Here is a 57,671-nt window from a genome sequence, read left to right as displayed (position 1 = left end):
CGGATCAGGTAGGCGAGCGGCCGCGTAAAATTGGTTTCGCGACACCAGGCGTGCTCGAACCGGATTCGCAACTGATGAAAAATTCCAACACGACCTGCCTCAATGGAATGCCGTTGAAGGCCGATCTGGAAAAAATACTGGGCGTACCATGCCAACTTGCTAACGATGCAAACTGTTTTGCCCTGGCAGAAGCATTGATGGGCGCCGGAAAAGATTATCACGGTGCAGAAGTGGTATTTGGGGTGATTATGGGTACCGGAGTAGGCGGCGGATTGGTCGTGAACAACAAGATCATCGGCGGGCATCACGGCATCGGCGGCGAATGGGGGCACAACATTCTCGAAGAAGGCGGCGACCCATGCTACTGCGGCAAAGCAGGCTGCGTGGAGCAGGTGATTGCAGGTCCCGCATTGGAGCGGCACTACGAAAGATTGAGCGGGGAGAAGGTATCTTTGAAAACCGTGCTGGAAAGATACCACACGGGCAACGATGAGCATGCCAAAGCAACGATCGAACGTCTGCTCGAATATTATGGCCGCGCTATTTCGACGCTCATCAACGTGATCGACCCGAACCTGATCGTGATCGGCGGAGGTGTAGGTAATATCGACTTGCTTTACACAGCCGGATTCGAGCGCATCCGCAAGTATATATTCAACAAAGGAATCGTAACGACGCCGATCGTAAAGCCCAAACTGGGCGATAGCGCGGGCGTTTTCGGGGCGGCGTTGCTGTAACGGGAGTCCGATCTTTCAAATCCCGGCATTTTTCAGCATTCGGTTGAAAAATGCCGGGATTTTTGTTGCCTGGTGTTGCAGGTATATAGGCAGTAAATCAGTAATTTATGTGGCTTCTTAGGTCAGTTGTCATCAACTTGCATTAGTCATGTATACCACAGCCACCAGCACCCTCACCAACCGTATCAGGTCGATCGACACCGTCAGAGGCCTGATCATTATCATCATGGCGCTCGACCATGTGCGCGACTTTTTTCATATCGCAGGCGCCACTGGCGACCCTACCGACCTTGCTACCACCACGCCCGCATTGTTTCTTACCCGCTGGATCACGCATTACTGCGCACCTTCGTTCATGATGCTTTCGGGGCTATCGGCCTATTTGTCCGGGCAGAACAAGACGGCCGCGGAAAAGTCGGCCTTCCTGATCAAACGCGGTTTCTGGCTTATTCTAGTGGAAATGGTGTTTATGACGTTCGCATTCACCTTTGATATTTATTACAAAACACTCTTTTTTGCGGTGTTCTGGGCACTCGGCGGGGCCATGATCGTGCTCGGTGTTGCCGTGCGATTTGCTTCGCCCAAAACCGTTCTGATACTCGGACTGGCATTGGTGCTTGGTCACAATCTGCTGGATTATGTGAAGTTGCAGGAAAACTCGACGGCCGACATCCTGCTGCGCATATTCTTTACCGGTAGGGGAACATTCCTGCCCCGTCCCGACGGTGGTGCCATTGTCTTCCTGTACGTGATATTCCCCTGGGCGGGTATTATGATGTCGGGTTACGGACTGGGCATGCTGTATAACCGCAATGCGGATCCCACGCGACGCAAGAAGCTGCTCATCCTGATCGGCTCGGTGCTTACCGTGTTGTTTGTCGTGCTGAGGCTGATCAATGGATATGGTGATCCGGCTCCATGGTCGACGCAGGATACAGGTATCAAAACTTTCATGTCCTTCCTGAATGTGACCAAATATCCGCCTTCGCTGTTCTTTACTTTCATGACGCAGGGGCCGATCCTCATTCTACTTGCCCTTACCGAGCAAACGGATAACGCATTCAGCCGTATTTGTACGGTTTATGGCCGGGTGCCATTCTTTTTCTTCCTGGTGCATTTCTACGTCATTCACATCATGACTATGGTGACTGTGTTTCTGTCGGGCTATACCTGGCAACAGGCCACTGACGACAGCCTGTTCTTCAAGTTCCGGCCCAACGAATTCGGGTATCCGCTTGGGCAAACCTACCTGATCTGGATTTTGATCGTCGTGGCGCTATACTGGCCCTGCAAGTGGTATGGCGAGTACCGGGCACGTAAGCGGACATGGTGGCTGAGCTATTTGTAAATGTTTTTCAATTTAAATACAAACTGCATGAAGCATCTTTTGCTCCTGTTCTGCTTTTTTGCGCCTCTGATCACCAATGCCCAGGCCCCGGAAGAAAATTACCCGGTAGATCCGGCATCGGAAGAGCATCCGGATGTACCAAAGGGGGAGGTCCTGAAATTTGTGTTTGACCAATCCAAGATATTTCCGGGTACGTGGCGTGAGTATTGGGTGTACGTGCCGGCGCAATACTCGCCCGACACGCCCGCGTGTGTGTACGTGAATCAGGACGGTATCCAATGGAAGGCGCCGACGGTGTTCGATAATCTCATTCATCAAAAGGAAATGCCGGTAACGATTGGCGTTTTCGTGATGCACGGGCGTGTGAAAGCCGCAGACCCGGCTGCTGCCAACGACCGCTTCAACCGCAGCTTTGAATATGACGGTCTGGGCGACGCCTATGCACGATTTATTCTGGAAGAAATCCTGCCGGAGGTTGAAAAGAAAAAAACGAGTGACGGCCGGCAGATTCGCCTTTCCAAAAACGGAAACGACCGTGCGATCGGCGGTTCGAGCAGTGGCGCGGTGTGCGCATTTACCGCCGCTTGGGAGCGCCCCGACGCATTTTCCCGCGTGTTCAGCGCGATAGGGACTTATGTGGGCCTGCGAGGTGCAGACCGTTACCCGGCATTGCTCAGAAAGGTCGAGCCGAAGCCTATCCGTATTTACATGCAGGACGGTGCCAACGATCTGAATATCTACGCCGGTGACTGGTGGATGGCGAATCAGACCATGCTTCGTGCGCTGACGTTTGCAGGTTATGAAGTGCGGCATCAATGGGGTGAGGGAGGCCATAATGGTAAGCAAGGAACATCGCTGTTCCCCGAAGCAATGCGCTATTTATGGAAAGGCTGGCCGGAGCAGATCAAAAAAGGACAGTCGCAGAATGCATTTCTATCGGCTTTGTTGATCCCGGGCGAGGATTGGATGGAGGCAGCGGATGCTTTTCCAATAAAGGGGAAACCGACACCTTCCAGCGAGAATTCTTTGAAAACACTGAAGGCCGCCGCCGCAGCCCTTTCTCCCGACCAGACGTTGGTTTACACTGTTGACACCTCCTCGCACTGGGTGTATTCCTATCAGATTCAACCGAACCGAAAACTGGCGTACAGACAGCGCTTTGGATGGCTACACGCGTCCGATGCTGAAAATAAAGCGGGCGCTTCCGGCATTGTTTGTGACCGCGAGGGCCGGATTTATGTTGCTACGAATTCAGGCGTGCAAATCCTCGATCAGACCGGACGCGTGAATGCTATTTTGCCTACACCCAATGGTGCGGCCAGCAAAATAACATTTGGCGGAGACAATTCCGATGTGCTGTACATTAAAATCGATGGCAAAACTTATGGCCGCAAGCTGAAAACCCGCGGCATAAATCCGGGGGAAGCGCCCAATAAACCGGACGCTCCCAAATTGTAGGCAGCTAGCCATTCAGGAAAATAGCGAGGATCACCAATGCGCCGGCGGCGAGGCTTATCGAGCCTGCAAACGGGAAGAAGTACATGAATTCGATAATTCCCATGGTGAGGTAACCGATCCCAATGGGCGTAAGCACTTTGCGGGCAATGTCCTGGTAGCTGTCGGCATACCGCGCGGCCGACAGTATGAGGGCTATCGACATGCCATATACGACGAACAGGATAAGGCCATAACCTTCATAATATTCACCCATACTCCGCATTACGCCCATGAACTCGAATTTCGGTCCGGTCATCTGCCGGATCACCTCCTGTTTGACGGGATCAGGGGTTTCTTTCCAGGAGAAATGGCCGAAAGAATGCCCGATTAAGTGAATGAGGATACACAGCGCAGCGATGCGCAGGACGAGTCTTGGTTTCATGGGGTAGCGTTCGATTTAGTTTATCATTCCATCACGATGCTCTCGAACTCCGCCAGGCGCGGGAGTACGACACTGGCCGTGCCGTCTTTCCAGGTAAAGCTCAAAGGCTTGTGATTCGTCAATGTAAACACTTTTTGCGGTTTTTTCGACAGCCGGATCCTGAATTGCAGATCGTTGACAGGCAAGGGTTGGAAGTAGGTATTTCCACTGAAACCGGTAAGATTGATTAAATGCAGAATATGGCCGTCAGAGGTGTTTTTTGACTGATTTTCGGGGGTGTTTTTGGTAAACTCCTTCAATACCGTTTCGACGCGTGCCGGCGCATTCGTCTCGAAATTCTGTGCGATTTCGGGTAGCATGTGGCGGATCATATCCAGCAAAAGGTTCTTGTGTTCCTGATAGCCATGCATGTAGTAGATCCGACCGAGGTTAATTGGGAAAAGTGCTGCCTTGCTGTTCGGATGGTTTTTAATACCCAATGCATAGTAACCGGTAGGATCGTGACCGCCGATGATTTCCGGAGGGCCTGGGCGGCCTTTTGCTAAAATCGGAAGCAGTTTTAGGTCGGCACCCGACAGATCGTAGAGCCCGAGGTTGAATTTCCAGAAAAGCATGCTTTGTCCCTTGAAGCTCTTGAAAATGCCCCGGTCGTCGGGTACGAGGTAATTTCCCGCGCCGTCGTTATCCTTTTTCTCAATTTTTGCACCGAAAAGCGCCTGTAATGCCTCTGGACTATCAAACAACGTCCGATTGGTGGCGATCAGGTGGGTACCCTGCTGGCTGGCTTCTTTCAGCACGCGGAGCGCTTCGGGTTTCAGGTAGGTGATTTCCGGCAGGATGATCAGCTTATAGCCTTTCACTTTTTGTTCAAGGTTCGCAATCTGGCCGTCTTCCACGATATCAAATGGAATATGTGCTTCGCGGAGCATAAGTTGTATGCCGCGGTATTCCTGCATGGGTTCGCCGTTGGGCCAGGCTCCCGGGGCAACGACTGCTATTTGGGCCACTGATTTGTATTTGCCGAAATAGGCCTCATTCTTTTTATGAAAACCATAGACTTTCCTGAAAACAGGATAGTTGCGCTCGTCTTCATACCCGCGCATATCGCCCATCATGCTCATGTCCAGGCCCGAGCCATTGGCGATATTTTCGTACAGTCGGATCCTCGTCTCTTCCGGCTCCACTGCATTGTAGCGCGACTGGAAAGATATTTGCTGAATGCTCGCATTGCTGATAATGTGATCCGGAAAGGAATTGACCGCATTGCCGACATTGTCGGATGCGGTGTAAGGCCAATAGGGCAGGGTGGTCATGCTTTGCGACTCGTGGCGGATGATGTCTACAAACTTGTCAGAGTAAGTACAGATGGCAATCTGCTCATTTCGGGATTTTACCAGCTTGTGCAGCTTCTCCGACCATTCTTCCACGGTCACTTTTTTGAATTCAAGGTATTGCTGAAAAAGCGGATCTGCTTTGTTTTCCTCAGTAGGCAGCGCCTTGCCACCGCTGAATTCCCCAAAACGCTTTTTATCGTACTCGTTCTGATCGATGCCATGGTATTTACCTTCATACGGGTTATTGACCTGATAACCGGGCATATTCAGGAAAATTCCGTCGATTGGGAAGGTATTGATCACCTCTTCAATGATATTGAAAGCCTTTTCCTGCACATAAGGTGCGTTGATCGATACTACGTACATATCGGTATTGATGATACGCTCACCTTTGGGGGAAATGTAGCACCAGTCGGGATGCGCCTTGAAAATGCTTTCGTGCACGCGGCTGAAATCAAAGCGGACAATAACCTTAATGCCTTTATCGTGGCATTTGCGGACAATATCAGCCAGTACATTGTTGTCTTTCAGGTAGGGATTACGGTAGTGAAAATCCAGCCGGGAAGAGTAGAAAGCCATAATGCCGCCGGCATTGATCAAAAGCGTGTTGGCCGAGCAGCTGACAAGGTCCGTTACAATCGAATCGGCGTTGATCGTCGCTGCCTCATAGGCGGGCAGGTTCATCTGAATAACTCTCAGATTGTTTCTTTTCCACCAGAGATCGGCCTTGTTTTGCGCGAGGAGACAGCCTGTGTTCAGTATAAAGTAAAGGAGTAGAATATGGCTTTTCATACCAAAATGAATGATTTGGTGGAAAAGAGCCGGGCCTTATTGCATCTACTTGATGGAGGTAGATTGATTTTTACGCGAGCACACTATTCCCGGTGCTTATAGCCGAATGCGACGAAAAAGAGTAGCAGACCGACTAATCCAAGTGCCCAGGACAGCGAAGTGATTTCGGCGAGCACGCCAATCAGCGCAGGGCCGGCAAGCTGGCCGGAATAACCCAGAATGGTAACTGCCGACAAGGCAATGGATGGCGGGACATTAGGGATACGCCCGGCGGCGGTGAAGAATATCGGTACCACGTTGGCAGCGCCCAACCCGACCATGACAAACCCGACCAATGCCGCCATGGCGGAAGGGATCGTCACAGCGACAATAAAGCCGGCGCCGGCCAACAACGTGCCGTAAAATACGACTTTTGCAGGCCCCAGCCGATGGATAAGGCCGTCACCTGTGAGGCGCATAATGGCCATGGCCACCGAGAATGCTGCATAACCAAGTCCGGAGAATGAGGGATCGAAACTGCGCGAAAATTGCAGGAAAACAGCACTCCAATCGAGTAGGGACCCCTCGGCAAGGAAAAGGATAAAACACATGATGCCGAGCAGTACAACAGGCCCTTTTGGTAAAACGAAGCTGGTTCCATCCATTTTGGCTTCTTCCGAGTGCGGTAGCAGGTAGCGTGATTGGGTTACTGTAATAAAGACGAGCAAAGCGGAAATCGCAACTGCCGCGTAAGTGGGCGAGAGTCCGGCTTTGATCAAAAAACCAAGTCCTATGGAGCCCATGAGCCCGCCAAGACTGAACATCCCGTGAAAAGAAGACATAATGTGGCTGCCGTGCCGTTCCTGGACCACCACGGCCTGTGCATTCATGGAAACGTCGATAGAGCCTATTCCAGCACCAAACACAAACAATGCAGCTGCAAGTTGGTAGGGAGAACCTGCCAGGAGCAGTAACGGAAGGAGCGAAGCAATTACCAATGCCGAAACGATTGCCACTGCGCGGCTGCCGTATTTATTGATCAGCAAGCCGGTGAGTGGCATCGTCAGGATGGCTCCCGCTCCTAACGCGAGCAGGACCACGCCCAAATCGGCGTCATTCAGGCCTAGTTTGATTTTGGCAAAAGGGACCATCGGCGCCCAGCTGGACAGGCCGATGCCACAAACTAGAAATATCAATAAGGTTGCTCTCCTGGCTGCGCTGATTCTCAGTTTCTCTTCCATTAATGTAAGCGTGGATTTTCTACAAAGAAATATAATTTTGCAGAAAATTGCAAAATATTGCAAAAAATAGCATTCTGTTTTTGCAAGCTGTCAGAGCATCTATGTAAAAAAGAGGCCAGGTTTTGCGACCTGGCCTCCGAACATGCCATCAGATGTTTTTCTTTTTGGATTCTTTCACCGCGAAGTCCACCGCTCGCGCCGTAAGCGCCATATAAGTAAGCGACGGGTTCACGCACGACGCGGAAGTCATGGCGGCACCGTCGGTAACGAATACGTTTTTCACCGAATGGAGCTGGTTGTTACCATTCAAAACCGACGTTTTGGGATCACGTCCCATGCGGGCGGTACCCATTTCGTGGATCGCCATACCCAGGTATGAGCCGTTGTCGTAAGTGCGGACGTTCTTAACACCCGATCTTTCCAGCATTTCGGCTGCGTCGTTCATCATATCCTTGCGCATTTTCTTCTCGTTTTCGCGAAGGTCTGCATCGAAAACAACCGCGGGAATACCGAATTTGTCTTTTTTATCCTTGTTCAGGTACATCCGGTTTTCATGGTAAGGCAATGTTTCGCCGAAACCACCGAAGCCCATTGTCCAGTTGCCCGGCGTGGTGAGTTCCTCCTTGAAATCGGCGCCGAATGCCAGTTCAGCAATGTTGCGTTGCCATCCCTGGCGGCCACCGCCGCCCTGGTAACCGAAGCCGCGGAGATAATCACGTTTGTCGGAGCCGACGTTGCGGTAACGCGGTACATAGATACCGTTCGCCCGGCGGCCGAAGTAATATTTGTCGAGGTCACCTTCCCAGGTGCCACTCGCGCCTGTACGGAAGTGGTGGTCCATCAGGTTATGGCCCAGCTCGCCCGAGTCGTTACCCATTCCATTCGGGAAGCGGTCGGAAGTGGAGTTGAGGAGCAATGCCGTGGACGCCATTGCGCTTGCGCAAACGAAGATGATATTTGCAAAAAACTCGCGCTCCTGCAAGGTAACCGTGTCAACCACGCGTACACCGGTAGCGCGGCCACCTTGTTTTTTACCGTCATATATAATCTCGCGAACCACCGAATCGGGGCGCAGCGTCAGCCGGCCCGTTTTCATAGCCGGCGGCAATGTCGACGACTGGGTGCTGAAATAGGCGCCGTAAGGGCAACCGTAAGAACAGCGGTTACGGTATTGACAAGGGCCGCGACCGCCGTCGAGCTGTATCTTGGTTGGTTGCGAGAGGTTTGCAACACGTCCGATCGTCATAACACGTCCGGGGAATTCCTTTTCAAGACGCTTACGAACTTCCTTTTCGACGTGGTACATTTCCATGGGCGCAATGAAGTCGCTGTCGGGCAACTGCGGCAAGCCGAGTTTCTCTCCCGAAATACCCACGTGCTTTTCGACATAGGAATACCAGGGAGCAATGTCTTTGTAACGGATCGGCCAGTCGACTGCGATACCGTCTTTCAGGTTGGCTTCGAAGTCGAGGTCGCTCAGCCGGTACGACTGCCGTCCCCACATGATCGATTTCCCACCGACGATATTCGGACGGAACCAGTCGAAGCGCTTTTTTTCTTCGTAGGGCTGGTCCATATCGTTCATCCAGTACTTCTCGGTCATTTCGTTGTATGGATAATCGCGCGAGAGGAATGGGTGTGTTTCTTTTTGTTTGACTGTCAGCCGCCCATTGTATTGGGTTTCCCAGGGAGCTTTCAGTGCATTTTCATAGCCCGTTACGTGTTCAAGGTTCTTGCCTTTTTCAAGCATGAGCACTCTCAGGCCTTTTTCGGTCAGTTCTTTCGCCGCCCAGCCGCCGGAAACTCCGGAGCCAATCACGATGGCGTCGTAGGTGATGTCTTTTTTTGCGTCAATATTCAGGTTCGCCATTTTTCTTAGAGAGTTTGGAATGTCAGGTAGTAGTCAGGTCGTCATGCGTTGCCTGCCGCTACTATCCCTTTAAATGTTTCCGGATTAAAGAGCCCAGCTTTTCTGTCCTTTCGGCATGGGCCAGCTGCCTTCAAACCGGCCGGGGATCGGCAGGTAGTCGAGTGCCTTCGTTGCGCCGATTTCAGAAGTGAAGTAGCCCGTAACGGTGAGCCCCTTCATTTGCAGGAAAAAGGGCTTGTCGGAAACAGTAGTCTTTTTGATAATGTCGTTCTTCTGTGCAGCGTCCAGCTCGGCAAAATTCTTGGAGTATGTTTCCTTGGCGAGCGCATCCACTTTGGCAAGACCATCATAGAATTTTTTCTGCTCCTCCATCGGGTAGCAGTCGCGCATGACGCGTACGATGAATTTCTCGGCCCCGGCGGCTTTGGCGCCCGGCGTGCCGGTGGTCGGGATGATCACATCCGCAACTTCCGCAAGCAGGGCTTCCTGCTGATCGGATACTTCGAGGGATGGGCCGAAATTCAGACGTTCGCCTGCGATGCCGGCCATAAGCGGGGCCGAAATAGCGCCGCCAAGCAGGAAGGTTATTCTTTGAACAGCTTCTCTACGGTTCATGGTTAGGTTATTAAGTCAGGAATTCAAATTGCTATAAAAAATATCCTTTAAAGATAATTAAGAAGGGCGTTTTTGGCATCAAAACAGAGCCTTTTTTCCGAATATTCATCCAAAAAGACCATTTGCACATCAAATTTCGTGAGGTCCAGATCCTGTGATGATATTTGAATCATATTATTGGACTAGGGGCTGAGGCAACAGCCAGTCAGAGATCCATCAGAGATCCTGTTGCGCCAGTTAAAGGTTAGGTAATAGAGGAACGTTGAGTAAATAATGTGGATATCTTCCCTGAGTTTCAGGGGAGATATTTTTTTGAGAGGCATCCCAAAAACCTAAGTACAGTTCATAGTGTGTAACCAACCTGACTAAACGAACAGCCGAGATCGTCGCAGTTCCTGGGAGACTGGCGGATTCCTGATTGTACGATTGAGGCCAAAAGGCCGGACCCGTCCGGCCTTTTTTATGCCCTGTTGCGTATAAAAGGGGCTTTTGACTTGCCGTTTGGGGATTTTATCCTTTAATTGGCCGCCGCCGCCGGGGGGCGCGTCACGCAGGCTGCACAAGCCGCGCTTTATTCATTTTAACGTCAACTCAAATGGAATACAGACAACTGGGAGGATCGGGCCTGAAGGTACCGGTACTTAGCTTTGGTACCGGCACTTTTGGAGGTACCGGTGACTTCTTCAAGGCTTGGGGCAATACCCAGGTTGATGAAGCTACGAAGCTGGTGGGGCTGTGTATGGATGCAGGGCTCAATTTCTTCGATACGGCTAATGTCTATTCACAAGGATTGTCCGAGGAAATCCTTGGCAAAGCGATTATCGGGCTGCGTGATAAGATTATTCTTTCCACAAAAGCTACATTCAGAATGGGCGATAAGCCGAACCAGTCGGGTTCCGGGCGTTTTCACCTGATCAAGGCTTGTGAGGACAGTCTGCGCAGGCTTCAAACGGATTACATCGATGTTTACCATATGCACGGCTTCGATGGTACCACCCCGGTTGAAGAAACACTCAGTGCATTGAACGACCTGATCCGTGCGGGGAAAGTCCGCTACATTGCCTGCTCCAATTTTTCGGGCTGGCACCTGATGAAATCACTATCTATTTCGGAACGGTATGGTTGGGCAAAATACATTGCTCATCAGGCGCATTATTCATTGTTGAGCAGGGAGCTGGAGTGGGAACTGATGCCGCTCGCCGTCGATCAGAAAGTAGGAACGATCGTATGGAGCCCGTTGTCGGCAGGACGGCTGGGAGGGAAATACCGCCGGAGCCAGCCTCTTCCGCCGGAAGGGCGTATCGCACAGGGAGGAGGAGAAGGGCCCGCTATACCCGAAGACTTTTTCTTTAACCTCATCGACGTGCTAGACGAAGTAGCGGCCGAAACGGAAAAGACCGTTGCACAAGTGGCGCTGAACTGGCTGTTGCAACGTCCCACTGTCAGTAATATCGTGATCGGAGCGCGCAATGAGGAGCAATTGAAGCAAAACCTAGGTGCTGTGGGCTGGAACCTTACATTAGCACAGGTGAAGCGCCTGGATGAGGCGAGTGAAAAGTCGCCGATCTATCCCTACTGGCATCAGCGGAAAAATACGGCATTAAATCCCCTTCCTGATTTTTACAGCCATCTGATGGCGCGACAATAAAGAGTGCCGGAGGTTGGGTTTGGGCGATTATACGCCTTGCTACCTGGCCTCCGGGATATAAAGCCCGTGCTGCATGGCATACACAATGAGGTCGGTGGTGCGGCGTACTTTCAGTTTATCCATTACGCTACGGTGGTAGTACTGCACGGTGTGGGCGCTTAATTTCAGTTCATAGGCAATTTCCTTAATGGTATGCCCGCCGCAGACCTTTTGAAGTACTTCTTTTTCCCTCGGAGAAAGGTGCATAACCACTTCCTCTTCCGTGAAAACGCTGTTGATCAGGTTATCACGGATGGTTTTGCCGATGTATTGCTTGCCCGACCGCACCTGGAAGATTGATTCCTTAAATTCCTCGAAAAGCATCGATTTTGACAGAAAACTATTCGCCCCACGCCGGATCGTGTGTTTGACGGTTTGCGCATCGGTGACGGTCGACAGGACTATTACTTTCATTTCCCGCGGTAACGTTGATCGGCACACGTCGAGCAGTTCCAGACCATTCTGGCCGTTGAGGGCCAGGTCCATAACCAGGATATCGGGTGGCGAGGTACTTCTTTCTGTCAGGAAATCCTTACCATCCGTGTAGGCTTCTACCGTTTCTACTTCCGGTATCAGCTTCAACAGGTTTTGAAGGGCATTGGCAAGAAGGAGGTGTTCATCTACTAAAACTATATTCATAGAATTACTTTTGAGTATTATACAACCTAATTTGAGGCCCCGATTTTATACAATTCGATCATTTGATATTTATAGCCGGAAAGGGAAAAATCCTAAAACCCTTGTCGCTTTTTGATATAATTAATTCAGCTACACAAAATACTCGAATATAACGCAAATTGGCCACCGATCGGATCGTGTTAGTTATTTGCCGGTAGTAACTTTCGGTGAATAACTAACGATCACGTGGATAAAATTAGTTCGATACCCCCAATTTTTTGGGGGTGCAATCATACTAAAAATATGTGGGTTTATTTTGATCCATTTATAGATACATTTGCAAATAAGTACTATCTAGTTTGAGAATATAGTATAACTACATGGACGTACTTGATTTCACCCATATTCTTTAAATCATCAACGCCTAAACCATTTATACTACGAATACAAAAATTACCTGCTCATCTCTCTTGACCGGCACTCCGGTTATTCGTTAGACGACACCTTCACAAGAAAGACTATCGGGCGCCTGCGCGTATACAATTAGCGTGCGCTTACCGATGGGGCACCACATTGGATCAGACCACGCTACCGGTTTTGCCGGGATTAGGTTTCTTTTATATAACTGCTTGAATTTCTTGTATTTATGTTCCATTTATCACATAACGGTTTATTTCTATTCTAAATTTCTATCATTATGAAAAGTTCTATCGGCCATTTGATTAAAAAGTTGGCGCCATCGCGGTTCCATCGCGCGACGGCGGCGGCCTTGGTTGCTTCGGCGTTTTCATTCAATACCTATGCACAGGAGTACGCGACCAGCCAGACGAATTCCACAACGAAGGGAGTTTTTTTGGTTGTCGAAGCACCCGGTACCATCAGCGGTGCGGCCAATGCGCTCGGGGCACCTGACAACAGTTATGCGACGCTGACTTCGTCTGGTATTGTCGCATCAGGTTTATCGTTGACGGGTAGTGCAACCTTAAATCTGACGATGCCTACCGCGATTCCTGCTGGTAAAAGGGCTTTTGTAAAGATTCAGCCCCCCTCAGTTACCGGATTAACACTGGACCTGGGTAACCTGGTCAATCTTCTGGGCTTGCTTTCGTCCAACGCTATTCAGGTTACGACCAATGCGGGTACTGCCCAAAGTACACTTGTTAAAGATGGAGCGAACAACCTTTACATTGCAGTTACGTCATCTGCTGCGTTTAGTACGATCTCGCTTAAAGCCGACCTGGCCAATTACACAGGTACACTAGGCCTATCACTTGGTTACCTTACCCTGAATGTTGATGGTGTCGTTTCGTATGAAAATGCGTCTATCGGTGCTTGCGACCTGATTTCTTACGGCTTTACCGGAATCGACCCGGAATCGACCGGTGTTCTCGGCGTGACATTGACGCAGTCTTTGCAGAATCCTCAAAATGCGGTTGACGGTATTATCAGCCCGACTAACTTCTCGTTGCTTCAAAACGGTGCAGTGTCTGTTATCACATCCGTTCATGAGACATTCTATCTGGCCAAATCATCAGCGTCGAACAACGAGTTGGTCGCGATTATTTCGAGACCTCCCGCATTGGCCAATTTGGCAGTTCTCGATAATATCTCGTTTCAGGCATACCTGGGCGACACGCCGGTAGGTGCCGCACAACCGATAACGAATTTGTTGTCGCTCGATTTGCTTGGCCTGTTCCAAAACGATGCGCTGACTCCGGTTAAATTTACACCGGGAGGTAGCTTTGACAAGGTGGTGGTTACGTCTACCACGGGTGTGAGCGCGAACTTGTTCACAGGCTTGCGTATACATGAACTGGCTTCGCGCCCGCCGGTATCTTTTACGGGTGGCAAAGTGACGGCGGGCCGTGTGGGCGATGCAATAAATTCCACGCTGTTTACTGCAACAACCGGTGGTTCCGGAAGTTTCAGCATCCAGTGCGGTTTGCCGACAGACTACACTTATGCGTTGTACCAAGTATCCGCACCGAGCGGTCGTACGATGGCAGGAACGCTTCCAAGCACAGTTACCCTCAATCCGGACGGAACTTTCTCGGGTACTCCGACAGCCGGGCAGGACGGTACTTTTACGTTTGATGTGCAAGCCACGAACCAATTTGGTCAGACAGGCGTAACTAGTTTCACTCTGGCGATCGAAAAAGCGCTGCCGGTTACGTTGGTTAGCTTTAAAGCTTTGAGTGAAGGTCAGACAGCTTCATTGTCCTGGGCTACTTCTGAGGAGACCAACAGCGACCGTTTCGATATCGAGCGTAGCCAGAATGGTAAGAACTGGGTGAAAATCGGTTCACTGTCTTCGCACAAGGAAAGCAATGTGAATCAATATTATTCATTCGCAGATGCAGCACCTTTGAGAGGCGATAACTACTACCGTCTGAAAATGGTGGATCGTGACGAGACATTCGCATACAGCAGTATCGAACACCTGAATTTCAATGGCCTTGCACTGGTTTATCCTAACCCTGTAAGCGCTTCGCAAAACCTGACGTTCAATGTGGGAGATTGGAGCAAAGTAAGCCAGGTGAAAGTGGTGAATACTGCTGGAAAGGTAGTTTTCGAAGCTTCCAATGCATTGCTCTCTGGAATTAGTGCACGCAATCTTGCGGCGGGCGCATATGTGGTACAGGTGACTCATGTTGATGGCACTGTAAGCTCACAGAGATTTGTAAGACAGTAAATGTCCTGTCACACACGATACACACAAACCGCTGGCCCCAAGTCAGCGGTTTGTTTTTTTAGCCGTATTCCAAAAAGGGAGCGCAACTACTTTTTTTGAAACGGCAGAGCGGTATATTTGAGCTTTAAAGTATCCCCGATTATCAACGTTAGTTAAATATGCCTAGCAAAAGAGGTAAAAAGAACAAGTTCAAAAAGGTCCTGATTCCAGTATTGAAATGGGCCAGCGCGATTATCCCGGTTTGTGCTTTCATTTACATACTCTACTACTACAAGCAACTCGATTTCCTGAAACCGAAAGAACAGGTGAAAACGGAGACCAGGGTGCTGAGCTCCGGCGATTCGTTGCAGGCTGGCATAGGGCGCTCGGAGGTGCTGGCGGGCCAGATACACGTTACCAACAACGAATGGCATCAGGTAGGCGGGCTGGCCATCCACAATCTGTTGATTGAAAACACATCCGCTTCGCCGGTAAAAAGTGTGGAGGTGGAATTCAAATACCTCAATGACGTGCAGGCCGTGGTAACGTCCAAGGTGATCACGATCAAAACGCCGATTCCGGCAAAGAAATCAGCAAAAGTATCCGGCCTGAGTGTTGGTTATGTCAACAATTCGGTGGTAGGTTGTGATGTAAAAGTGTTGACTGCGAGGTTGTAACCTTTGTGGTGAAAGCTGGTTGGTACGATTATTTACATGTATCCGCTAAACCTGACTAACAGCGGATACCATGGCACAGTTACTTCAAAACCTCTATAACATTGCACCGATCCTGGCGATGATCGCCCTTGCAGGTGCGGCAGCAGGCGGGTTCTGGCTGGTTGTTGAACTAAAAAAGCGAAGCGTCTACACCCATTACTCGCAAAGTGATCGTTTGTTCCTCAAACGCAATGCCAACAGGCTTCGTAAAATGCAGCTACATTAAGGCAGGGGTATAAAAAAACATCCCAATTACAAAGTAACCGGGATGTTTGATTTTACTCAACGTTATTGAAAACCTTTTGACGGGTTTTCGATACAAACTTAATGATTTCTTTATTCAAAACATTGTTTTTTGTTTACGAAATAATATTTTTTGTAGCCGTTGAGTGTCATGTATTTACTATACGGTTAGCGGTTACGTATCATGCCTGAGTATCAGCTACTATCGTTTTGACCTGGTCGATAAACTTTTGTAAGTCCAGTACCGAATAATGCCGTTTTTTCTCATTTTCGTAGTCGAAATACACAGAAAGCATGCGGTTATATTTGATCAGTGAATCGCTTTTATGCGACTTTAATTCGCGCCCTTTGTATTCGCCGTGCTCGTCCATACGGTCGACCAGATAGGACATCATATAATAATGCATGCCGCTGTCCTGGTCGAATCCTTCGAATTCCAGCGACGCCAGATCGAGTAACTCTTTATCGGCCTCGGGCAGTAGACGGATCGAGTCATTGATGCGGCTATACATCTTCATAATGTCGGAAATTTCGTTGTAGACACTCAGCGGCACTTCTTCGTACAAATTGTTGAATACCTTGGGATACAGGCCGGTATAGCCCTTTTCGAGTATTTCAATCCGCTTTTCGTAGAGCTCGCGTTCATTTTCGTTTCCAATGGTGGAGAGAATTCTGCACTGGTTGATCAGTAGTTGTCGTTCAATCAGGGAAATGCTTTCAGGGATCATATAAAGCTGGTTCGACATTTTTGGTAAGTTAATGGTAATAGACACATTTTGTGCCGGCTTTACTTGCAATGTTCCGGAAAGTTTGCTCCTTTACATTTACATTGTTCAACTAATCTGAACATAAGCCGGTCAATATTCATTTCGACTCAACATATGGAACAATCACACCCCGACTCAACTCGCCCGGATGACAACCATGGCGGAAGCGAGGAGCCGCTTTCCGATTACGTGAAGCGTATGGAAACGGGGGAAAATCTGAAAAGACTTGCTGAGAAACTGGGGAACGACTTGAAAAGCACAAGTAAGCCCGATGTACCCACACCGGACCTGTCTTTTGAGAAATTCGAACAGAAACGAAAAGCGCGGGATCGTCAGTAGCCGTACCAATCGCCCCACCAGTGTTGCAACTTCTTTCTGATCTCTTCTTCCCGTGCATTTCTTCCCGGTTCGAAGAATTTGGTCCCCTTTAATTCGTCGGGAAGGAAATCCTGCTTCGCGAAGTTTCCTTCAAAATCGTGCGAATATTTGTAATCCTTTCCGTAACCGATCTGTTTCATCAGCTTCGTAGGCGCATTACGCAGGTGCAGGGGCACAGGCAGGTGCGCGGTACGCGTGGCCGCTTCGATGGCTTCTCCGATCGCCATGTAGCTCGCATTGCTTTTGGGGGAGGTGGCCAGGTAAACCGCCGTTTGGGAAAGTATAATGCGGCATTCGGGATAGCCGATCACATTCACAGCCTGCATGCACGCATTGGCCATGATCATCGCCGTCGGGTTGGCATTGCCTATGTCCTCAGAAGCCATAATGAGCATTCTGCGGGCAATGAACGACGGATCTTCGCCAGCTACGATCATCCGCGCCATCCAGTATACCGCCCCATTGGGGTCGCTGCCACGGAGCGATTTGATAAACGCCGAAATAATATCGTAATGCTGTTCGCCTGATTTGTCGTAGCGTGCAATGTTCTGCTGGGCTACCTCGGTGACCCATTCGTCGGTGATTTCAATCTTTTTGGCATCGCCTTTGCCTAATACCACCAATTCCAGCAGATTCAGCAATTTGCGGCCATCACCGCCGGAAAGGCGCATTAATGCATCATATGACTTGAATTTGATACTCTTCTCTTTCAGCCAAGGGTCCTTTTCGAGCGCACGGGCAATGAGGTCTTTTAATTCTTTTTCACCGAATGCTTCAAGAATGTACACTTGGCAGCGCGATAGCAACGCCGAGTTGATTTCAAATGACGGATTTTCGGTTGTGGCGCCAATCAGCGTAACCTGGCCTCTCTCCACCGCACCCAGCAATGCGTCCTGCTGGCTCTTGTTGTAACGGTGGATCTCGTCGATGAAAAGGATCGCGGGGAACAAACCGGAAGGTCGTGCAAGTACTTCGCGCAAGTCCTTCACACCGGAGCTAATCGCGCTGAGGTTGTAAAACTGCCGTTTGGTGGTATCGGCAATGAGCAATGCGAGGGTAGTCTTGCCCACACCGGGTGGGCCCCAGAAAATCATGGAGGGAATGGCATTCTGTAAAATGGCCCGTCGTAGTGGTCCTTTTGGGCCGAGCAGCTTTTCCTGCCCTACAAAATCGTCGAGCGTCCGCGGGCGGAGGCGTTCGGCGAGGGGCGTGGTGATGATGTTCATGGGTGAAGTGTCGGAATGTAGCTTGTCAATGTAAAGCAAATTTAACACAAAAAAAGCGCGGCATAGTTCGCCACGCTTTCTGTCAATGTATTTAAACGTTTAAACAGGCTGCTATCAAAAAGTCAGTCTGTCGAGTGTCATCTGCTTTTTCAGGTTACCCAAAGCACCAAAAACCAGGTTATAAACCGACTGTATATTTATTTTCATCAAATCTGCGATCTCGTGATTGTTCAGGTTCATGTAGAATTTGAGGAAGATAGCCTCACGCTGGCGGCGTGGCAGGCCGTTGATGGCCACATTCAGGTGCTGGTTGGTCGATTCGAATTCTTCTTCCGAAATCAGGTGGTTCTCGTGGGAGGGGGTGTTGATATGCCAGTATTCAACCGGGATATCTTCGTTGCTGGTATGCTTTTGCTGTGCATTCAAATGGCGGACCAATTTGCGTTTGATGGAGGCCATCAGGTAAAAGCGGACCGAAGTGGTGTCACCGAGCGTCATGCGGTTTCTCCATAATTCTACAAACAAATCGTGGATACAATCCTTGATAAGAGGCTTGTCGATCGTGAATTGCGAACAGTACTGGTAAAGAATGTGAACGTAAGAGCGGTAGAGGCATGCGTAGGCATTTTCATCGCCTTTTCTGAACTGATCCCAAAAGCATAGTTCTTCTTCTTGCTTGTAGCGTAGGTGAGCCATTGTTTGGAAAGGATTTGGAATTGGGGTTAGGAATGATTGTGAATAATGTCATTATTACACTTGTAAATATATTTATAAAAAAACATATTTTAAAAATATTTTCATCATAAAATTATATTTCAAAGGTTAATGATACTATTTCCCGAAAATCGCTGCTTTTTACACACTTAGCGCGGTAAACTTGAAGTTTTCTCCGTCAAAAAGGCCTTTATCGCTCAGTTTCAGGGATGGTATCACCAGTAACGCCATGAATGACAGCGACATAAACGGCGATTTCAGTGTGGATCCGAGCGTTTCCTTTACAAAACGGTCGATGGTTGTGTAACTTTCGGCTACTTCATACCCGTCCTGATCGGTCATTAATCCGGCGATCGGGAGTTTCAGCAAATACTCTTCACCAGCACCCACGGCCGATACGCCGCCCTTCGCCCCGATGATCAGGTTCACCGCCTGCGCGATGCTTTCATCGTCACATCCTATGCTTATTATATTGTGCGAATCATGTGCGACCGATGATGCTAATGCCCCTTGCTTCAAACCAAAATTGCGGATGAACGCAATGGCCGGCGGACCCGGCGAATAGCGGTTCACGACGACTACCTTCAATACGTCTTTTTCAAGATCGGGGACTATTGCGCCGCCGACAATTTTTGCTTGCGTTATCCACTCATTTGTAACCAATTGACCGTCCAAAGCCTCGATCACCCTGATTCGTGTTTCGGAATTATTTGCAGGGTATCTGAATTCCGCAGGAGTCTTCGGTTTACATTCAAAATGGTTGGGATGTTCGCTGCGCAGATCGGGTATAAGTGAGAAGCCATTCTGTGCCACAAGCTCGCCATCGATCCATGTTTCGAGGATATTAAATGCTTCGGGATTGTCGATTACAATAAAATCGGCGGGGTCGCCTTCGCGGAGCAAGCCGGCATTCAAACTGTAATGCGTCACCGGGTTAATACAAGCCGCTTGCAATACATTCCAGAGGTCGTACCCGAGCGCGAGGGCCCGTTTGACGAGTACATTAATATGCCCTTCAACGAGATTATCGGGATGCTTGTCATCGGAACAGAACATAATGCGGTCGGGAAACTCGGCGATAAGGGGGATCAGTGCGTCGAAATTCCTTGCGGCACTTCCTTCACGGATCAGGATATTGACCCCATAATCAATCTTCTCGCGCGCCTCCGCGTAGGTGAAACATTCATGATCGGTACTGATGCCGTAACTCGCGTATCGCTTCGCCGCCTCGCCGCGCAGACCGGGTGCGTGGCCATCTATTACCTTATTATAATGTTTCGCCCAGTTGATTTTCGCCATCATGTCCGGGTCCTCAGTTAATACTCCCGGAAAATTCATCACTTCCGCCAGGTAACCAATATCGCCGTTCGCCAGCAACGCACCGACCTGTTCCGCGTCTACGATTGCTCCGGCGGTCTCAAAAACCGTAGCAGGGACACATGACGGCGCTCCGAAACAGAACTTAAAGGGTACGCGCTTACCGTCTTCAATCATGAATTGTACGCCGTCCACGCCCAATACGTTCGCGATTTCGTGAGGGTCGGACACGGTCGCGATCGTCCCGTGTACCACAGCCAGCCTTGCAAATTGTGCGGGTGTAAGCATGGAGCTCTCTACATGTACGTGCGCGTCGGTGAAGCCGGGCAATGCATAAGATAGGGTCCTGTTCTCCGGACCGGTGAAGTCAATTTTGGAAATATGCTTGTCGGAAATGTGGATCTCGGCTTCCCGGATGGTTTTTTCGAAGATATTGATCAGGTTGACTTTCATAAGGTTGTGTTAAATGCTGGCAAATGGCCTGAAATGGGAATCTTGCGGAATTCCTTCTGGTATTGCATCGGGCTCTTGCCGGTATGGAGTTTGAAATATTTGTTGAAGTTGGCAAAGTTGTTGAAACCGCTTTCGAAGCAAACCTGCGCTACGGGAATCCGGCTTTCGGAAAGCAACTTGCACGCATGGCCGATGCGGAGTTCGAGCAGAAACTGCGAATAGGTTTTGCGGCTGCGGCTTTTGAAATACCGGCAAAACGAATGTGGACTGATGTTGGCCACCTCGGCGATTTCCTCAATCGAGATCTTTTTCTGGAAGTTCGAGATTGAATACTGATAAATATGGTTGATCCGGTCGGTATCGTATTGGTCGTACTCGTTTTGGTACTGTGTGTTCGAAAGCACGTTGATCTCCTCGCAATGGGCCAGGGTTTCGAGGATTTGCATCAATGAGATGATCGGGTTGCCGTTGGTTTGGTTAAGAAGCTCGTGTAAAAGCGTTTTCACTTTATCGGTGCCTTCGCCGAGTATCTTGATCCCGAGCCTGGCTTTCACGAGCAAATCGTGGATCGATTTGTTTTCGGGTAGTGCGAGGAAGTTTTTGCCAAAAATCTCTTCCGAAAAATGGACGACAGTGGCCTGTGCATAAAGCTGGCTGCCGCGCTGGAAGTACTTTTCGTCGCATCGCCAGTAATGTGGTAGATTGGGGCCGATCAGCAGCAGGTCGCCGCTCTGGAAACTGCGGATATTGTCGCCTACAAACTGTGTACCTGAGCCCTGTTCGATGTGAATGAGCTCTAATTCAGGGTGGTAGTGCCAGCGGTTGTAGAAATACAGTACCACGTCGCGCCGGATGCTGAACGATTTCTGTAAGCCCTTTGGAACTTTAAGTAGCTGCGGTTTCACAAATAATTACACGATTAAAACCGTAAAAGAGAAATATATGCCAATATAGTTGAAAAATTTGCTAATGTCTGAGTTCATTGTATTCAAATAATTCTGTTGTTTTGCTGATATATTCTATTTGGCATCATTGAAAACCAGAGGAATATACCAGATTACCATTCACCTGAACATTAATATGGCGTCCCAATTCCTGAAAGTTCACCCTTCCGACAATGTTATTGTGGCATTGCGCGACCAGCCTGCCGGCGCGGACGTGACGTACGAAGGGAGTCTCTACCATCTCCAATACGGCGTTTCGGCCAAGCACAAGTTTGTTACTGAGGATATCGAAACCGGCGGCGCCATCATTATGTATGGCGTGCTCGTAGGGCGTGCCACGCAGCCTATTAAAAAAGGAGAGCCGATCACGACATTCAACCTGAAACACGACGCGCACGATTACAGCACCGCGAATCGTAAACCGTATTCATACACCCAGCCGGACGTGAGCCATTGGCAAAGCCGGACTTTCAAAGGTTATCACCGGGAAGACGGCCGTGTAGGAACTTACAATTACTGGCTCGTAGTGCCATTGGTATTCTGCGAAAACCGTAATGTGCTGATCATGAAGGACGCGTTCGAGCGCGAACTCGGATACGCACAAACAGATATGTACCGTGACCAGGTGCGCGAGTTCCTGCATTTGTACCAGCAGGGCGATATGCGTACCATCAAAAACCTGGAAACTTTTGTAGATGCGCCTGTTGCCAAAAGGAAACCGGAACGACCGTTCAAAAATGTGGATGGCGTTAAGTTCCTCACGCATGAAGGCGGATGCGGTGGTACGCGTCTGGATGCAAATACGTTGTGTTCGCTGTTCGCTGCTTACGCCGTGCACCCCAATGTGGCGGGTATAACAGTACTTAGCCTGGGTTGCCAGAATTCGGAGCTGAAAACACTGGAAGACGAAATCCGTAAACGCGATCCGCATTTCAACAAGCCATTCTTTGCATTTGAGCACCAGAAGGGCACTGAGTACTCGCTTATGTCCGGTGCTATCAAGGAGACTTTCATGGGTTTAACCAAAATCAATGAATTCGAACGCTCGGACGCGCCACTTTCCAAACTTTCGGTAGGTCTGAAATGCGGTGGTTCGGATGGCTTCTCTGGCATTTCGGCCAACCCGGTACTGGGACACTTGTCTGACCTTGTTGTGGGATTGGGTGGCCAGACGCTTCTTGCAGAATTTCCTGAACTGAATGGGGTAGAGCAGGAGCTCCTTAACCGTTGTGTAACCGAAGAAAAAGCGGCCAAATTTGAAAAACTCATGCGCGACTACGCAGGCAAAGCCGAAGCCGTAGGTTCCGCGTTCGCATTCAACCCGTCGCCGGGTAATATCAAGGACGGTCTCATTACAGACGCTATCAAGTCTGCGGGAGCGGCTAAGAAAGGCGGTAATGCCTATGTTTCCGATGTTTTGAATTACACCGAAAGAGCGACGGAATCGGGCTTGCACCTCGTATGCACGCCGGGTAATGATGTGGAGGCAACCACGGGCCAAACCGCGGCAGGCGCCAACATTATCCTTTTCACCACCGGCCTCGGTACACCGACAGGGAACCCGATTTGCCCGGTTGCGAAAGTAGCGACCAATTCGGCCCTCGCCCAGCGCATGCCAGACGTGATCGACTTCGATTGCGGCCCGGTTGTAGACGGTACCCAGTCTATCGAGCAGAATGCAGAAGCATTGCTGGAATATGTGATCAAAGTAGCCAGCGGCGAGCTGACCAAGGCGCAACAATTGGGTCAGGATGATTTTATTCCGTGGAAAAGGGGCGTTTCGCTATAAAATCGCCCGTTCCAACTCCGCCGCCTTACTCCCTTCCGTCAGTTAAAACTGACGGTATTAGATAAAAAATTGGCTGGCGGGATCACTGAAATTGCAAAGCGAAATCTGTTGCCCGGGAATAAACCCGAATCCAGTTAAAACTGACGGTATTAGATAAAAAATTGGCTGGTGGGATCACTGAAATTGCAAAGCAAAATCTGTTGCCCAGGGATAAACCCGAATCCAGTTAAAACTGACGGTATTAGATAAAAAATTGGCTGGTGGGATCACTGAAATCGCAAAGCGAAATCTGTTGCCGGCGATAAACCCGAATCCAGTTAAAACTGACAGCATTGGATAGAAATTAACTGGCAGGGAATGACTAAACTCGCAAAGCGAAGCAAAGCAAAATCCATTGCCGGGGGTTTTAACCCCCGGATACAGATCAAAGGCAAAGCAAAAGAGAAGAAAAAGGAAAGCAAAAAAGCTATTTAAGGCTATTAAAGAAGCACAGTATGTTTAATCTAACAGGAAAAACAGCACTGGTGACCGGTGGGGCGAGCGGGATCGGATTGGCGATCTCCAAAACGTTCGCGAAACAGGGCGCTTATGTGCACATTCTGGAACTCAATATCGATCTGGCCAACCAGGTAGTGAATGAAATCACGGCGGAAGGCGGACAAGCTGAGGCACACGCACTGGACATCTCCAAACAGGCGGACGTCGTGAACACGATCAACGCCATCGCGGCGAAGCAACAAGTTAATATCCTGGTCAACAATGCGGGGATTGCGCATATCGGCAAAGCGGACAACACCGCTGAAATCGATTTTGACAGGGTGATTAATATCAATGTCAAAGGTGTTTACAACTGCCTGATGGCCACCATTCCGCACCTGAAAGCGAATGGCGGAGGGGTGATTTTGAACATGGCCTCCATTGCGGCAACAGTAGGAATACCCGATCGCTTTGCTTATTCTACTGCAAAAGGGGCGGTTTACTCGATGACATTGTCGGTAGCCCGCGATTACCTGGCCGATGGAATCCGTTGCAACAGTATCTCGCCGGCGCGCGTGCATACGCCGTTCGTGGATGGTTTTATTTCCAAAAACTATCCGGGTAAGGAGCAGGAAATGTTTGAAAAACTGTCCAAAACCCAGCCCATCGGCCGTATGGCGAAGCCGGAGGAAATCGGTGCACTGGCACTGTACCTGTGTTCGGATGAGGCAGGTTTCATCACCGGCTGCGACTATCTGATTGATGGTGGGTTTGAGAAATTAAATAATTAGCGGAAGGCTGTAAGCTATAAGTCCAGGCCCAGTTTACATCTTGGTAAAATTTAAAATACATTAACCATTAAGACGGCGGAATTCAATCGCTTAAAGCTTATAGCTTACGGCCTGCTACTTATAGCATTCTTCCGTCACAAATATCCCTTTTCATGAAACTCTTTCGATTTGGTGCATTTGAAAATGAAAAGCCGGGCGTAGAATTGGCCGACGGTACGAAGCTGGATGTTTCGGCATTTGGTGAAGATTATAATGAGAAATTCTTTGCGACCGACGGCATCGCGCGTTTGTCGGCCTGGCTGGAAACCAGTGCGGCCTCCGCGCCCAAAGTGGCGGAAGGGTTCCGTTATGGGTCCTGTGTGGCACGTCCTTCCAAGATCGTCTGCATTGGCATGAACTATGCCAAGCATGCTTACGAATCGGGCGCGACCGAACTGCCGAAAGAGCCGATCATTTTCTTCAAATCAACTACTGCATTATGCGGGCCATTTGATCAGGTGATTATCCCTAGAAATTCGGAGAAAACCGACTGGGAAGTTGAGCTAGCCGTGGTAATCGGTAAAAAAACGAGCTACGTGGACGAGGCGAATGCGCTGGACTACGTTGCAGGTTACGCTGTTCATAACGACTATTCGGAACGGGCGTTCCAAATGGAGCGTGGCGGACAATGGGTGAAGGGAAAAAGCAACGATACTTTCGCGCCGCTGGGCCCATACTTGGTCACTTCCGATGAAGTGGGTAATGCCAACGATCTCGACTTGTGGTTGAGCCTGAATGGTAAGAAGATCCAGGACAGCAACACTTCCGATATGATTTTCCAGATTCCTTTCCTGGTAAGCTACCTGAGCCAGTTCATGACGCTGCTTCCGGGAGATGTGATCACCACCGGAACGCCGGCAGGAGTAGGATTGGGCATGAAGCCGCCGGTTTATCTCAAACCAGGCGACGTGGTAGAATTGGGTATTGAAAAACTGGGCTCACAAAAACAGGAAGCGATTGCCTGGAAAGCGACGGTGTAAGGGATTCTGCGACGTTTGTGGTCATTCATTGTCAGGTGTAGTCAGGTAGTCAGGTATAGTGATTCGCTGTCAGGTGCATTTGATTTTTGATATTAGACAACACTTGACTAAAAATGACTACACTTGACAAAGAATGACCACACATGACAATACAATGACAACACCTGACTGCCAGTGACAACACCTGACCGTAACTGACCAAGTTACCAGCATAGTAAAGAAGTATATGACCATAGACGCGCACCAGCATTTCTGGATATTTGACGAGGATCGTGATTCATGGATCACGCCCGATATGGAGGTAATCCGGCGGAATTTTTTGCCGGAGGATCTGTGGCCGGTCCTGAAAACGAATAAAGTCGACGGTTGCGTGGCCGTGCAGGCTTCACAAACCGATTCGGAGACGGAATTTCTTCTGCATTTGGCCGAGGCCAATGATTTTGTGGCCGGTGTGGTAGGGTGGGTTGACCTTCGGGCGGCGAATTTGTATGATCAACTCGAAAGATACTCCCAGTTTGAAAAGCTGAAAGGTTTCAGGCACGTAGCTCAGGGACAACCCGAAGGTTTTCTGTTGCAACCGGAGTTTGTCAGGGGAGTAGGACAACTGGTCGCATTTGACTTTACCTACGACATCCTCATTTACCAGAATCAGCTGAAAGAAGCGTTCAATTTCGCGGTAAAGTTGCCGAATGTGCATTTTGTGTTGGATCACATTGCGAAGCCGCTTATCAAAGCGCAGGAATTACAGCCGTGGGCGGACGACATTCGCCGGCTTGCCGAACTGCCGAATGTGCATTGCAAGGTTTCCGGCTTGGTGACGGAAGCCAACTGGCAGCATTGGGAGAAAGCCGATTTTCGTCCGTATCTCGACGTGGTTTTCGAAGCGTTTGGAACGGAACGTATCATGTATGGCTCCGATTGGCCCGTATGCCTGGTCGCGGGCGAATACGAAGGCGCGAAAGGCATCTTGACCGATTACCTGAGCATGTTCTCCGATGACGAGGTACGGGATGTAATGGGAAACAACGCGAGAAGATTTTACAATCTCGATATTTAATTACTGATTATGAAAAGATATTGTCTTGCGGTGGATCTGGTGGATGACCCACAAATGATTGCGGAATACGAAGGTTATCATAAAAAGATCCAGCCTGAAATCCACAAGAGTATCACCAGCGCCGGCATTACGGTGATGGATATTTACCGCGTCGGAAACCGGTTGTTTATGATCATGGAAACCGAGGACGATTTTAGTTTTGAAACAAAAGCCCGGATGGATGCCGACAACCCGAAAGTACAGGAATGGGAGCAGCTCATGTGGAAATACCAACAAGCACTGCCCACGGCCAAACCCGGTGAAAAGTGGGTATTAATGGAACAAATATTTGCCCTCTGAGAATAAAGGTCGTAGTATGAACTAGCATTCGAACAGGTTGAGTAGACTATTTTACGCATTATCCATCCTTATTTTATCATTTGCATTGCTTTCGTCGCAGCCACGCCAGGCTGTGGAAGTGAAGTTGATGAGTTTCAACATCCGGCATGGGCTCAATGACCAGGAAGAGTCCAATCTAAGGGATATTTTAAGGATAATTAAAGAGAATGACCCGGATCTTGTGGCATTGCAGGCGGTCGACAGCCTGATGGATAAGGGAAAGGTGCAGTTCCAGCTCAGACAGATTGCCGCGCAGACGGGCATGTACTATGCGTACGCAGTGGCCGATACGAATGAGAATGGAACGCAGGGCGTGGGAATACTTTCCAACTGGCCGTTTGAAAAAACACAGGTGATCAACCTGCCGCGGACAGCGGGTGCCGACCCGAAAGTGCTGCAATGCGGATTGATCCGGCTGTCGAGGTCGGTTACGTTCCGGTTCTGCAACTCCCGGCTTGAGTATGCTTCGGTGATGGATCGTGCATTACAAGCTGCTTATATTAATCAAATGCTTGTCAACAGCGTCCAGCCTGTGCTTTTGGGGATGGACATGGGCGCAAGACCGAATGAACAGCCTTACTTTTCGTTCCGCAGAAACTGGCAGGACGCTGCCCGCGGGTCACAGATGCAGACCTGGAACGAAGGTTTACCGGGCGACCGGCTCGATTATATTTTTGCCTTGCTGAACAACAAGGTCCGTATCAAAAACTACAAGGTGATCCGAAATTATCCGGACGTTTCTGATCACTATCCTATTCAGGCCACCATTGAATTTTGGTAGAAAATGAATTACTCAAATTGGAAGATCGGATTATTTATTCCCTGCTATGTTGATCAGTTTTATCCGCAAGTAGGGATTGCAACGCTCGAATTGCTCGAGAAACTTGGCTGCACAGTTACATTTCCGCTGAATCAGACCTGCTGCGGCCAGCCGATGGCCAACTCCGGATTCGAACACCTCTCGCGCTCGTGTGACAATCTTTTTTATGATATTTTCAAAGATTGCGACTACGTAGTGTCGCCGTCAGGGAGCTGTGTACTGCATATCAAGGACCATTTGAAGGCCGATAACAAGGCCGACGAATCGAAAGTACTCAGAAAGAAAGTGTACGAACTGGTCGAATTTCTGACCGACGTTTTAAAAATAGACACGATTGAAGCGGAATTCCCGCATCGCGTCGGCCTGCACCAGGGTTGTCACGGGCAGCGCGGGTTGCATTTGTCTCAAATGTCGGAGCTGAATGCGGCGCCGTTTTCCAAACCGGTTTCGCTATTAAAACAAGTGAAGGGCATCGAGCTGATCGATCTTGACCGTACGGACGAATGTTGCGGTTTCGGGGGGACTTTCTGCGTGAGCGAAGAAGCGGTATCGGTGAAAATGGGTAAGGACCGCGTGGCCGACCATATCCGCCACAATGCCGAATACATTACCGGCTCGGATATGAGCTGCCTGATGCATTTGGGCGGCATTCTGAAACGCGGCAATTCCAATGTGCAGGTGAAGCACATCGCCGAGATCCTAAACTCGAGGATTAAAAAACCGGAGCCCATACATTGAGCCCCGGTTCATACAAAGTTTATGCGCGTTCCCGCGAGGGATGGAATCTGAGAAGCGCCCCGTTATTAGTTGATTGAAGAAACAACGCGGCTGGTTGTAGTCAAAATATCAAACGATTGTGCAGTCTTCTCTTTACCATCCGTGATTTCGAACGTGTAAGTTCCGTCCATCAAAGTTGATAAATCGAAGTATTTCAGGTAGTTGTTTTCAACTTTGCGGTTTTCTGAGAAAAGCACATTCTTCTCGTTGTCCAGAATACGCACAACTACATTCTTTGAAATTGGATTATTATAAGAAACGCGGAATTGCAATGGTTTAACCTGCAGAACCGTCAGCTTGGTAGAAGCATTTTCAGTTTTGTCTGCGGTAGCGAAGTTGTTCTGGGCATTTGCTGCAAATGCCGATCCTGATAGAAGCAAACCTGTGATGGCTGCAATAATAAGAGTGTTTTTGGTTTTCATAGGAGTTAATATTTAATGTCTAAAAAAAGTTAAACTGAACTTAGTTCAGACTCCGATGCCCCGATCGAAAAACTTTGTTGATTCAAAAGTATAAGATATTGCAATACAAGAAAATAGCATTTTTTCGATTTGTGAAAAGTTGTTTATTAAACAAACTCGAAACTTGAAATAATGCAATGGATGTGAAAACTACAAAGCTTATTCTTCTTTAAATACCATTATCTAATTGTTAAGGCAGCTATGTCCAAAACAGTAATGGAGCACGCGGACGCTTCCGAGGTGTTCAACAGAGACGAACCGTATGTAAACTGGCACGACGAAACCCTGTGGTTCGTCCGCCAGAAGCGCGATAAATCATCCAAACAACTGCCCGAATGGGAGCAGCTTCGCGAAGCCGCGTCGGGTATCAAGCATTACGTGCTTTCGCACCTCGACGAGCTACTGATTTCTTTTGAGCAAAAAGCAAATGAAAACGGTGTGCAGGTGCATTGGGCTGCCAATGCGGCTGAGCATAACGAAATTGTACTCGGCCTCTTGAAAAAACACAAGATCGATAAGATGGTGAAAAGCAAATCGATGCTCACGGAGGAATGTCACATGAACGAATTCCTCCAAAAGAACGGCATCGAAGTGATTGACACCGACCTGGGCGAGCGCATCGTGCAGCTTCGCAACGAGCCGCCAAGCCACATTGTGCTGCCGGCAATCCACTTGAAAAAGAAAGATATCGGCGATCTTTTTCATGAGCACCTGGGCACCGACGCCGGCGCGACCGACCCGCAATACCTCACCGAAGCTGCCCGCCAGCATTTACGGGATAAATTTCTTACACGCAGAGCTGCATTAACAGGCGTGAACTTTGCGGTGGCAGAAACAGGGGGATTTGTGGTCTCGACCAACGAGGGGAATGCGGATATGGGCGCGCATTTGGCCGATATTCACATTGCCTGCATGGGTTTTGAGAAGATTATCCCGAAACAGGAGCATTTGGGCGTATTCCTGCGCCTGCTCGCAAGAAGCGCTACCGGCCAGCCGATAACCACTTACAGCAGCCATTTTAAAAAGCCGCGGGAGGGGCAGGAAATGCATATTGTGATCGTTGATAACGGTCGCAGCACGCAGCTGGGAAGGAAAGATTTCCGGAATTCTCTGAAATGCATACGCTGCGGGGCGTGTATGAATACCTGCCCGGTTTACCGAAGGAGCGGCGGGCATAGCTACCATAATGCAGTGGCTGGGCCGATCGGTTCGATTTTGGCGCCGAATTTGGACATGACCAAGAATGCGGATTTGCCATTTGCGAGTACATTATGTGGCAGCTGCTCCAATGTATGCCCGGTGAAAATTGATATTCATGACCAGCTGTATAAATGGAGGCAGGTACTTGCGAAGGAAGGCCACGTGCATAAGAGCAAGGAAATCGGTATCCGAGCCATGTCGACTGTGCTGGCCGCGCCGCGGTTTTACCAATGGTCGGGCAGGCTGGGACGGACGGTGATGCGGGCGATGCCATTCATGGTCAATAATGCATTGAACCCCTGGTACAAACAACGCGACATGCCCGAACCGCCGAAAGAAAGCTTCCGCGATTGGTATGTTCGTAACAGAAAGAATTGATTATGAGCTCACGAGATAGAATTTTAAGCCAAATCAGGCAGAATAAACCAGAGGAAGTGGCATTACCGGCGATAGCTACTTTTGCCAGTAATTTTGAGAATACCGAAGACAAATTCCGGGAAATGCTCGCGGCGATCTATACCGAGGTGATCGTGGTAAAAAACCCGGAAGAACTCGCGGCGAAAGCAGAAGAGCTCTACACGGGCGTCGTCAACCGTGCTACCACCATTCCCGCATTGAGCGCCTGGGCGGATTTCAGCCTTAACGTTTCCGATCCGCACGAGCTGGAAACGGTGGAAATAGCCATTGTGCAAGCCGAGTTTGGTGTGGCTGAAAATGGGGCGGTCTGGATTTCGGACCAGTATTTGCCGCACCGGGTTTTACCTTTTATTACGCAAAACCTCGCGTTCGTGATCCCGCGCAATGCGCTTGTGGACAATATGCATGAGGCGTACGTGCGCTTGCAGGACACGCTCGGGTGGGGCTGTTTTATTGCAGGTCCGTCAAAAACTGCTGATATTGAGCAATCGCTGGTCATCGGCGCGCACGGAGCGCGCAGCATGGTGATCTTCCTGCTCGAAGGCGAGTAGTTTCGTATGGACCAACAGGTAACAATCAGACCGTTTACCAGAAATATTGCCGAAAGGATGGCGCTTCTGGCCAACAATAAGAACGTGGTAGCACAGGTGAGGGATAATTTCCCTTCACCTTACGCGCTCTCCGACGCTCATTACTGGATCGATTTCTGCAATGGGCGGCATAGCGGCGAGAGCTTTCACCGCGCGATCTATTATAAGGATGAATTTGTAGGAGGAATAGGCGTGGTACGTCAGGAAGACATTCACCGCAACAACGCCGAGATCGGTTACTGGCTCGGTGAACCTTATTGGGGGCTGAATATTATGACCGCCGCCGTTCTGCAAATGACCGACTGGATTTTTGCCAATACCACCGTCACACGGCTCTACGCGGGTGTTTTTGAAACCAATCCGGCATCGATGCGGGTGCTGGAAAAAGCCGGTTACAAATTGGAAGCTGTTCACCGCAAGGCCATTATTAAAAACGACCAGGTCCTGGACGAACATTTGTTTGTGAAGCTAGCCGGGGAATGAGCTTTAAAAATGTATTTTTACGCTCTGTAAAATTACACTTTCCGATATGCCCAAGATTATCGTTGCGATCGACGGTTATTCGAGTTGTGGTAAATCCACGACGGCGAAGCTGGTTGCCAAGCAATTGAATTACCCCTACATCGACACCGGCGCGATGTACAGGGCTGTTACCCTCTATTTTATCCAAAACCATATCAGTCTCACTAATCCGAAGGAAGTAGAAAACGCCCTGTCAAAGGTGCATATTTCGTTCCGCCGGCATCCCGAGCTGGGACGCAACGATACCTATCTGAACGGTCTGAATGTGGAAGATGAGATCCGGAAAATGTACGTTTCCGAAAGGGTGAGCGAAGTGAGCGCGATCGCCGAAGTACGGCACGCACTGGTAGCTCAGCAGCAGCGAATGGGGAAGACCAAGGGCATTGTCATGGACGGCCGGGATATCGGTACTGTGGTATTTCCGCAGGCCGAACTTAAAATTTTCATGACGGCCGATCCGCAGATCCGCGCGCACCGCCGCCAGCTGGAACTGATGGAAAAAGGCGAGATCGTGGATCTGGCGGAAATCCTGGAAAACCTCAAAACGCGCGATTATATTGATACTACACGCACCGAAAGCCCGCTTCGGCAGGCTGAGGACGCCATTTACATTGATAACTCGTTTATGACGCTCGACGAACAGGTGGAAGTGGTAGTGCGCCTCGCCGATGAGCAAATCGGGTTATCACTCAGACGCCGCGCCGCGGATAATGCCTGATATGCCCTCATTCGACTACGATTACCTTATCATAGGCCAGGGGATAGGCGGTACGTCCGTAGCCTGGCATCTGCACGGTCTGGGAAAGAGCTTCCAAATTGTCGGAGACGCTTCAATGCCTTCTTCGTCGCGGGTTGCAGCCGGGATTTTTAACCCGCTAACCGGCAAAAAGCTGGTCAAAACCTGGCTGGCCGATGATCTTTTTCCCTATGCCAGAACTTTTTACGGAGACCTTGAAGAAAAACTGGGCCGTAAGCTTATGCACCTTATCCCGATTTACCGGCCTTTCCGTTCCATCGAGGAGCAAAATACCTACCTCGCACAGACAGCAGACCCCGGTATTAGTCCTTATATAGCCAATACCCCGGATCCCAGAACCGAAATACCCTATGTACATGCGGACTTTGGCGGTTTGGAAGTGGTGCAATCAGGCTGGATTGACCTGCCTGCCTTGCTGGACGCCAGCCGGGCGTACTTTCAGTCGAATGGATTATATGTAGAGGGGGCATTTGACCAGGCTGATCTGGCACGGTCGGAGGAAGGTATTGAATGGAAAGGTAAGCGATTCAAGACCGTCATTTTTTGCCAGGGTTTTTTTGCTTTGGAAAACAGCCTTTTCAACTGGCTGCCGTTCACTCCCGTAAAAGGACAAATGCTGGAAATCGCCACAGACGTTTCGCTGAAACCATACATCATAAACCAGGGGATATTCGCATTGCCGCTCGCGGAAAATAGGATGAAAGTAGGAGCTACCTACTCCTGGAACCCGCTCGACTGGGAGGTCACAGAGGCCGCGACAGAGGAACTGGAAGCCAAATTGCAGGGCCTGCTAAGCACCGGTTACACATTAATCGGCGCTCGGGCAGGTATACGGCCATCCGTGCGTGACCGTCGTCCCCTGATCGGTATTCACCCGGAGTTTTCTAATGTGTCTATTTTCAACGGGTTAGGTACAAAGGGTGTTACACTTGCTCCTTTTCTGGCGAAAGAGTTTTGTAACCACCTGATTTACGGCAAAGAATTGAACCCGCTAGTGAATATAAAAAGGTATTTTTCGTTATATTTCCGTTGAAGACAGCCTAAGCAATATGAGCAGAAGATATATTTACACATTAACCTTTTCGATCGGTCTTTTAGCGGTTTTTGGATTATTTACAGAATCAGTAGCACAGCGCTATCCTTCACAGGAGACTTTTGGAAAGAACCGGGTCCAGTACAAGAAGTTTAACTGGAAGATTTTCCGGACCACCAACTTCGAAATCTATCACTATCAGGGCGGAACTAATCTTGCCAGGCTGACGGCGCAATACGCAGAAAGCGAATTTGACAAAATTACCGATGTTCTCGGCTGGACGCCTTATAACCGCGTAAAAATATTCCTCTACAACTCGCCCGCTGAGCTTGAACAAAGCAACATGGGCCTTTCGGTGTTGGATAACCTTTCGGACCAGAAACTCAATCTCTCGCAATCGCGCGTGGAGGTGGCTTATACGGGCGACCAGATTGGGTTTCGTAAAAAACTCGTGCGGGATATCAGCCTTCTTTTCGTGTATGACATGCTGTATGGCGGTAATATGAAGGAGGCATTGCAAAGCTCGCTGCTGCTCACATTGCCGGAGTGGTTCATGTCCGGAACGGCCGCTTATATTGCCGAAGGCTGGTCGCCGGAGTTGAACGATTACATGCGTGATTTTTTCAAAAACCGTAACATCCGTAAACCCACGCTCATGACGGGCGACGATGCGACGCTGATCGGACATTCGATCTGGAATTACATCGCCGAGCGTTACGGAAAAGATAAGATCTCCGACATTCTGAACCTCACCCGCATTATTCGTACCGAGCAGACCAGTATTACCAGTACGCTGGGCGTGCAGTCCTACAATCGTTTCCTGCGCGACTGGCGGGCTTATTACCTGAACCAGACCAAGAATGCAGAGCAATTCTATTCAGATCCCAAACCGACCTGGAAGTACAAGCTCAACGAGTTCAATGTGACTGATGCCAGCGCGGTGATCAAAGTCTCTCCGGACAAGAAATTCACGGCAGTGAGCGAGATCAAAAACGGACGCTATCGGGTGTATTTGTTTGATAGTGAATCTGGTTCCAAAAAGGTGGTACGCCAGGGTAAACTGGATATCATCGGTGGCCGCATGAAAACACAGCCGCCGCTTTTGGGATGGTCGAGAAACAATGTGCTGACCATTCTTGCGAACGAGAATGACAAGAAGAACCTTTACATGTATGAAAATGTAGGGACCAAGAAGATCAGGATCAAAACAAAAAGGAATATCCGCGGGCTGGATCAGGTCGTGGACATGGATGTGTCGCACGATGGTTCGATGCTCGCCGTGAGCGCGGACAAGGCCGGTCAGAACGACATTTTCCTGATTAGCGTAGCCAGGGCTTCTGCATTGCCGCTTACCAATGATCTGTACGACGACCTTTCACCCCGTTTTATCCAGGGATCTTCGCGTCGCGTTGTTTTCTCTTCCAACAGGCCGGTTGATTCGTTGGGAAGGGGAGATAAAGGAAACTTCAAATCCATTGCGCCTTCTTATACGCTTTTTGAACACGACGGGACCCCACGGTCAGAAAACGTCATTAAGCTGGTGGAATCGGAAGGAAAGGCCAAGATAACGCCGGTTTATGCCGATGAGAACGATGTAGTTTACCTTTCCAATGGAAAAGGTGTCAATAACCTTTTCAAATACAACCGCGCTTCACAAACCAGCTCACAGCTGACCAACTATATTCAGAATATCCGCAATGCCGATGTGAACCTGAAAGCACCGGGCGGAGCGTTGGCTTATACGTATTTGAATGACGGCTACTACACTGCTGCGTTTAAGAACGGATTTGATATCAATGCGACGGTCAATCCGCCGTCGTTGAGCGTGGCCAGCGCCGGAAGTCCGGGCAATGGAGCGGCTAATGCGGTGAAAGCGGATTCTACCGCCAAAGCAGCACAGCTTGACCAGCCTAAAAAGCTGGCTTTGAAAGAAGGTGAGGTGGATACTGACAACTACGAGTTTGATGAAGACGTTCTGAAGGCATTTGAATCGAGAAGAAATCGCGGAAGCTTTCCTACGACACCGGGCGTAGCCTCGCGCACGAAGGCGGTTCGTGAAAATATCGCGATCAAAGGGCCGTACAATTATAAAGGCTTGTTCATCACCAATGACGCAAGTTCCGACTGGCGCATTGATCCTATTCGTGGATTTGGCTATGCGCAATCGATCTCGATGAACGACCTGCTCGAAAACCACGTGATCAAGGCGGGCCTTTTCATTTCGTCCAACTTCCGGAACAGCGATTTGTTTGCCGAGTATAATAACAATACCTACCGCGTCGACTTCGGCTTGCGTGTTGACAGAAAGACATTGTACAACGATTCGGAGGGGCTGATCCAGAAATACCGGTTCAACCAACTGATGTTTACCGCCTCTTATCCTTTCTCGACCACGAGCCGTTTGTCGGTATCGCCGATGTTCACGTCTACGAGAATGATCGACGTGCTGCTGCCTAATCCGGACCTGTCTTCGAATTACGGAGGTGTGCGCAGCGAATTTGTATTCGATAACACGCGCGTAAATGGTATGAATATGATGGAAGGGACGCGTTTCAAGCTCCGTTACGATCTGTATCAAGGGTTGAGCAATGCAAATGAGAGTTTCAATCGCGTAAGCCTGGACTTCCGTCACTACCAGAAAATCCACCGCGACCTGATCCTCGCAGTGCGTGCGGCCGCGAGCCATTCAGGTGGCCGTGCGCCTAAACAGAATATCCTCGGTGGTATGGAAAACTGGCTCGGTAACCGCAAGGAAAATCGTACGGGAGATAACCCGCTGAACTTCCAGCGCGATAACCGCGATATTTTCTTTGCTGATTTTGCAACTAATCTGCGCGGTTTCAAGCTCAACAGGCTGTCGGGTACAAGTTATATGTTGCTTAATGCCGAATTGAGGATCCCATTGGTGAAATACCTCTACCGGGGTGCCATTACGTCGAGCTTCCTGCGTAACTTCCAGATTGTCGGCTTCGGCGATATTGGTACTGCCTGGACCGGCAAGGGGCCTTTCAGCGAGAACAACAGTTTGAATACCCAGATTATCGGGGATGAAAACGAAACATTCCGGGCGACGGTGACCAACTACAAAAACCCTTACCTGATGGGCTACGGCGCCGGTGTGAGGACGACATTGTTCGGATTCTATGCCAAATTTGATTACGCCTGGGGAGTTGACAACGGTTACACCAATAAGCCAATCCCTTACGTAACACTGGGTTACGATTTTTGACCTGATTTAACAGTAAAAAAGTAATATTCAAGAGTTATTAAGATGGCAGGGACTCACTCTCCTGCCATTTTTGTTTAAAATAACCCATTCAGTGCTATGTTTTTGAAGATCACACATCACTATTCGAGAAAGTTTTTTCTTGCTGCAACATTATCTGTGGCAAGTTTTGGATTGGCCACCGCGCAACGGGAGGTGCTTTATGAGCAATATGTACAGAACCCGATGTCGATTAATCCCGGCTTCACGGGTGTGCGCGAAGACTTCAATATGACTGCGATTTTCCGCAGGAAATGGTTCAATATCCCCAATTCTCCTACCAGCCAAACTTTTGCCGCAGACGGTACCATCGCTGACGGTAAGTTCGGGATAGGCTTTCAGGCATTGAACGACCAGACCAGCTATTTCACTACCACCAGCTTTGTGGGCTCATTTGCATTTCATCTAGGCTTGTCGGATACATGGAAGCTGGGACTAGGCGCCCAGGGAGGAATTAATGTGTTGCCCGTTACGAATGGAACTTCCATCGGCAATAACCGCGCGTTGGGTAGTTTCGGGCTTGGTGCCTGGCTCCGTTCGGACAAATTGTATTTCGGCATCTCAAAGCCGGAGGTACTCTCTCAAAAGTTTGGCGACCAGATTGTGGGGACCTTTTACCGCAGACCGCTCTACATTACAGCCGGAGGAAGTCATGATTTGAGCGAGGATGTTATGATGCTGCCTCATGTGTTGGTGATCCAGGAAAAAGATCATAAGCTGAGAGTCGATTTTGGGTCCCGGTTCTGGTTCAGAGAGAAGGTTGGGCTGGGCGCGTCATACCGGATAGGTGGCGGGTACAACTCCTTTTCGGCAAAAGTGGATTATTTACAGTTAACCGCTGAGGTTCAGCTGGGAAGAAATGTGCGGCTGGGGTATTTTTACAGCACGCGGCAGGTGGAGCAGATCTACACTTCCTATTCAGGACCGAAAGGTATCCACGAGCTCATGCTGAAATTTATTCCGAATCCCAAAGGATTTCAGAAATACTAATGTCAGGAACCTTTTCAAATCGTCTTTCGGGTTAAGTTAAAAGGATATTTTTTATTCGTAATCTTTACATAAGTCTCGTACCTTTGTGCCGTAAATGAAATACTCACTTTTGTGATGGATAAATACACTTATATAGCAAATTCCGACGCCGCTTATATTGAAGAATTGTACAATTCTTATAAGCAAGATGCAGCTTCCGTGGACGAAGGCTGGCAAAAGTTTTTTGAAGGTTATGATTTTTATCAAAAATACCCTGTTGGCGGTAACGGACACGCCAATGGTGCTGCCAACGGCAAAGAGGCTGCGGTAGTGGGGAAAACGGATCCTGCACGTATCCGGAAGGAAATGGAAGTGGTGCATTTGATTCGTGGGTACAGGTCGAGGGGACACCTTCTGGCGACTACGAACCCGATCCAGAAAAGGAAAGACCGTCGCCCGCAATTGGACATAGCTGATTTTAATCTGGGACCCGAAGACCTCGATACCGTTTTTGAAGCCGGTATTGAGGTCTTTGATCGTCCGGCCACCTTGCGTGAGATCGTAAACGCATTGCAGACGATCTATGCAAGAAATATCGGTTTCGAATACCTCTACATCCGCGACCGCGAGCAGAAAAGCTGGTTGCGTAAAAAGATCGAGAAGGAAGCGTTGACGATGACTTTCTCGATTGAAGAGAAAAAACACATTCTTTCAAAGCTGAACGAGGCGGTTGTTTTTGAAAACTTCCTGCATACCAAATACCTCGGTCAGAAACGTTTCTCGCTCGAAGGAGGTGAAACGACGATCCCGGCACTCGACGCGATGATCAACAAAGCCGCCGAAATGGGCGTGGTGGAAGTGATGATCGGTATGGCGCACCGCGGTCGTTTGAACGTGCTGGCGAACATCATGCAGAAAACCTACGGACAGATCTTCAACGAATTTGAAGGTAACCTGCCCGACCAGGTTTGGGGTGATGGGGACGTGAAGTACCATATGGGTTTTGCGAGCCAGATTACGACCAAAGACGGCAACAATGTACACCTGAAACTGGCGCCGAACCCGTCCCACCTCGAGGCGGTGAACCCGGTGGTGGAAGGTTACATCCGCGCCCGGGCAGACGGTATGTACGATAGCGACTATGATCGCGTATTGCCGGTATTGATCCACGGTGATGCCGCGGTGGCAGGGCAGGGGATCGTTTACGAGGTAACCCAGATGTCCGCGCTGAATGGCTACTACACCGGTGGTACGATCCATTTTGTGATCAACAACCAGGTTGGTTTCACCACCGACTTCGTTGACGCACGTTCGTCGATCTATTGTACGGACATCGCCAAGATCGTGGATGCACCTGTATTGCACGTAAACGGTGATGATCCTGAGGCAGTGGTCTATTGTATGCGCCTCGCGGTTGAATACCGTCAGAAATTTAATAAGGACATTTTCATTGATATGGTTTGTTACCGTCGTCACGGACACAACGAGGCGGACGAACCGAAGTTTACGCAGCCGGTTCTTTACAAATCCATTGAGAACCACCAGAACCCGCGCGAAATTTACCAGAAAACGCTGGCGGAGCGTGGCGATGTGGATGCACAGCTGGCGGCTAATATGGATAAGGAGTTCAAGCAATTGTTGCAGGAACGCCTTGATATGGTGAAGCAGAAAGCATTGCCATACACCATGCCGAAACTGGAACAGGAATGGCACACCTTGCGTAAATCGAAGCCGGAAGACTTTGAGAAATCGCCGGAAACGGGTGTGGCACTGGACGTGCTTGAAAAAATCGGTAAAGCGCTGATTAGTACTCCTGAAAATTTCAACAGACTGAAACAGATCGACAAGCTGCTCAAAGACCGTGAGCAGATGATCTTCGATAAAAAGGAAGTGAACTGGGCTACTGCCGAGCTGCTTGCGTACGGATCGATTCTTACCGAAGGCAATATCGTTCGCTTGAGTGGCCAGGATGTGCAGCGCGGTACATTCTCGCACCGTCATGCGGTATTGCGTGATGTGGAGACCAATGCGGCCTACAACAGCTTGCAGCACATTCAGGAGGGCCAGGGACAGTTCATGATTTACAACTCGTTGTTGTCAGAATATGGCGTGTTGGGTTTTGAATTCGGCTACTCGATGGCAAATCCGAATGCATTGGTGATCTGGGAAGCACAGTTTGGCGACTTTGCCAACGGTACGCAAGTGATCATCGATCAGTTCGTAACATCCAGCGAAACCAAATGGGACCGCTGGACGGGTTTGGTGATGCTGCTTCCTCACGGCTATGAAGGCCAGGGGCCGGAGCACTCCAATGCACGTCCGGAGCGTTACCTGCAGCTTTCGGCAAATTATAACATCATCGTAGCGAACGTAACAACGCCGGCCAACTTTTTCCACTTGCTACGCAGGCAGTTGAAATTCCCGTTCCGGAAGCCGTTGATCGTGATGTCGCCGAAATCGATGCTACGTCACCCGCTGTGCGTTTCACCGATCGATAGCCTTGTAAGCGGCTCGTTCCAGGAAACGATTGGTGATACTTACGCAGATCCGAAGAAAGTGAAGAAAGTGTTGCTCTGTACCGGTAAGCTGTACTACGAGCTGTATGAAAAGCAGCAAGCCGACAAACGCGACGATGTGGCAATCATTCGTCTGGAACAAATGCATCCGTTCCCGCAAACGCAAATCGACGCGCATTTGGCGCAGTACGAAAACGCAAGTGTTTACTGGGTGCAGGAAGAACCGTTCAATATGGGTGGCTGGACGTTCATGCTGCGCATGTACAAAGGTGTGAAGCCACTGCAGGTAATCGCCCGTGAACCAAGTGCTTCACCTTCGACAGGATTCTCTAAAATTCACACGAAGGAGCAAGCGGAGATCATCAACAGAGCTTTTGAATGATATTCCTATAATTTTTGACTTAATTCGATAACAAGATTGCACATAAAATGGCTGAAATTGAAATAAAAGTACCGCCTGTTGGCGAGTCGATTACTGAGGTTACGATAGGAAACTGGTTCAAAAATGATGGCGATTTTGTGAAGATGGACGAGGTGATCTGCGGACTGGATTCGGACAAAGCGACATTTGAACTCACCGCGGAAGCTGAAGGTATATTGCATATTAAAGCGCAGGAAGGCGATACGCTGAATATCGGCGACCTGATCGCGACAATTGACGCGGCTAACGGCGCTGCGCCGAAAGAAACGGCCCCCAAAGCCGAAGCAGCTGCACCAATAGCTTCTGTTGTGGCCGAACCTGCGAAAACGGAAGCACCTGCTCCGGCAGCTTCACCAGCTGTATCCGCTGCTGCGACCGGCCAGGTTTATGAAATGAAAGTTCCTGCGGTGGGAGAGTCTATCAGCGAGGTAACCATTGCTTCTTGGAGCAAAAAAGATGGTGACTACGTGGCTGTTGACGAAATCCTTTGCGAGCTCGAATCCGACAAAGCCACATTCGAACTTCCTGCCGAAGCTGCGGGTATATTGAAAATTGTAGGAAAAGAAGGCGATACACTGTCGATCGGTGCGGTAATCTGCACGATTGCACAAACTGCGGGCGCTCCTGCGGCTGCACCGGCAGCTCCACAGGCGACCGGCACCCCTGCTGCTGCCGACAAAGCTTACAGCGAAAAACACGCATCGCCTGTTGCGGCTAAAATTCTGGCGGAAAAGGGGATCGATCCGAAAGACGTCAACGGTTCCGGCTCAGGAGGTAAAATCATGAAAGACGATGCATTGAAGGCAGAGAAAGCAGCACCGGCTTCGCCAGCCGCTCCGGCGGCAGCCCCTGCTAAACCTGCTGTTGCAGCACCTGCCGCGGCCCCTGCGGGTGCGCGCGCGTCACGTCGCGAGAAAATGTCCTCACTGCGTAAAACCATCGCACGCCGTTTGGTAGCAGTGAAGAATGAAACGGCCATGCTTACCACCTTCAATGAAGTGGATATGAAGCCGGTGATGGATTTGCGTTCCAAGTTCAAGGATAAATTCAAGGAAAAACACGAAGTGGGCCTCGGCTTTATGTCGTTCTTCGTGAAGGCGGTAACCGTCGCGTTGAAAGATTTCCCGGTTATCAATGCGCAGATCGATGGTGATGAGCTGGTATACAACGATTTCGCTGACATTTCGGTAGCTGTTTCAACACCGCGCGGATTGGTAGTGCCGGTTATCCGCAATGCTGAGACACTTTCGTTCGCAGCGATTGAAAAGGAAATCGTTCGTTTGGCGGTTCGTGCGCGTGACGGTAAGCTGGGGCTTGACGAAATGTCGGGTGGTACATTCACCATCACTAATGGCGGTACATTCGGTTCAATGATGTCGACACCGATTATCAATGCGCCGCAATCGGCTATTCTTGGTATGCACAACATCGTAGAACGCCCGGTAGTTGTAGATGGTCAGATCGTTATTCGTCCGATCATGTATGTGGCGCTCTCGTACGACCACCGTACAATAGACGGTAAGGATTCGGTAAGCTTCCTGGTTCGCGTGAAACAGTTGCTCGAAGATCCGATGCGTCTGTTACTGGATATGTAATATTATCATTTCGGAAAAATAGATAACAGAGCAGGCCCGGGTTTCCGGGCTTGTTCTGTTATAGGCTATTGCAGTTTAGTGTTCTGCTTGTGGCGGTCTTTATCGCGGTCCGTCTTTTTGGCCAGGTTCTTTTCAAATGCCTCGGTAAGATCAATGCCGGTCTGGTTGGCAAGGCAGATGAGCACCCAAAGTACATCGGCCATTTCATCGCCGAGGTCTTTTCCCAAATCCGATTTCTTGAACGACTGGTCGCCGTACGTACGCGCCATAATGCGCGCGAGCTCGCCCACCTCTTCGGTGAGGATTGTCATGTTGGTCAGTTCGGAAAAATACCGTACGCCGTAAGTTTTGATCCATTGATCGACTTGTTCCTGTGCTTGCTGGATGGTCATATTTAGTTTTGAATGAGTGAATGAGTGAATACTGCTGTTCTGAGATCGGTTTCAGATTCTGTTTTTTGAATCAATGACGATTGTTACAGGGCCGTCGTTCAGCAGCGATACCTTCATATCCGCTCCAAATTCGCCTGTTTGAATAGGCTTTCCCAGCTCCTCGCCGAGGAGACTGATCATCTTTTCATAAAGAGGAATAGCGACGTCTGGCTTAGCCGCTTCGATAAACGATGGGCGGTTACCCTTTTTGGTGCTGGCGTGTAAGGTAAACTGGCTGATCAGCAGAATATCTCCATTTACAGTTTTCAAATCCAGGTTCATTTTACCTTCCTCATCATTGAATACCCGCAGTCCGACGATCTTCTTTCCCAACCACTCTATATCTTCCGTCGCGTCGGTGTGCGTAATGCCTAGCAGCACCATAAAGCCCGTTTTGATTTCACCTTTTATTTTTCCTTCAATGGTCACCGAAGCGCTGCTCACGCGCTGGATTACTGCAATCATGTTAATCGTGTCTTGATTTTTGAGTGGGGCAAAAGTACAGGGTAATCTTTAAAAATGAGTTCGAATGCCGAGTAAAAGCCGGTGGTTTAATGAATGTGACCGGTTGCATTTTTAGTTGGGTAAACCTCATTGTTCAGACCTTGAGTAAGTATAGAATTTAGGTCAGGTACATGCCATTATCTCCGATGGATCAACCGCACTATGAGGTTCAACGCTCTCTTCAGAACTACGTTTATTCCTTTGTAAGCGAAGGGAGGAAAGGTAGGGTTAAAAAGAAGGTTCAATTCGATTTAATGCAGGCGGGTATATTCAATCTCGGTTTTGGTGATTGGAAGGATAGTGACTCTGGGTTTGATGACCTCGCAATTACCGATAACGGCGACATGGAAATAGTGCTGTCAACTGTTGTAAGAATAGCGGTAGAATTTCTGTCTGAAAATCCTGGTGTAATCATTCACTTAACCGGCAGCACTCCCGCTCGAACTAGATTGTACCGGATTATTATAAGTAATCGATATGACGCGATAAGAAACGGTTATTCGGTTTGGGGCTATTTGAACGGCGGCTTTCACCCTTTTCAAAAAAATATAAATTATGAAGCATTTCTCATATCTAAATTGTTATAGTTTTATGAAAATCTTAGGCATTATGAAAAGCATACTCACTGAAACAGAGACATCCAACAAGCGATTGGGAAGGTACAACCCAGAACTTGATAAATACGAGGATACGGTGGGGTTTCCTGAAAAAGTAGCTAAGGGAAGAGAAATGCTCGCAAAAGCCGGGCTGCCTCCCGAGCTTCAAAACCGGCAGGTCAAGAAATAGTATCCTTTCGATTATTCCCATTCAATGACATCAGAACGCATTTCCGTTTTTGACATTTTTAAGATAGGCATTGGCCCGTCCAGTTCGCATACCCTTGGTCCATGGCGGGCAGCGCAGCAGTTTCTAAATGTGGTAAAAGAGCGGGGACTGCTGGGGACCGTTGAAAAAGTGACAGTACACCTTTACGGCTCGCTAGCTAAAACAGGCAAGGGGCATGGTACTGATATTGCAGTTATTCTCGGATTGAGTGGTTACGATCCGGTAACGATCGAGACGAGCTCGATCGATCGCATTCTGTCGGATATCGCGGCCAGCGAGTCGATCCGACTGCACGGGGAAATGCAAATTCATTTCAATCCTAAAACGGACGTTGTGTTCCACAAAACGGAGTCGCTGCCGTTCCACCCGAATGGGGTGGCTTTCACGGCTGTTTGCGCAAATGGGCAGATATTTGAAGAAACTTACTATTCGATAGGGGGTGGTTTTGTGATCCAGGAAGGACGGGAGGCCGCTGCGGGCTTGGTTTCGGCAGAGATTCCCTATCCGGTCGATCAGGCTTCCGACTTGTTGGAATGGCACCGTGTGACAGGCAAGACCATATGGGAGCTGGTGCTGGATAATGAGCGTGTGTGGCGGGATGATGCGACAATCCGGAAGGACTTGATGAATATCTGGCGCGTCATGCAGGACAGCATTTTTCTGGGATGCCAGCACAGGGGCGTATTGCCGGGCGGGTTGAATGTACAGCGCAGAGCCGCCGAACTAAATCAGAAATTATTGAAAGGCCATGCTTGTTCGGGCTGTGATGAGTGGATCGAGCTTATCCGTAAGGGCGGCACAGGTTTCAACTACACGCTCGATTGGGTGAGCTGCTTCGCATTGGCGGTGAACGAGCAAAATGCTTCGTATAGTCGTGTGGTTACTGCTCCTACCAATGGTGCAGCGGGAGTGATACCAGCAGTGCTGCAATTCCATGTGACATTTTGCGGCGGCACGAACGAGGATATTTTCAGGTTTCTGCTCACTGCGGGAGAAATCGGCAGTATTTTCAAGAAAGGAGCGACGATTTCGGCGGCGATGGGTGGGTGCCAGGCGGAAATAGGGGTGTCGTCGGCGATGGCGGCGGCCGGACTTGCGCAGGTTTCGGGCGGAACAGTAGAGCAATGCCTGATGGCCGCAGAAATTGCGATGGAACATCACCTCGGGCTCACGTGCGATCCGGTAGCAGGATTAGTGCAAATCCCATGTATCGAACGTAATACAATGGGGGCGATCAAAGCAATTACAGCTTCTCAACTCGCTTTGCAAAGCAACCCGGGGAATGCGAAAGTTTCACTCGACAATGTGGTCAAAACGATGTGGCAAACCGCGTTGGACATGAATAACCGGTACAAGGAAACTTCCGAAGGCGGCCTTGCTGTGAATATCCCGATCAGCCTCAGCGAATGCTAGATTACCCAAGTCATAATTTGAGCAACAAATGCGCAAGACCGAAGTAAACACCGTAGCCGATCAGGTCATTGGCAGTGGTGATGAAGGGGCCGGACGCCACCGCCGGGTTAATACCAATTTTTTCAAGCAGGATCGGCGTTAATGTGCCCATGAAAGAGGCAAGAAACACTACCGACATTAGCGCGATGGACACAACGAGCGCCAGTTGCACGTCATTCCCGATCAGCATATTGAACCCAAATACAATGGCGCTGATGATAATGCCATTAATAAAAGCGACAGCAAACATCCTGATCAAACGCTGACCTAGCGTAGTATCGATACCCGTCTTGTCGGCCAGACCTTGCAGAATTATGGAGGATGTCTGAATTCCGACGTTTCCGCCTGTCGAACCAATAATAGGAATGAATGCGGCCATCGCGGGAATGATTTTGAGATCGCCCTCAAAAAAGCTGATAAACTTCGCGGCCAGGATTCCACCCATCATACCGACGAGCAGCCAGGGCAAACGCGCTTTGGTTTGTTGCCAGATGCTGTCGTCTTCCTCCACATCCCCGGTGATACCCGCCATAGCAAGCGTATCCGAACTGGCCTGGTCGGTAATCACGTCCACGATGTCGTCGATCGTAATGCGGCCCAGGAGCTTCCCTTGCACGTTCACGACAGGCAATGCGTCAAGGTCATAACGCCGCATGAGCTCCGCCACCTCTTCGGCGGGGCGGTAGGTTTCTACAAAGATGACGTCTTTATCGTACAAGCTCTCGATTTTCGTATTCTTATGGGCCAGCACGATCCTTTTCAGAGAGAGAATACCCAGCAATTTGCCAAAATCATCCACCACGTACACGGCGTAGACTTTCTCGACATCCTCAGCCTGCGTACGAAGCTCTTCAATACATTGGTTAACTGTCCAGTTTTCGTTGGCCTTCACAAGCTCTTTCTGCATCAGACCGCCGGCTACGTCTTCATCGTAATGCAGCAAGTCCAGAATGAACCGTGCCTGTTCGCGGTCCTCGAGTAAGGCGATCACTTCTTCGCGCACGCGAATGGGCTGCTCGTTGAGCAAATCCACGGCGTCATCGGAATCGAACAGATTGACGAATTTGGATATTTCCTCCGAGGTGAAGGCTTTCAGAAAGTCCCGGCGCTCACCCCGGTCCATATCGGCGAGGATTGCCGCACCCGTCTCGATATTCAGCTGATTGACCAGGAACTTCGCACTTTCGGTTTCCAGCTCGGATAACAGGCTGGTAATATCCGCAGCAAAAAGATTCTCCATTTCCGACCGGATGGCCGCAGAGTCCTCTTTTTCAATCAGTTCCTGAATGTGGTCTACGTATAGCTGGGTTAATTCGAACGTCATCGTAATGAGCTTTTAGCGATTGGCGAAATGCTTTTAGCTTACTGAATATACTGTCTCAGAGAGGGTTTAGTTCGTTGCCTGCGTATTTTGGGCAAGTAACGTCAACGTAACGAAGTCCTGAACGCTCAATTGTTCGGCCCGCTTGTTGAGTAACGGATGGTCCGGTATTTCGCCTACCGGTTTCAACGCATTACGCAGGGTTTTGCGCCGCTGGTTGAACGCCGTTTTCACTACCCTGAAAAACAGTTTTTCATCACATTCGAGTGCCGTCACCGAATTCCGGCGAAGCCTTATCACTCCGGATTGTACTTTCGGCGGAGGATCGAATGCGCCGGGAGGCACCGATACCAGGTAATCGATATCATAAAATGCCTGCAATAGCACGCTCAGAATGCCGTAGTCCTTGTTTCCGGGAGGTGAGGCAATGCGCTGCGCCACTTCCTTTTGCAGCATACAAACAATCTCAGGAATACGGTCCCGGATTTCGAGCGCCCGGAAGAATATCTGGGAAGAAATGTTGTATGGGAAGTTCCCGATGATCGCGAACTTGCCGGTAAAATAGTCGCCCGGATTGAATTTCAGGAAGTCGCCCGCGATAATGCGCGCGGCCAGATCCGGATAGTGCTTTTCAAGATAGGCCACCGATTCGGTGTCGATCTCGATAACATGGGTCGTAAAGTTGTTTTTGGGTAAAAGAAATTGGGTAAGTACGCCCATACCCGGACCGATTTCGAGGACACGGTCGTAACCACCGTGCCCGGAGAGTCCGTCGACGATGCGTTGGGCAATATTCAAATCTTTCAGAAAGTGCTGGCCCAGATGCTTTTTAGCCCGCACTTTGGAATCATCCGGTTTTTTATAATTCATTTTCACAAGCCAAAATTACGTCTTAATTCGTAGATTTATCGAATAAAGAATTGGAAGGAAACTTAAAAGTGCGATTGTACCGGGACCCATGGAACTGATTTTATCCCAAACCGACTGGCAGACTATTCACCACACACTTCAGCATTTAAACCTGATCGGAATTACCTTTTCGCCTGATTTTACGATTCGTAGCGTAAGCCCGCATGCCCTGATGAAAACCGGCTGGCATGAGTCGGACCTGGTGGGGTTCAGTATATTCGATAAGCTGATACCGAAAGAGGAGGAGCACGAGGTGCGGCAAATGCTCGAAGAGGGTATCCAGGGCAAGCGCAAACTTGAACAGCGGGAGGTGCCATTTCTGGCCCAGAAAGGGACGCTTCGAACCTTTTCGATCAATTCGGTGCTCATGCATCAGGAAAACGAGGAGGTCGAATGCATTACGCTCGTCGGGGATGATATCACCCGTCGCCGGAGAATGGAGTCAGCCATAGCCAAATCCAACTCGCAATTGCAGGACCTGGTCGATAATACCAGCGATCTGATTCAGCTGGTAGCGATCGATGGCAAATTCATATTTGTCAACAAGGCATGGCGCGAAGTGTTGGGCTACGGGCTGGATGAAATTGCATCGATGCGGATGGAGGACATCCTGCATCCGCAGCACAAGGAAGAGGCGCTCGAACAGCTCAAACTGATCGAGCAAGGGATAGCCAACCCGAGCTTTGAGGCGGTTTTTATGAACCGAGAAGGTAAAAAGGTATTTGTAGCAGGTAGTGTGAATTGCCGTTTCGACAATGGCAAACCGACGGCATTCCGCTGCATTTTAAATGATTTTACCGAAAAAATAAGGGCTGAGAAGGCGCAGAACCTTTATTACAGCATTGCCAACTGGACGGTCAACACGCAAAACCTGGAAGAGTTTTACCACGGGATTCATGAGGAGTTGGGCAAGATCATCGACGTCCGTAATTTCTTCATAGCACTGTATGACCCTAGCAAAAGCTACATCTACTTCCCGTATTATGTAGATCAGTATTTCAAAGGCAATGTCCGGTTTACCAAACGGAAGCTGGGCAATGGCCTCACCGAATATGCGATTGCTTCCAACAAGCCGTTGTTCCTTTCCGACCAGGATATTGAGAAGCTGGCTAAAACGAATAGCTTGTATTTATACGGCGTCACGCCCAAGGTACTCCTGTGTGTACCCCTGCGTATAGGCGACCGGGTGACCGGCATTATCGGGGTGAAATCCTATGATGATCCCAATATGTTCGATACCCGCGACCTGGAATTGCTGGAATTCATTTCCGGTCAGGTGGCGATGGCGATCGCGCGCAAACAAAGTGAGGAAGAGCTCAGCAAATACCTGGCGCGACTGAATGCGATCTTCGATAGCAGCTCGCATTTGATCTGGTCGGTGAACAAATCGCTGCAACTCACCTCATTTAACAGAAACTATGCCGATCTGATTCATAACCAGCTTGGTGTGAGGCCTTCACTGCAATCCAGTGCAGAGAAGTTCGGTTGGCGGATGGTCGGCAATAGCAACCGGCGGACGCTGGAGACCAAGTACCGGCAGGCTTTACGCGGGGAGCCGCAGTATTTTGAATTTAAAATCGACCGGAAGGATGCGGGAGAGATGTGGCTGGAATTTTACCTGAACCCGATCCATTATGCCGACGGCGTAATAGAGGAGGTGTCTGGTATCGCCCGCGACATTACGCGACGTAAGGAAGCCGAACTTTCGCTCAGGCACAGCGAGGAGCTTTTCAGGGGTATTTTTGAAAACTTGCAGGATATTTATTGCCGTATCAACCGGCTTGGCGAGATCACGATGATCAGCCAGTCGGTGCTGAAAAGGTTGGGATATTTACCGGAAGAGGTGATCGGGCACAAGGTTACCGAGTTTTTTGCCGACAAAAAGCGCATTCACTCTGCCCTGATCCGGCTTCGGAAGACGAAGAGCCTGCGCAATTTCGAGATTACCATGTACCGCAAAGACGGTACGGAGCGTCAGTTTATGATCAATATGCTGATGTTTACCAACGACAAGGGCAAACCCACCGAAGTAGCGGTGCTGGCGCGCGACATTACGGAGCTGAAACGCAACGAGCTCGAATTGCTGAAAGCCAAGGAGCACGCCGAACGCTCTTTGAAGGTGAAGGAAGGGTTCCTGGCTAACATGAGCCATGAGATCCGAACTCCTATGAACGGGGTGATCGGGATGATTGACCTGCTGGGAGAGACGCCATTGAATACCGAGCAGAAAGACTATGTGCTGACCATCAAGCGATCGTCGGAAACGCTGCTGAATATTCTGAACGATATTCTCGACCTTTCGAAAATCGAGGCCGGCAAGATGGAGCTGCACGAAGCGCCCATTGCGGTGGAAGAACTGCTGCTTAAACTGGTATCGCTTTTCGGGCAGACGGCCAAAAGCAAGGGCAATACGCTCACATATCACATCGGGCCGGGCATTCCGAAATTCATTATCGCCGATCAGACGAGGTTGTTGCAGATTATGTCCAATCTGACATCCAACGCGTTGAAATTCACAGAGAATGGGTCTGTAAAGGTGTTGCTTACCTTAGAGAAAAAAGAAGGTTTATTCCATAAAATCAAGGTAGAAGTGCAGGATTCAGGGATCGGTATCAGTGCTACCGACAAGCAGATCCTGTTTACCTCATTCACCCAGCTTGACAACTCGTCTCGGAAATCGTTTGGCGGAACGGGCCTCGGTCTGGCGATCTCCAAGCAGCTTTGTGCTTTGATGAACGGGGAAATCGGTGTCGAATCGACGCTTGGGGAGGGTAGTACGTTCTGGTTTACTTTTGAAACAAAAGAAACGTCGATCGCGCAGGTAAGTACCATTACCCAGCAGGAAGATACGCCGATCGAAGATGTATTCACCGATTACCATCCGTTGATCCTGCTGGTCGACGACAATGCGGTGAACCGGAAAGTAGCGAACGAAATCCTCAAAAAATCGGGCTGTGAAACCGACCTGGCTGAAAGTGGATTCAAAGCGATCGAAATGGTGGAGAAAAGGTACCATTCCGATGAGAAGGGCTATGATATCATTTTTATGGATATTCAAATGCCGGATATGGACGGGGTGGAAACGACCCAGGAGCTGAAAAAACGCTTCTCAAAAGGCCTGCCGCCGATTGTCGCCATGACGGCCTACTCGATGAAAGAGGACCGCGACCGGTTTATGAGTCAGGGAATGGACGATTACATCGCCAAGCCCATACGCGCGCAGACACTCGTGCAAAAGGTGAAGGAATTGATGGGTAATATCGAAAACCGCAAACTCGAACAAAAGCAGAAGGAAATCGCCCAGGAAGCGATGGTGCCGGTGCTCGACAAGGAAATCATCGATCAGCTGGCCGGCATCGGCGGAGCGGACCTGGTGTGGTCGGTGTTCGAAGATTTTGTGGGCGAATCGGACGAACTGGTAAGCGGCGCGCTGGAGGCTTATAAAAATGGCGATATTAAAACTGTGAAGAGCAATCTGCACACCTTGAAAGGAAGCGGTGGCACGGTGGGCGTGTCGCAGGTGGCCGAAATTGCGCGGGACGCCGAATGGCGGCTCAAATCGGACGATACGAGCACGCTCGCAGAGGCACTTCCCGCATTGGAAAAGGCTTATGAAAGATTCCTGGCGAGTTATAAGGGTCTGTTAGGAGAATGGCTGAAATAATAGACGGCCGACGGCTGACTGCCGATAGCCGTCTGTTTCGTCGGTGAAAATTGGCTGTTAGTCTATTAAAATATCCGATACTGTCGATTGTAAAGGTTTATTGCCGGAACGCATTAAACTTTGGTAACAAAGGGAGCTCTAACCAGCAATAAACCTTTACAAGTCATGAACAGATTTACATTCATCGTCCTCCTGCTCGCCGGTTTCGCCGCCCCGGCCTTCGCACAAAATGCCCAGATTGCCGGCAGCGTTGTCGACAGTGTCAGCCGGGAAGCGGTGGTAGGCGCTTATGTGGCTGTGAGCCGCAACACCCCCGATGCGAAACCGGAATACGTGACGACGGATGTTAACGGTAAATTCACGTTTACAGGCCTTACCAAGCAGGTTTCTTACCTGGTCAAGGTTTCCTATTTGAGCTATAAAGATTTCTCCCGGATCGTTACAGTTACCAAGGACGTCGAAAATCTGGGGACTATCACCCTTACGGAAGCGGTCGCTAACCTGAAAGAGGTGAAAGTCGTAGGGCAGGTGACCGCGATGGAGCAGAAAGGCGATACGACGCAATTCAATGCGGCTGCATTCAAAACGAATCCGGACGCTACTACCGAGGACCTGATCCAGAAAATGCCGGGCATTACCGTCACAAACGGAACGGTAACGGCTCACGGAGAGACGGTCAATAAAGTTTTGGTGGATGGCAAGCCATTCTTCGGCGACGATGCTGCATTAACCCTGAAAAATCTTCCCGCGGAAGTTGTGGACAAAATTGAAGTATTCGATAAGCTGAGCGATCAGGCGCAATTCACAGGTTTTGATGACGGTAATGCACAGAAAACAATCAATATCGTCACCAAGGCCGACAAGCGCATGGGGCAGTTTGGGAAAGTTTTCGCCGGATACGGCCTGGATGATCGTTACCAGGCGGGTGGAAACGTGAGTTTTTTCAAAGGTAATCAGCGTATATCTGTCATCGGTCTGAGCAACAATATCAACAATCAGAACTTTTCGAGCCAGGATTTACTGGGTGTTTCCGGAGGCGGGGGAGGCGGTGGTAACCGTGGAGGTGGCGGTTCTGCCGGCAACTTCCTGGTAGGGAACCAGAGCGGTATCACCGGTACCAATTCATTTGGTTTAAACTATTCCAATAAAATAGGCAAAAGATTCGACGTGAGTGGCAGCTACTTCTTTAACAGAACCAGCAACAGCAATGTGCAGGGACTTTCGCAGGAGTATTTTCTGCAAGGCGCTACGAGCAACCAGTTTTACAAAGAAAACAGCCGGACTAATACAACCAACTCCAACCACAGGCTGAATTTCCGGATTGAATACAATATCGATCCCAAAAACTCACTCATTATCACGCCGCGACTGAGCTTCCAGGATAACCATTCGGGAAGTGTGAAGGCCGGGCTTACCACATTGGCTTCCGACGGCAGCAGTGTCAACAGCTCCGATAACAGCCAGAGCAATGTCAACAAGGGATATAACTTCTCCAACGATATTTTGTTCCGTCATGCATTCGAGAAAAAGGGTCGTACGATTTCATTTAATTTCAATACCCAGGTGAATGACAAGAACGGTCGGCGTGATTTGTATTCCAGAAATACCTATTTCGATAACCTGGCTTTGGGTGACACCGTCATGCGGGGCGATACGATCGATCAGCGGAGTTTTACCCATTCGGATGGCATTACATTGGGTGGAAACCTGGTGTATACCGAGCCGATCAGTACGACCGGCCAGTTACAGTTCAATTATGGGCTAACGATCCAGAACAGTAATTCGAATAAGGATACCTATAATATGAGCTATGACGACGGGACCTATTCAGACCTGGATTCGCTTTTGACCAACAATTTTGATAACCGCTACATTACCAACCGCGCAGGTTTGGGATACCGTTACCGCAAAAACAGCTGGTCGGCCAACGTGGGCCTGGATTTTCAGAATACCGGTCTGTACAGCCAGCAGTTGGCACCGATCAATAACAAGGTTGACCAGTCGTTTACCAACATTCTGCCTAATGCGATGATTAACTACCGGTCTAAAGAAGGTGCACAGTTCCGTGCGTTTTTCCGCAGTTCGACCAACCAGCCATCGATTTCGCAGTTGCAGAATGTAGTCGATAACAGCAACCCGCTGTCGCTCACCGCCGGTAACCCTGATCTGAAACAGGAATACCGCAATATGGTCAACGTTCGCTACTCGCTGGCAGGTGCGAAGAGACCGTACAGTTTGAATGCCATGATTTTCGTGACGCAGACCAACAATGCGATCGTGAATTCGACTTACATTGCACAGAAACCCGAGACATTACCTAACGGATTGTTCCTCGAAAGAGGCGCCAAGTTTACCGCGCCGATCAACGTGGACGGCAGCTGGAATGCACGTTCGTTCTTCGCCTACGGCAAACCGATTGCGCCATTGAAGCTGAATTTGAACGTGACTACCGGATTCAATTATGTGCGCTCGCCGGGTATGATCAACAACGTGCCCAACTATTCGAACACGTATGCGATTTCGCAAGGACTGGTGGTGAGCAGCAATATCAGCGACAAGCTCGATTTTACAGTATCATATTCAGGTAACTACAACGTGGTGCGCAACAGTATCCAGCCCAATCTGAACAACAACTATTACACACAGGGCATTACCGGTCGGGTGAACTGGATATTCGGTAAAGGATTTGTATTCCAAAGCGATATCAACAACCAGTCTTACCGCGGGCTGGGAGCAGGTTACAATCAGAATTTTACCCTGTGGAATGCCAGTATCGGCAAGAAATTCCTTAAAAACAATGCGGGCGAGCTGAAACTGACCGTTTTCGACATTTTGAAACAGAACAACAGCATTACCCGCAATGTCACCGAAACTTACGTGCAGGACGTCACCAACCGCGTGCTCACGCAATACGCTATGCTCACATTCACTTACACGTTGAGAAACTTTGGCAAGATGCCGACCAACAACGACGGAAATTACAGAAGACGTGATTTCGACGGTGGAATGGGCTACCCGAGAGGTGGTGACCGCGGGCCGGGCGGCGGCGGAGGAGGCAGGGATTTCAACAATTAGGCATTAAACCCTTCAATTCAGTGCAAAGAAAATCCCGGGGCGGTTGGCTCCGGGATTCTTTGCTTTGGAAAATACCTTAATGCTATTTCTTATCCGGGAAAGGGATGATCAGCTTTTCGCCTCTCTCCGAGAAGTCGCGGGTTTTGCCGTTGGCTTTCATCAGCGCTTCTTTGGTAATGCCATATTTGCTGGCCACCACGCGAAGCACGTCGCCGGGGCCTACGGTATGAACCGCTTTTACTTGTATTTTCAGCTTGGTGACGCCGGCTTTTACATCAGAAACGGAAGAATTCAGACCTTGCAAGGTTTCCGTTTTGAGGTTGTAGCGCGAGGCAATGCTCGAAAATGTCTCACCGCTTTGAACGGTATGCGTTATTTGCTCTCCACCAATAGATGAGGCCGAGATAGAAGGCTTCTCTTCTTTTTTGGGTTCCTCGGTCTTTTCTTTCACCGGCTCGGGCTTCTTTTCTTCGGCCGGTTCCTCAGTTGGCGCAGGTTCATCGCTCACCGGTTCAGTGGCGCTTTCTTCGAGTGTCGAATCGACGACTACCGAGGTAAGTTCTTCGGAGCTGGAAGAGCTGTCAGAAATATACTCGTAGCCGACATAGAGCATCGCGAGCACCAGCAACACTAACACGAGCAATGTGACAATGGGCAGATTCGACTTTTCAGTGGGACGGACATTTCTTTTCTTCGGGAATTCGTCTTCCATAACCTGGCCGGATTCTATTTTTTAGTGGAGTTAATTTTCTACGAAAATAATAAAGACAACCTAGTTTCCAAGTTGATTTTTCAATTCCTCGTTCATCACCGCAACTTTCTCTTTCAGGCTCTCTTTGAATGCATCAAGCCTTTTTGCGAGCTCAGCATCGCTCGCTCCAATGATCTGTGCAGCGAGAATCCCGGCATTTCTTGCACCGTCCAGTGCCACCGTCGCAACAGGAACGCCCGCCGGCATCTGAAGAATCGAAAGCACCGAATCCCAGCCGTCTATCGAATTACTCGACAAAACCGGCACCCCGATTACGGGAAGGGAGGTCAGCGAAGCTACCATACCAGGCAAATGGGCGGCTCCGCCTGCGCCTGCGATGATCACCTGTAACCCGCGGCTGCGTGCCGACGCCGCATATTCAAGCATACGTTCGGGTGTGCGGTGTGCGGATACGATCTCCATTTCATATGAAACGCCCAGTTCCGTCAAAGCGTCTGCGGCGAGCTGCATTACCTTTCTATCTGAAAGGCTGCCCATGATAATCCCTACCATTGGTTTGTCTTACTTCGTTTTGTGACTGATTACTTTAATATTGTTCCTGACGAAATCCGCTTTGGCTTTGAGCGAAGCGATATCCGCGTCCATGATCGTGATATGCCCCATTTTGCGAAAAGGCTTGGTGATCGCTTTCCAGTAAAGGAAAGGGAACACCTCGGGTGTTGCCAGCAATTTCTCCATGCCTTCGTAGACCGCAGGGCCCTCGTGTCCGTCCTCGCCCAGCAGGTTCACCATAGCCGATGGCCCATAGGCATGGGTGCTGCCCAATGGCAGGTTCAGGATTGCCCGCCAGTGCTGTTCATATTGCGAGGTCGCATTGGCGCGGATCGTGTGGTGACCGCTGTTATGAGGCCGCGGAGCGACTTCGTTAATGAGCACTTCGCCTTCCGGTGTGAGGAAAAGCTCCACTGCCAGCAGCCCGACAATCTGGAACGCTTCGGCCGTTTTACGCGCAATTTCCTGCGCTTTTGCATTTACTTCGTCACTGATTTCCGCTGGCGCAAACAGGTATTCCACCAGGTTAAGTTCAGGATGGAACACCATTTCGACGGTGGGGAAAGTTTCGACTTCACCATTTGCGTTCCGGGCGACAATGACCGCCAGCTCTTTTTCAAACGGGACCGCTTTTTCCAGCAGGCCTGGTTTATCGAATGCCTTGTCAAGATCGGCAGCCGATGTCAGCCGTTGTACGCCCCGTCCATCATACCCGTCTTTTCCGAGTTTATGAAAAGCGGGTAGAAAAAAGATGTAATTTGAGACGTCATCCCGGTTTTCTGTCAGAATGAATTCCGCGGTGGGAAGCTGTTTTTCAGCATAAAATTGCTTTTGAATGCGTTTGTCCTGTATCTGGCGGATCACCGAAGGCTGAGGATAGACCTTTTTGCCTTCTTTTTCCAGCGCTTCGAGGGCTTCTACATTTACCTTTTCGATTTCGATCGTAATGACGTCGAGCTCTTTGCCAAAGTTGTATACGGTGTCAAAATCTTGCAGCGATCCCTGCGTAAAGTGGGGTGCTATTTTCCGGCACGGTGCTTCGGCGTCCGGATCAAGTACATGAATATCGAGGTTCCAGTCCACAGCAGCTTGGAGAAGCATAAGCCCCAGCTGCCCGCCGCCAAGAATTCCTATTCGGGATGAAAGCATTTATAAAATGATATTTTCCCGCAAAAATCGTTTAAAAACGGGTCAGAAAAAAGGGATGTGAGCTAAATGTCAGGTTTGAGATTTTCGGGAAGTCAGGTGTTGTTATTTTGGAAATGTGGTTAAAGTAGCGTATTTGACACTTTCAGCCCCGGAATCATTCGGAAATCTTTCAGGTTTGCCGTCCGCAGTTCGAGGTTGTAAACCAATGCAGTAGCCGCTATCAGCGCATCCGACGCAGTTACTGAGTGAGATAATGCAAAGGAATGGCCGATCTGCGTAGCGGCATGTGCAATGGCTTCATTCAATTCAAAATGCATGAAGCCATTAAGCAAACGACGGATTTTCGCCAACTCGGCTTTGTTCAGACAGCCATTATAAAGTTCCAGAACAATGATCGTATTAACCGCAAAGCAGAGTTTGCCTGAACAATCAATAAACTCGATGGCAGGTTGCTTTCCTCTCAAATAATCAATGAGGATGTTAGTGTCCAGCAAAAGCATATCACGATCTGAAATCCCGACGGATTCTTCTAACATATTCGGCAGAGTCCGAGACATGTGAGAAAGGTTTCACGTTGGGATCATCGGCCATAGCCTCTTCTTCGGGTGTAAGGTCCTCACAAATTACGCGCCCGTGTTTGGTGGGATCAAGGCGTGCATAAGTAAAACCGGGCTCGTTAAATTGGCGAACCTGC

The 57,671-nt window shown here is 49.5% G+C and carries 50 protein-coding genes (2 of these 50 running past the window's edge); 29 read left to right on the top strand and 21 right to left on the bottom strand.

All coding sequences use genetic code 11. The annotated features are described in order from the left end of the window. The 3 genes from J7619_RS25695 to J7619_RS25685 all read left to right on the top strand — a co-directional run. Positions 1-737 carry the 3' portion of an ROK family protein gene (locus tag J7619_RS25695; protein WP_291205698.1) on the top strand. It extends 163 nt beyond the left edge of the window, so 737 of the gene's 900 nt are visible here — the last part of the coding sequence; its start codon lies off the left edge, out of view; the stop codon is at positions 735-737. Between the two features lie 148 nt (positions 738-885). Beyond that, entirely contained in the window at positions 886-2,085 is a 1,200-nt protein-coding gene (locus tag J7619_RS25690) for a DUF1624 domain-containing protein (protein ID WP_291205695.1), read from the top strand. Between the two features lie 27 nt (positions 2,086-2,112). Then, positions 2,113-3,543 carry an alpha/beta hydrolase-fold protein gene (locus tag J7619_RS25685; protein ID WP_291205692.1) on the top strand — a complete coding sequence of 477 codons (1,431 nt, stop codon included), beginning with the start codon at positions 2,113-2,115 and terminating at the stop codon, positions 3,541-3,543. A 4-nt stretch (positions 3,544-3,547) separates the two neighbouring features. Here J7619_RS25685 and J7619_RS25680 read toward each other — a convergent pair whose 3' ends face one another. The 5 genes from J7619_RS25680 to J7619_RS25660 form a co-directional block, all read right to left on the bottom strand. Next, the gene (locus tag J7619_RS25680) at positions 3,548-3,964 is read right to left on the bottom strand and encodes an LIC_13387 family protein (RefSeq protein ID WP_291205689.1); all 417 of its coding nucleotides are present in this window, start codon (positions 3,962-3,964) and stop codon (positions 3,548-3,550) included. A 23-nt stretch (positions 3,965-3,987) separates the two neighbouring features. Next, a complete protein-coding gene (locus J7619_RS25675; RefSeq protein ID WP_291205686.1) occupies positions 3,988-6,090 on the bottom strand; it encodes an alpha-amylase family protein in 2,103 nt (700 codons plus the stop codon). A gap of 83 nt (positions 6,091-6,173) precedes the next feature. Beyond that, positions 6,174-7,310 (bottom strand): MFS transporter, encoded by a 1,137-nt coding sequence (locus tag J7619_RS25670; RefSeq protein ID WP_291205683.1) that lies wholly within the window; start codon positions 7,308-7,310, stop codon positions 6,174-6,176. A 148-nt stretch (positions 7,311-7,458) separates the two neighbouring features. Beyond that, positions 7,459-9,180, bottom strand: coding sequence for a GMC oxidoreductase (locus tag J7619_RS25665; RefSeq protein WP_291205680.1), 1,722 nt, complete (start codon positions 9,178-9,180; stop codon positions 7,459-7,461). Between the two features lie 84 nt (positions 9,181-9,264). Next, a complete protein-coding gene (locus tag J7619_RS25660; RefSeq protein WP_291205678.1) occupies positions 9,265-9,795 on the bottom strand; it encodes a gluconate 2-dehydrogenase subunit 3 family protein in 531 nt (176 codons plus the stop codon). A gap of 595 nt (positions 9,796-10,390) precedes the next feature. On the opposite strand from J7619_RS25660, the gene J7619_RS25655 reads away from it, so the two are divergent. Continuing rightward, the gene (locus J7619_RS25655) at positions 10,391-11,443 is read left to right on the top strand and encodes an aldo/keto reductase (RefSeq protein ID WP_291205675.1); all 1,053 of its coding nucleotides are present in this window, start codon (positions 10,391-10,393) and stop codon (positions 11,441-11,443) included. 39 nt (positions 11,444-11,482) lie between these two features. Here J7619_RS25655 and J7619_RS25650 read toward each other — a convergent pair whose 3' ends face one another. Next, positions 11,483-12,121, bottom strand: a complete 639-nt coding sequence (locus J7619_RS25650; RefSeq protein WP_291205673.1) for a response regulator transcription factor — start codon at positions 12,119-12,121, stop codon at positions 11,483-11,485. A 676-nt stretch (positions 12,122-12,797) separates the two neighbouring features. Here J7619_RS25650 and J7619_RS25645 point away from each other — a divergent pair. From J7619_RS25645 to J7619_RS25635, 3 genes are all read left to right on the top strand, one after another. Then, positions 12,798-14,792: a T9SS type A sorting domain-containing protein gene (locus J7619_RS25645; RefSeq protein WP_291205670.1), complete on the top strand. Its 1,995-nt coding sequence runs from the start codon at positions 12,798-12,800 to the stop codon at positions 14,790-14,792. 158 nt (positions 14,793-14,950) lie between these two features. Next, complete coding sequence (locus J7619_RS25640; protein WP_291205667.1) at positions 14,951-15,448, top strand: hypothetical protein; 498 nt, start codon at positions 14,951-14,953, stop codon at positions 15,446-15,448. Between the two features lie 70 nt (positions 15,449-15,518). Then, entirely contained in the window at positions 15,519-15,713 is a 195-nt protein-coding gene (locus J7619_RS25635; RefSeq protein ID WP_291205664.1) for a hypothetical protein, read from the top strand. Between the two features lie 199 nt (positions 15,714-15,912). On the opposite strand, the gene J7619_RS25630 is transcribed toward J7619_RS25635, so the two are convergent. Then, positions 15,913-16,476, bottom strand: coding sequence for a YfbU family protein (locus tag J7619_RS25630; protein ID WP_291205661.1), 564 nt, complete (start codon positions 16,474-16,476; stop codon positions 15,913-15,915). 135 nt (positions 16,477-16,611) lie between these two features. Between J7619_RS25630 and J7619_RS25625 the strand changes: the two genes are divergently transcribed. Continuing rightward, positions 16,612-16,836 (top strand): hypothetical protein, encoded by a 225-nt coding sequence (locus J7619_RS25625; RefSeq protein WP_291205658.1) that lies wholly within the window; start codon positions 16,612-16,614, stop codon positions 16,834-16,836. Here J7619_RS25625 and J7619_RS25620 read toward each other — a convergent pair. From J7619_RS25620 to J7619_RS25605, 4 genes are all read right to left on the bottom strand, one after another. Continuing rightward, positions 16,830-18,101 carry a replication-associated recombination protein A gene (locus J7619_RS25620; protein WP_291205656.1) on the bottom strand — a complete coding sequence of 424 codons (1,272 nt, stop codon included), beginning with the start codon at positions 18,099-18,101 and terminating at the stop codon, positions 16,830-16,832. The genes J7619_RS25625 and J7619_RS25620 overlap by 7 nt on opposite strands. A gap of 114 nt (positions 18,102-18,215) precedes the next feature. Beyond that, positions 18,216-18,797 carry an RNA polymerase sigma factor gene (locus J7619_RS25615; RefSeq protein ID WP_015815162.1) on the bottom strand — a complete coding sequence of 194 codons (582 nt, stop codon included), beginning with the start codon at positions 18,795-18,797 and terminating at the stop codon, positions 18,216-18,218. Positions 18,798-18,956: 159 nt separating this feature from the next. Continuing rightward, positions 18,957-20,585 (bottom strand): adenine deaminase, encoded by a 1,629-nt coding sequence (gene ade / locus J7619_RS25610; protein ID WP_291205653.1) that lies wholly within the window; start codon positions 20,583-20,585, stop codon positions 18,957-18,959. Next, a complete protein-coding gene (locus J7619_RS25605) occupies positions 20,582-21,490 on the bottom strand; it encodes an AraC family transcriptional regulator (protein ID WP_291205649.1) in 909 nt (302 codons plus the stop codon). Before J7619_RS25605 ends, ade begins: the two co-directional genes overlap by 4 nt. 175 nt (positions 21,491-21,665) lie before the next feature. Here J7619_RS25605 and J7619_RS25600 point away from each other — a divergent pair, with 175 nt between their 5' ends. The 7 genes from J7619_RS25600 to J7619_RS25570 all read left to right on the top strand — a co-directional run bounded on the left by J7619_RS25600 (position 21,666) and on the right by J7619_RS25570 (position 28,598). Beyond that, positions 21,666-23,318, top strand: a complete 1,653-nt coding sequence (locus tag J7619_RS25600) for a UxaA family hydrolase (protein WP_291206314.1) — start codon at positions 21,666-21,668, stop codon at positions 23,316-23,318. Positions 23,319-23,812: 494 nt separating this feature from the next. Continuing rightward, positions 23,813-24,586 (top strand): SDR family NAD(P)-dependent oxidoreductase, encoded by a 774-nt coding sequence (locus tag J7619_RS25595; protein WP_291205647.1) that lies wholly within the window; start codon positions 23,813-23,815, stop codon positions 24,584-24,586. 152 nt (positions 24,587-24,738) lie between these two features. Further along, positions 24,739-25,605 (top strand): fumarylacetoacetate hydrolase family protein, encoded by an 867-nt coding sequence (locus J7619_RS25590; RefSeq protein WP_291205644.1) that lies wholly within the window; start codon positions 24,739-24,741, stop codon positions 25,603-25,605. A 226-nt stretch (positions 25,606-25,831) separates the two neighbouring features. Then, complete coding sequence (locus J7619_RS25585) at positions 25,832-26,662, top strand: amidohydrolase (protein ID WP_291205642.1); 831 nt, start codon at positions 25,832-25,834, stop codon at positions 26,660-26,662. 9 nt (positions 26,663-26,671) lie between these two features. Then, complete coding sequence (locus tag J7619_RS25580; RefSeq protein WP_291205639.1) at positions 26,672-27,001, top strand: L-rhamnose mutarotase; 330 nt, start codon at positions 26,672-26,674, stop codon at positions 26,999-27,001. Between the two features lie 37 nt (positions 27,002-27,038). After that, positions 27,039-27,821 (top strand): endonuclease/exonuclease/phosphatase family protein, encoded by a 783-nt coding sequence (locus J7619_RS25575; RefSeq protein ID WP_291205636.1) that lies wholly within the window; start codon positions 27,039-27,041, stop codon positions 27,819-27,821. A 3-nt stretch (positions 27,822-27,824) separates the two neighbouring features. Continuing rightward, positions 27,825-28,598, top strand: a complete 774-nt coding sequence (locus tag J7619_RS25570; protein WP_291205633.1) for a (Fe-S)-binding protein — start codon at positions 27,825-27,827, stop codon at positions 28,596-28,598. A gap of 65 nt (positions 28,599-28,663) precedes the next feature. On the opposite strand, the gene J7619_RS25565 is transcribed toward J7619_RS25570, so the two are convergent. After that, the gene (locus J7619_RS25565) at positions 28,664-29,059 is read right to left on the bottom strand and encodes a hypothetical protein (protein WP_291205631.1); all 396 of its coding nucleotides are present in this window, start codon (positions 29,057-29,059) and stop codon (positions 28,664-28,666) included. 240 nt (positions 29,060-29,299) lie between these two features. Between J7619_RS25565 and J7619_RS25560 the strand changes: the two genes are divergently transcribed. The 9 genes from J7619_RS25560 (at position 29,300) to odhB (ending at position 42,383) form a co-directional block, all read left to right on the top strand. After that, entirely contained in the window at positions 29,300-30,676 is a 1,377-nt protein-coding gene (locus tag J7619_RS25560) for a lactate utilization protein B (RefSeq protein ID WP_291205628.1), read from the top strand. 2 nt (positions 30,677-30,678) lie between these two features. Continuing rightward, complete coding sequence (locus J7619_RS25555; protein WP_291205624.1) at positions 30,679-31,266, top strand: LUD domain-containing protein; 588 nt, start codon at positions 30,679-30,681, stop codon at positions 31,264-31,266. A gap of 6 nt (positions 31,267-31,272) precedes the next feature. Then, complete coding sequence (locus tag J7619_RS25550) at positions 31,273-31,788, top strand: GNAT family N-acetyltransferase (protein WP_291205621.1); 516 nt, start codon at positions 31,273-31,275, stop codon at positions 31,786-31,788. A gap of 46 nt (positions 31,789-31,834) precedes the next feature. Then, on the top strand, positions 31,835-32,545 hold the full coding sequence (gene cmk, locus J7619_RS25545; protein ID WP_291205618.1) for a (d)CMP kinase: 711 nt from the start codon (positions 31,835-31,837) through the stop codon (positions 32,543-32,545). Position 32,546: 1 nt separating this feature from the next. Next, positions 32,547-33,617 carry an FAD-binding oxidoreductase gene (locus tag J7619_RS25540; protein WP_291205615.1) on the top strand — a complete coding sequence of 357 codons (1,071 nt, stop codon included), beginning with the start codon at positions 32,547-32,549 and terminating at the stop codon, positions 33,615-33,617. A 16-nt stretch (positions 33,618-33,633) separates the two neighbouring features. Then, the gene (locus tag J7619_RS25535; protein ID WP_291205612.1) at positions 33,634-36,846 is read left to right on the top strand and encodes a hypothetical protein; all 3,213 of its coding nucleotides are present in this window, start codon (positions 33,634-33,636) and stop codon (positions 36,844-36,846) included. Between the two features lie 96 nt (positions 36,847-36,942). Next, a complete protein-coding gene (locus J7619_RS25530; RefSeq protein WP_291205609.1) occupies positions 36,943-37,872 on the top strand; it encodes a PorP/SprF family type IX secretion system membrane protein in 930 nt (309 codons plus the stop codon). 114 nt (positions 37,873-37,986) lie between these two features. After that, a complete protein-coding gene (locus J7619_RS25525; RefSeq protein WP_291205607.1) occupies positions 37,987-40,749 on the top strand; it encodes a 2-oxoglutarate dehydrogenase E1 component in 2,763 nt (920 codons plus the stop codon). 47 nt (positions 40,750-40,796) lie between these two features. Next, a complete protein-coding gene (gene odhB / locus J7619_RS25520) occupies positions 40,797-42,383 on the top strand; it encodes a 2-oxoglutarate dehydrogenase complex dihydrolipoyllysine-residue succinyltransferase (protein ID WP_291205604.1) in 1,587 nt (528 codons plus the stop codon). Positions 42,384-42,448: 65 nt separating this feature from the next. Here odhB and J7619_RS25515 read toward each other — a convergent pair whose 3' ends face one another. Next, entirely contained in the window at positions 42,449-42,775 is a 327-nt protein-coding gene (locus J7619_RS25515; RefSeq protein WP_291205601.1) for a nucleotide pyrophosphohydrolase, read from the bottom strand. A gap of 51 nt (positions 42,776-42,826) precedes the next feature. Beyond that, positions 42,827-43,279, bottom strand: a complete 453-nt coding sequence (gene dtd / locus J7619_RS25510; protein ID WP_291205599.1) for a D-aminoacyl-tRNA deacylase — start codon at positions 43,277-43,279, stop codon at positions 42,827-42,829. A gap of 185 nt (positions 43,280-43,464) precedes the next feature. Here dtd and J7619_RS25505 point away from each other — a divergent pair, with 185 nt between their 5' ends. The 3 genes from J7619_RS25505 to J7619_RS25495 are packed head-to-tail and all read left to right on the top strand — an operon-like array spanning position 43,465 to position 45,556. After that, positions 43,465-43,905: a DUF6934 family protein gene (locus J7619_RS25505; protein ID WP_291205596.1), complete on the top strand. Its 441-nt coding sequence runs from the start codon at positions 43,465-43,467 to the stop codon at positions 43,903-43,905. 22 nt (positions 43,906-43,927) lie between these two features. Then, complete coding sequence (locus J7619_RS25500; protein ID WP_291205593.1) at positions 43,928-44,104, top strand: hypothetical protein; 177 nt, start codon at positions 43,928-43,930, stop codon at positions 44,102-44,104. A 24-nt stretch (positions 44,105-44,128) separates the two neighbouring features. Beyond that, positions 44,129-45,556, top strand: a complete 1,428-nt coding sequence (locus J7619_RS25495; RefSeq protein WP_291205590.1) for an L-serine ammonia-lyase — start codon at positions 44,129-44,131, stop codon at positions 45,554-45,556. Between the two features lie 10 nt (positions 45,557-45,566). Here the strand turns inward: J7619_RS25495 and mgtE are convergent, their stop codons facing one another. Both mgtE and rsmA read right to left on the bottom strand, forming a co-directional pair. Continuing rightward, positions 45,567-46,919 carry a magnesium transporter gene (mgtE, locus tag J7619_RS25490; protein ID WP_291205587.1) on the bottom strand — a complete coding sequence of 451 codons (1,353 nt, stop codon included), beginning with the start codon at positions 46,917-46,919 and terminating at the stop codon, positions 45,567-45,569. Between the two features lie 66 nt (positions 46,920-46,985). After that, positions 46,986-47,786, bottom strand: coding sequence for a 16S rRNA (adenine(1518)-N(6)/adenine(1519)-N(6))-dimethyltransferase RsmA (gene rsmA / locus J7619_RS25485; protein ID WP_291205584.1), 801 nt, complete (start codon positions 47,784-47,786; stop codon positions 46,986-46,988). Positions 47,787-47,874: 88 nt separating this feature from the next. Between rsmA and J7619_RS25480 the strand changes: the two genes are divergently transcribed. Together J7619_RS25480 and J7619_RS25475 are read left to right on the top strand one after the other, a co-directional pair. Next, the gene (locus J7619_RS25480; RefSeq protein ID WP_291205581.1) at positions 47,875-51,489 is read left to right on the top strand and encodes a PAS domain S-box protein; all 3,615 of its coding nucleotides are present in this window, start codon (positions 47,875-47,877) and stop codon (positions 51,487-51,489) included. Positions 51,490-51,654: 165 nt separating this feature from the next. Next, positions 51,655-54,564 carry an outer membrane beta-barrel protein gene (locus J7619_RS25475; protein ID WP_291205578.1) on the top strand — a complete coding sequence of 970 codons (2,910 nt, stop codon included), beginning with the start codon at positions 51,655-51,657 and terminating at the stop codon, positions 54,562-54,564. A gap of 82 nt (positions 54,565-54,646) precedes the next feature. On the opposite strand, the gene J7619_RS25470 is transcribed toward J7619_RS25475, so the two are convergent. The 5 genes from J7619_RS25470 to J7619_RS25450 all read right to left on the bottom strand — a co-directional run. Next, positions 54,647-55,276, bottom strand: a complete 630-nt coding sequence (locus J7619_RS25470) for a LysM peptidoglycan-binding domain-containing protein (RefSeq protein ID WP_291205575.1) — start codon at positions 55,274-55,276, stop codon at positions 54,647-54,649. A gap of 60 nt (positions 55,277-55,336) precedes the next feature. Next, a complete protein-coding gene (purE, locus tag J7619_RS25465) occupies positions 55,337-55,828 on the bottom strand; it encodes a 5-(carboxyamino)imidazole ribonucleotide mutase (RefSeq protein ID WP_291205572.1) in 492 nt (163 codons plus the stop codon). Positions 55,829-55,837: 9 nt separating this feature from the next. Beyond that, on the bottom strand, positions 55,838-56,977 hold the full coding sequence (locus J7619_RS25460; RefSeq protein WP_291205569.1) for a 5-(carboxyamino)imidazole ribonucleotide synthase: 1,140 nt from the start codon (positions 56,975-56,977) through the stop codon (positions 55,838-55,840). 119 nt (positions 56,978-57,096) lie between these two features. After that, positions 57,097-57,534, bottom strand: coding sequence for a type II toxin-antitoxin system VapC family toxin (locus tag J7619_RS25455; protein ID WP_291205566.1), 438 nt, complete (start codon positions 57,532-57,534; stop codon positions 57,097-57,099). Further along, positions 57,479-57,671 carry the 3' portion of a hypothetical protein gene (locus J7619_RS25450; RefSeq protein WP_291205563.1) on the bottom strand. The gene runs 83 nt beyond the window's last position, so 193 of the gene's 276 nt are visible here — the last part of the coding sequence; its start codon lies beyond the right edge, outside the window; it ends in the stop codon at positions 57,479-57,481. The genes J7619_RS25455 and J7619_RS25450 overlap by 56 nt, the downstream gene beginning before the upstream one ends.

Source organism: Dyadobacter sp. (assembly GCF_017744695.1).
Lineage (GTDB): Bacteria > Bacteroidota > Bacteroidia > Cytophagales > Spirosomataceae > Dyadobacter.
This window is presented reverse-complemented; position numbering and strand designations above follow the sequence as displayed.

Excerpts from the sequence above, each read along its gene's own strand:
- J7619_RS25660 (WP_291205678.1), bottom strand. The coding sequence starts at position 9,795 with ATGAACCGTAGAGAAGCTGTTCAAAGAATAACCTTCCTGCTTGGCGGC.
- J7619_RS25620 (WP_291205656.1), bottom strand. The coding sequence starts at position 18,101 with ATGAACATCATCACCACGCCCCTCGCCGAACGCCTCCGCCCGCGGACG.
- J7619_RS25615 (WP_015815162.1), bottom strand. The coding sequence starts at position 18,797 with ATGGCTCACCTACGCTACAAGCAAGAAGAAGAACTATGCTTTTGGGAT.
- J7619_RS25690 (WP_291205695.1), top strand. The coding sequence starts at position 886 with ATGTATACCACAGCCACCAGCACCCTCACCAACCGTATCAGGTCGATC.
- mgtE (WP_291205587.1), bottom strand. The coding sequence starts at position 46,919 with ATGACGTTCGAATTAACCCAGCTATACGTAGACCACATTCAGGAACTG.
- J7619_RS25565 (WP_291205631.1), bottom strand. The coding sequence starts at position 29,059 with ATGAAAACCAAAAACACTCTTATTATTGCAGCCATCACAGGTTTGCTT.
- J7619_RS25680 (WP_291205689.1), bottom strand. The coding sequence starts at position 3,964 with ATGAAACCAAGACTCGTCCTGCGCATCGCTGCGCTGTGTATCCTCATT.
- J7619_RS25595 (WP_291205647.1), top strand. The coding sequence starts at position 23,813 with ATGTTTAATCTAACAGGAAAAACAGCACTGGTGACCGGTGGGGCGAGC.
- J7619_RS25655 (WP_291205675.1), top strand. The coding sequence starts at position 10,391 with ATGGAATACAGACAACTGGGAGGATCGGGCCTGAAGGTACCGGTACTT.
- J7619_RS25505 (WP_291205596.1), top strand. The coding sequence starts at position 43,465 with ATGGATCAACCGCACTATGAGGTTCAACGCTCTCTTCAGAACTACGTT.
- ade (WP_291205653.1), bottom strand. The coding sequence starts at position 20,585 with ATGAAAGTCAACCTGATCAATATCTTCGAAAAAACCATCCGGGAAGCC.
- dtd (WP_291205599.1), bottom strand. The coding sequence starts at position 43,279 with ATGATTGCAGTAATCCAGCGCGTGAGCAGCGCTTCGGTGACCATTGAA.
- J7619_RS25675 (WP_291205686.1), bottom strand. The coding sequence starts at position 6,090 with ATGAAAAGCCATATTCTACTCCTTTACTTTATACTGAACACAGGCTGT.
- J7619_RS25570 (WP_291205633.1), top strand. The coding sequence starts at position 27,825 with ATGAATTACTCAAATTGGAAGATCGGATTATTTATTCCCTGCTATGTT.
- cmk (WP_291205618.1), top strand. The coding sequence starts at position 31,835 with ATGCCCAAGATTATCGTTGCGATCGACGGTTATTCGAGTTGTGGTAAA.
- J7619_RS25470 (WP_291205575.1), bottom strand. The coding sequence starts at position 55,276 with ATGGAAGACGAATTCCCGAAGAAAAGAAATGTCCGTCCCACTGAAAAG.
- J7619_RS25580 (WP_291205639.1), top strand. The coding sequence starts at position 26,672 with ATGAAAAGATATTGTCTTGCGGTGGATCTGGTGGATGACCCACAAATG.
- purE (WP_291205572.1), bottom strand. The coding sequence starts at position 55,828 with ATGGTAGGGATTATCATGGGCAGCCTTTCAGATAGAAAGGTAATGCAG.
- J7619_RS25650 (WP_291205673.1), bottom strand. The coding sequence starts at position 12,121 with ATGAATATAGTTTTAGTAGATGAACACCTCCTTCTTGCCAATGCCCTT.
- J7619_RS25600 (WP_291206314.1), top strand. The coding sequence starts at position 21,666 with ATGGCGTCCCAATTCCTGAAAGTTCACCCTTCCGACAATGTTATTGTG.
- J7619_RS25480 (WP_291205581.1), top strand. The coding sequence starts at position 47,875 with ATGGAACTGATTTTATCCCAAACCGACTGGCAGACTATTCACCACACA.
- rsmA (WP_291205584.1), bottom strand. The coding sequence starts at position 47,786 with ATGAATTATAAAAAACCGGATGATTCCAAAGTGCGGGCTAAAAAGCAT.
- J7619_RS25530 (WP_291205609.1), top strand. The coding sequence starts at position 36,943 with ATGTTTTTGAAGATCACACATCACTATTCGAGAAAGTTTTTTCTTGCT.
- J7619_RS25455 (WP_291205566.1), bottom strand. The coding sequence starts at position 57,534 with ATGTCTCGGACTCTGCCGAATATGTTAGAAGAATCCGTCGGGATTTCA.
- J7619_RS25525 (WP_291205607.1), top strand. The coding sequence starts at position 37,987 with ATGGATAAATACACTTATATAGCAAATTCCGACGCCGCTTATATTGAA.
- J7619_RS25515 (WP_291205601.1), bottom strand. The coding sequence starts at position 42,775 with ATGACCATCCAGCAAGCACAGGAACAAGTCGATCAATGGATCAAAACT.
- J7619_RS25630 (WP_291205661.1), bottom strand. The coding sequence starts at position 16,476 with ATGTCGAACCAGCTTTATATGATCCCTGAAAGCATTTCCCTGATTGAA.
- J7619_RS25585 (WP_291205642.1), top strand. The coding sequence starts at position 25,832 with ATGACCATAGACGCGCACCAGCATTTCTGGATATTTGACGAGGATCGT.
- odhB (WP_291205604.1), top strand. The coding sequence starts at position 40,797 with ATGGCTGAAATTGAAATAAAAGTACCGCCTGTTGGCGAGTCGATTACT.
- J7619_RS25640 (WP_291205667.1), top strand. The coding sequence starts at position 14,951 with ATGCCTAGCAAAAGAGGTAAAAAGAACAAGTTCAAAAAGGTCCTGATT.
- J7619_RS25670 (WP_291205683.1), bottom strand. The coding sequence starts at position 7,310 with ATGGAAGAGAAACTGAGAATCAGCGCAGCCAGGAGAGCAACCTTATTG.
- J7619_RS25540 (WP_291205615.1), top strand. The coding sequence starts at position 32,547 with ATGCCCTCATTCGACTACGATTACCTTATCATAGGCCAGGGGATAGGC.
- J7619_RS25635 (WP_291205664.1), top strand. The coding sequence starts at position 15,519 with ATGGCACAGTTACTTCAAAACCTCTATAACATTGCACCGATCCTGGCG.
- J7619_RS25560 (WP_291205628.1), top strand. The coding sequence starts at position 29,300 with ATGTCCAAAACAGTAATGGAGCACGCGGACGCTTCCGAGGTGTTCAAC.
- J7619_RS25590 (WP_291205644.1), top strand. The coding sequence starts at position 24,739 with ATGAAACTCTTTCGATTTGGTGCATTTGAAAATGAAAAGCCGGGCGTA.
- J7619_RS25460 (WP_291205569.1), bottom strand. The coding sequence starts at position 56,977 with ATGCTTTCATCCCGAATAGGAATTCTTGGCGGCGGGCAGCTGGGGCTT.
- J7619_RS25500 (WP_291205593.1), top strand. The coding sequence starts at position 43,928 with ATGAAAAGCATACTCACTGAAACAGAGACATCCAACAAGCGATTGGGA.
- J7619_RS25625 (WP_291205658.1), top strand. The coding sequence starts at position 16,612 with ATGGAACAATCACACCCCGACTCAACTCGCCCGGATGACAACCATGGC.
- J7619_RS25645 (WP_291205670.1), top strand. The coding sequence starts at position 12,798 with ATGAAAAGTTCTATCGGCCATTTGATTAAAAAGTTGGCGCCATCGCGG.
- J7619_RS25535 (WP_291205612.1), top strand. The coding sequence starts at position 33,634 with ATGAGCAGAAGATATATTTACACATTAACCTTTTCGATCGGTCTTTTA.
- J7619_RS25495 (WP_291205590.1), top strand. The coding sequence starts at position 44,129 with ATGACATCAGAACGCATTTCCGTTTTTGACATTTTTAAGATAGGCATT.
- J7619_RS25475 (WP_291205578.1), top strand. The coding sequence starts at position 51,655 with ATGAACAGATTTACATTCATCGTCCTCCTGCTCGCCGGTTTCGCCGCC.
- J7619_RS25550 (WP_291205621.1), top strand. The coding sequence starts at position 31,273 with ATGGACCAACAGGTAACAATCAGACCGTTTACCAGAAATATTGCCGAA.
- J7619_RS25555 (WP_291205624.1), top strand. The coding sequence starts at position 30,679 with ATGAGCTCACGAGATAGAATTTTAAGCCAAATCAGGCAGAATAAACCA.
- J7619_RS25665 (WP_291205680.1), bottom strand. The coding sequence starts at position 9,180 with ATGGCGAACCTGAATATTGACGCAAAAAAAGACATCACCTACGACGCC.
- J7619_RS25685 (WP_291205692.1), top strand. The coding sequence starts at position 2,113 with ATGAAGCATCTTTTGCTCCTGTTCTGCTTTTTTGCGCCTCTGATCACC.